General features: G+C 63.8%; 52 protein-coding genes, 1 other RNA gene and 2 pseudogenes (2 of these 55 only partly in view). 19 read left to right on the forward strand and 36 right to left on the reverse strand.

Features of this window, described 5'->3' with window-relative positions:
* The 10 genes in view from murG to mraZ are tightly spaced (at most 54 nt apart) and all read right to left on the reverse strand, a layout consistent with a single transcriptional unit that may run on beyond the window.
* On the reverse strand, window positions 1–166 hold the start of the coding sequence (gene murG / locus FJW07_RS12115) for an undecaprenyldiphospho-muramoylpentapeptide beta-N-acetylglucosaminyltransferase (protein ID WP_140856614.1). The gene continues 959 nt to the left of window position 1, outside the view; 166 of the gene's 1,125 nt are visible here — the first part of the coding sequence; the start codon lies at window positions 164–166; the stop codon falls past the left edge of the window.
* A 6-nt stretch (window positions 167–172) separates the two neighbouring features.
* Window positions 173–1,324 (reverse strand): putative lipid II flippase FtsW, encoded by a 1,152-nt coding sequence (ftsW, locus tag FJW07_RS12120; RefSeq protein ID WP_140644047.1) that lies wholly within the window; start codon window positions 1,322–1,324, stop codon window positions 173–175.
* Window positions 1,324–2,727, reverse strand: coding sequence for a UDP-N-acetylmuramoyl-L-alanine--D-glutamate ligase (gene murD / locus FJW07_RS12125; protein WP_140856616.1), 1,404 nt, complete (start codon window positions 2,725–2,727; stop codon window positions 1,324–1,326). The genes ftsW and murD overlap by 1 nt, the downstream gene beginning before the upstream one ends.
* An 8-nt stretch (window positions 2,728–2,735) precedes the next feature.
* Complete coding sequence (gene mraY, locus FJW07_RS12130; RefSeq protein WP_140644041.1) at window positions 2,736–3,818, reverse strand: phospho-N-acetylmuramoyl-pentapeptide-transferase; 1,083 nt, start codon at window positions 3,816–3,818, stop codon at window positions 2,736–2,738.
* Between the two features lie 26 nt (window positions 3,819–3,844).
* Entirely contained in the window at window positions 3,845–5,278 is a 1,434-nt protein-coding gene (locus FJW07_RS12135; RefSeq protein WP_140856618.1) for a UDP-N-acetylmuramoylalanyl-D-glutamyl-2,6-diaminopimelate--D-alanyl-D-alanine ligase, read from the reverse strand.
* Window positions 5,275–6,729 (reverse strand): UDP-N-acetylmuramoyl-L-alanyl-D-glutamate--2,6-diaminopimelate ligase, encoded by a 1,455-nt coding sequence (locus FJW07_RS12140; RefSeq protein WP_140856620.1) that lies wholly within the window; start codon window positions 6,727–6,729, stop codon window positions 5,275–5,277. Before FJW07_RS12140 ends, FJW07_RS12135 begins: the two co-directional genes overlap by 4 nt.
* A gap of 54 nt (window positions 6,730–6,783) precedes the next feature.
* Window positions 6,784–8,508 (reverse strand): penicillin-binding protein 2, encoded by a 1,725-nt coding sequence (locus FJW07_RS12145; protein WP_140644032.1) that lies wholly within the window; start codon window positions 8,506–8,508, stop codon window positions 6,784–6,786.
* Window positions 8,505–8,900 carry a hypothetical protein gene (locus FJW07_RS12150; protein WP_140657445.1) on the reverse strand — a complete coding sequence of 132 codons (396 nt, stop codon included), beginning with the start codon at window positions 8,898–8,900 and terminating at the stop codon, window positions 8,505–8,507. The genes FJW07_RS12145 and FJW07_RS12150 overlap by 4 nt, the downstream gene beginning before the upstream one ends.
* Before the next feature lie 4 nt (window positions 8,901–8,904).
* Window positions 8,905–9,921 carry a 16S rRNA (cytosine(1402)-N(4))-methyltransferase RsmH gene (rsmH, locus tag FJW07_RS12155; RefSeq protein WP_140784098.1) on the reverse strand — a complete coding sequence of 339 codons (1,017 nt, stop codon included), beginning with the start codon at window positions 9,919–9,921 and terminating at the stop codon, window positions 8,905–8,907.
* Window positions 9,918–10,376 carry a division/cell wall cluster transcriptional repressor MraZ gene (mraZ, locus tag FJW07_RS12160; protein WP_140856622.1) on the reverse strand — a complete coding sequence of 153 codons (459 nt, stop codon included), beginning with the start codon at window positions 10,374–10,376 and terminating at the stop codon, window positions 9,918–9,920. The genes rsmH and mraZ overlap by 4 nt, the downstream gene beginning before the upstream one ends.
* 396 nt (window positions 10,377–10,772) lie before the next feature.
* Here mraZ and FJW07_RS12165 point away from each other — a divergent pair, with 396 nt between their 5' ends.
* Entirely contained in the window at window positions 10,773–11,888 is a 1,116-nt protein-coding gene (locus FJW07_RS12165) for a cystathionine gamma-lyase (RefSeq protein ID WP_140856624.1), read from the forward strand.
* Between the two features lie 9 nt (window positions 11,889–11,897).
* On the opposite strand, the gene FJW07_RS12170 is transcribed toward FJW07_RS12165, so the two are convergent.
* From FJW07_RS12170 to FJW07_RS12200, 7 genes are all read right to left on the reverse strand, one after another.
* The gene (locus FJW07_RS12170; protein WP_140644018.1) at window positions 11,898–12,191 is read right to left on the reverse strand and encodes a type II toxin-antitoxin system RelE/ParE family toxin; all 294 of its coding nucleotides are present in this window, start codon (window positions 12,189–12,191) and stop codon (window positions 11,898–11,900) included.
* The gene (locus FJW07_RS12175; RefSeq protein WP_140630896.1) at window positions 12,188–12,472 is read right to left on the reverse strand and encodes a type II toxin-antitoxin system ParD family antitoxin; all 285 of its coding nucleotides are present in this window, start codon (window positions 12,470–12,472) and stop codon (window positions 12,188–12,190) included. The genes FJW07_RS12170 and FJW07_RS12175 overlap by 4 nt, the downstream gene beginning before the upstream one ends.
* 153 nt (window positions 12,473–12,625) lie before the next feature.
* An RNA gene (rnpB, locus tag FJW07_RS12180) (RNase P RNA component class A) lies at window positions 12,626–13,021 on the reverse strand.
* A 126-nt stretch (window positions 13,022–13,147) separates the two neighbouring features.
* Window positions 13,148–13,852, reverse strand: a complete 705-nt coding sequence (locus tag FJW07_RS12185; protein ID WP_140856626.1) for a transglycosylase SLT domain-containing protein — start codon at window positions 13,850–13,852, stop codon at window positions 13,148–13,150.
* 175 nt (window positions 13,853–14,027) lie between these two features.
* Complete coding sequence (locus FJW07_RS12190; RefSeq protein WP_140856628.1) at window positions 14,028–14,804, reverse strand: N-acetylmuramoyl-L-alanine amidase; 777 nt, start codon at window positions 14,802–14,804, stop codon at window positions 14,028–14,030.
* Window positions 14,801–15,520, reverse strand: coding sequence for a DnaJ family molecular chaperone (locus tag FJW07_RS12195; RefSeq protein ID WP_140856630.1), 720 nt, complete (start codon window positions 15,518–15,520; stop codon window positions 14,801–14,803). The genes FJW07_RS12190 and FJW07_RS12195 overlap by 4 nt, the downstream gene beginning before the upstream one ends.
* Before the next feature lie 131 nt (window positions 15,521–15,651).
* Complete coding sequence (locus FJW07_RS12200; RefSeq protein ID WP_027168700.1) at window positions 15,652–15,864, reverse strand: hypothetical protein; 213 nt, start codon at window positions 15,862–15,864, stop codon at window positions 15,652–15,654.
* Between the two features lie 176 nt (window positions 15,865–16,040).
* Here FJW07_RS12200 and FJW07_RS12205 point away from each other — a divergent pair, with 176 nt between their 5' ends.
* The 5 genes and pseudogenes from FJW07_RS12205 (at window position 16,041) to FJW07_RS12225 (ending at window position 22,387) form a co-directional block, all read left to right on the forward strand.
* The gene (locus FJW07_RS12205) at window positions 16,041–19,667 is read left to right on the forward strand and encodes a hydantoinase B/oxoprolinase family protein (protein ID WP_140784104.1); all 3,627 of its coding nucleotides are present in this window, start codon (window positions 16,041–16,043) and stop codon (window positions 19,665–19,667) included.
* 43 nt (window positions 19,668–19,710) lie between these two features.
* Window positions 19,711–21,009, forward strand: a complete 1,299-nt coding sequence (locus FJW07_RS12210; protein ID WP_140856632.1) for a DUF3419 family protein — start codon at window positions 19,711–19,713, stop codon at window positions 21,007–21,009.
* The gene (locus FJW07_RS12215) at window positions 21,006–21,671 is read left to right on the forward strand and encodes a class I SAM-dependent methyltransferase (RefSeq protein ID WP_140856634.1); all 666 of its coding nucleotides are present in this window, start codon (window positions 21,006–21,008) and stop codon (window positions 21,669–21,671) included. Before FJW07_RS12210 ends, FJW07_RS12215 begins: the two co-directional genes overlap by 4 nt.
* A gap of 103 nt (window positions 21,672–21,774) precedes the next feature.
* Window positions 21,775–22,065 (forward strand): annotated as a pseudogene (locus FJW07_RS12220) (type II toxin-antitoxin system RelE/ParE family toxin); the annotation flags it as partial.
* 13 nt (window positions 22,066–22,078) lie between these two features.
* On the forward strand, window positions 22,079–22,387 hold the full coding sequence (locus FJW07_RS12225; protein ID WP_140828959.1) for a HigA family addiction module antitoxin: 309 nt from the start codon (window positions 22,079–22,081) through the stop codon (window positions 22,385–22,387).
* A 25-nt stretch (window positions 22,388–22,412) separates the two neighbouring features.
* Here FJW07_RS12225 and FJW07_RS12230 read toward each other — a convergent pair whose 3' ends face one another.
* Window positions 22,413–23,795, reverse strand: coding sequence for a serine hydrolase (locus FJW07_RS12230; protein ID WP_140856636.1), 1,383 nt, complete (start codon window positions 23,793–23,795; stop codon window positions 22,413–22,415).
* A 231-nt stretch (window positions 23,796–24,026) separates the two neighbouring features.
* Between FJW07_RS12230 and FJW07_RS12235 the strand changes: the two genes are divergently transcribed.
* Together FJW07_RS12235 and FJW07_RS12240 are read left to right on the forward strand one after the other, a co-directional pair.
* Window positions 24,027–24,818, forward strand: a complete 792-nt coding sequence (locus tag FJW07_RS12235) for a GH25 family lysozyme (protein WP_140856638.1) — start codon at window positions 24,027–24,029, stop codon at window positions 24,816–24,818.
* Window positions 24,819–25,001: 183 nt separating this feature from the next.
* Window positions 25,002–26,180, forward strand: coding sequence for a lytic murein transglycosylase (locus tag FJW07_RS12240; protein WP_140647572.1), 1,179 nt, complete (start codon window positions 25,002–25,004; stop codon window positions 26,178–26,180).
* A gap of 204 nt (window positions 26,181–26,384) precedes the next feature.
* Here the strand turns inward: FJW07_RS12240 and FJW07_RS12250 are convergent, their stop codons facing one another.
* On the reverse strand, window positions 26,385–27,605 hold the full coding sequence (locus FJW07_RS12250; RefSeq protein WP_140647573.1) for an alanine racemase: 1,221 nt from the start codon (window positions 27,603–27,605) through the stop codon (window positions 26,385–26,387).
* A gap of 211 nt (window positions 27,606–27,816) precedes the next feature.
* Here FJW07_RS12250 and FJW07_RS12255 point away from each other — a divergent pair, with 211 nt between their 5' ends.
* Window positions 27,817–28,737, forward strand: a complete 921-nt coding sequence (locus tag FJW07_RS12255; RefSeq protein ID WP_140856642.1) for a DMT family transporter — start codon at window positions 27,817–27,819, stop codon at window positions 28,735–28,737.
* 370 nt (window positions 28,738–29,107) lie between these two features.
* Here FJW07_RS12255 and metF read toward each other — a convergent pair whose 3' ends face one another.
* Together metF and FJW07_RS12265 are read right to left on the reverse strand one after the other, a co-directional pair.
* On the reverse strand, window positions 29,108–30,025 hold the full coding sequence (metF, locus tag FJW07_RS12260; protein WP_140856644.1) for a methylenetetrahydrofolate reductase [NAD(P)H]: 918 nt from the start codon (window positions 30,023–30,025) through the stop codon (window positions 29,108–29,110).
* Window positions 30,025–31,032, reverse strand: coding sequence for a metalloregulator ArsR/SmtB family transcription factor (locus FJW07_RS12265; protein ID WP_140647576.1), 1,008 nt, complete (start codon window positions 31,030–31,032; stop codon window positions 30,025–30,027). Before FJW07_RS12265 ends, metF begins: the two co-directional genes overlap by 1 nt.
* Before the next feature lie 140 nt (window positions 31,033–31,172).
* On the opposite strand from FJW07_RS12265, the gene tsaA reads away from it, so the two are divergent.
* The 3 genes from tsaA (at window position 31,173) to FJW07_RS12280 (ending at window position 33,098) form a co-directional block, all read left to right on the forward strand.
* The gene (tsaA, locus tag FJW07_RS12270; protein WP_140647577.1) at window positions 31,173–31,679 is read left to right on the forward strand and encodes a tRNA (N6-threonylcarbamoyladenosine(37)-N6)-methyltransferase TrmO; all 507 of its coding nucleotides are present in this window, start codon (window positions 31,173–31,175) and stop codon (window positions 31,677–31,679) included.
* A complete protein-coding gene (locus FJW07_RS12275) occupies window positions 31,676–31,990 on the forward strand; it encodes a DUF2293 domain-containing protein (RefSeq protein WP_140647578.1) in 315 nt (104 codons plus the stop codon). The genes tsaA and FJW07_RS12275 overlap by 4 nt, the downstream gene beginning before the upstream one ends.
* 268 nt (window positions 31,991–32,258) lie before the next feature.
* Window positions 32,259–33,098: an SDR family oxidoreductase gene (locus FJW07_RS12280; RefSeq protein ID WP_140856646.1), complete on the forward strand. Its 840-nt coding sequence runs from the start codon at window positions 32,259–32,261 to the stop codon at window positions 33,096–33,098.
* A 234-nt stretch (window positions 33,099–33,332) separates the two neighbouring features.
* Here the strand turns inward: FJW07_RS12280 and FJW07_RS12285 are convergent, their stop codons facing one another.
* The gene (locus tag FJW07_RS12285) at window positions 33,333–33,962 is read right to left on the reverse strand and encodes an MOSC domain-containing protein (RefSeq protein WP_140856648.1); all 630 of its coding nucleotides are present in this window, start codon (window positions 33,960–33,962) and stop codon (window positions 33,333–33,335) included.
* Between the two features lie 180 nt (window positions 33,963–34,142).
* On the opposite strand from FJW07_RS12285, the gene FJW07_RS12290 reads away from it, so the two are divergent.
* Window positions 34,143–34,709 carry an isoprenylcysteine carboxylmethyltransferase family protein gene (locus FJW07_RS12290; protein ID WP_140647582.1) on the forward strand — a complete coding sequence of 189 codons (567 nt, stop codon included), beginning with the start codon at window positions 34,143–34,145 and terminating at the stop codon, window positions 34,707–34,709.
* Between the two features lie 7 nt (window positions 34,710–34,716).
* On the opposite strand, the gene FJW07_RS12295 is transcribed toward FJW07_RS12290, so the two are convergent.
* The 3 genes from FJW07_RS12295 to ettA all read right to left on the reverse strand — a co-directional run bounded on the left by FJW07_RS12295 (window position 34,717) and on the right by ettA (window position 38,415).
* Entirely contained in the window at window positions 34,717–35,838 is a 1,122-nt protein-coding gene (locus FJW07_RS12295; RefSeq protein WP_140828921.1) for a beta-ketoacyl-ACP synthase III, read from the reverse strand.
* A 119-nt stretch (window positions 35,839–35,957) separates the two neighbouring features.
* Window positions 35,958–36,725, reverse strand: coding sequence for a trans-aconitate 2-methyltransferase (gene tam / locus FJW07_RS12300; protein WP_140856650.1), 768 nt, complete (start codon window positions 36,723–36,725; stop codon window positions 35,958–35,960).
* 40 nt (window positions 36,726–36,765) lie between these two features.
* Entirely contained in the window at window positions 36,766–38,415 is a 1,650-nt protein-coding gene (gene ettA, locus FJW07_RS12305) for an energy-dependent translational throttle protein EttA (protein ID WP_140647586.1), read from the reverse strand.
* Window positions 38,416–38,679: 264 nt separating this feature from the next.
* Here ettA and FJW07_RS12310 point away from each other — a divergent pair, with 264 nt between their 5' ends.
* Window positions 38,680–39,957 carry a GGDEF domain-containing protein gene (locus FJW07_RS12310; RefSeq protein ID WP_140856652.1) on the forward strand — a complete coding sequence of 426 codons (1,278 nt, stop codon included), beginning with the start codon at window positions 38,680–38,682 and terminating at the stop codon, window positions 39,955–39,957.
* Window positions 39,958–39,987: 30 nt separating this feature from the next.
* On the opposite strand, the gene FJW07_RS12315 is transcribed toward FJW07_RS12310, so the two are convergent.
* Complete coding sequence (locus FJW07_RS12315) at window positions 39,988–40,998, reverse strand: ribonuclease (protein WP_140856654.1); 1,011 nt, start codon at window positions 40,996–40,998, stop codon at window positions 39,988–39,990.
* 247 nt (window positions 40,999–41,245) lie between these two features.
* Between FJW07_RS12315 and FJW07_RS12320 the strand changes: the two genes are divergently transcribed.
* The 3 genes from FJW07_RS12320 to FJW07_RS12330 all read left to right on the forward strand — a co-directional run bounded on the left by FJW07_RS12320 (window position 41,246) and on the right by FJW07_RS12330 (window position 45,078).
* Window positions 41,246–42,178: an alpha/beta hydrolase gene (locus tag FJW07_RS12320; protein ID WP_140856655.1), complete on the forward strand. Its 933-nt coding sequence runs from the start codon at window positions 41,246–41,248 to the stop codon at window positions 42,176–42,178.
* An 81-nt stretch (window positions 42,179–42,259) separates the two neighbouring features.
* Complete coding sequence (locus FJW07_RS12325) at window positions 42,260–43,432, forward strand: CaiB/BaiF CoA-transferase family protein (RefSeq protein ID WP_140856657.1); 1,173 nt, start codon at window positions 42,260–42,262, stop codon at window positions 43,430–43,432.
* A complete protein-coding gene (locus tag FJW07_RS12330; protein WP_140856659.1) occupies window positions 43,429–45,078 on the forward strand; it encodes a thiamine pyrophosphate-binding protein in 1,650 nt (549 codons plus the stop codon). Before FJW07_RS12325 ends, FJW07_RS12330 begins: the two co-directional genes overlap by 4 nt.
* A gap of 58 nt (window positions 45,079–45,136) precedes the next feature.
* Here the strand turns inward: FJW07_RS12330 and FJW07_RS12335 are convergent, their stop codons facing one another.
* The 6 genes and pseudogenes from FJW07_RS12335 to FJW07_RS12360 form a co-directional block, all read right to left on the reverse strand.
* Entirely contained in the window at window positions 45,137–45,574 is a 438-nt protein-coding gene (locus FJW07_RS12335) for a CHRD domain-containing protein (RefSeq protein ID WP_140856661.1), read from the reverse strand.
* 166 nt (window positions 45,575–45,740) lie between these two features.
* Window positions 45,741–46,712 carry an ABC transporter substrate-binding protein gene (locus FJW07_RS12340; protein WP_140657515.1) on the reverse strand — a complete coding sequence of 324 codons (972 nt, stop codon included), beginning with the start codon at window positions 46,710–46,712 and terminating at the stop codon, window positions 45,741–45,743.
* Window positions 46,713–46,751: 39 nt separating this feature from the next.
* On the reverse strand, window positions 46,752–47,906 hold the full coding sequence (locus FJW07_RS12345) for an ABC transporter permease (RefSeq protein ID WP_140856663.1): 1,155 nt from the start codon (window positions 47,904–47,906) through the stop codon (window positions 46,752–46,754).
* Window positions 47,903–48,781 (reverse strand): ABC transporter permease, encoded by an 879-nt coding sequence (locus FJW07_RS12350; protein ID WP_140856665.1) that lies wholly within the window; start codon window positions 48,779–48,781, stop codon window positions 47,903–47,905. Before FJW07_RS12350 ends, FJW07_RS12345 begins: the two co-directional genes overlap by 4 nt.
* Window positions 48,782–49,198: pseudogene (locus FJW07_RS12355) on the reverse strand (endonuclease domain-containing protein); the annotation flags it as partial.
* A gap of 88 nt (window positions 49,199–49,286) precedes the next feature.
* Window positions 49,287–50,078, reverse strand: coding sequence for an ABC transporter ATP-binding protein (locus FJW07_RS12360; protein ID WP_140856669.1), 792 nt, complete (start codon window positions 50,076–50,078; stop codon window positions 49,287–49,289).
* A 113-nt stretch (window positions 50,079–50,191) separates the two neighbouring features.
* Here FJW07_RS12360 and FJW07_RS12365 point away from each other — a divergent pair, with 113 nt between their 5' ends.
* A complete protein-coding gene (locus FJW07_RS12365; RefSeq protein ID WP_181182616.1) occupies window positions 50,192–50,602 on the forward strand; it encodes a cupin domain-containing protein in 411 nt (136 codons plus the stop codon).
* A 17-nt stretch (window positions 50,603–50,619) separates the two neighbouring features.
* Here FJW07_RS12365 and FJW07_RS12370 read toward each other — a convergent pair whose 3' ends face one another.
* From FJW07_RS12370 to FJW07_RS12380, 3 genes are all read right to left on the reverse strand, one after another.
* Complete coding sequence (locus FJW07_RS12370; protein WP_140856673.1) at window positions 50,620–50,997, reverse strand: hypothetical protein; 378 nt, start codon at window positions 50,995–50,997, stop codon at window positions 50,620–50,622.
* A gap of 2 nt (window positions 50,998–50,999) precedes the next feature.
* Window positions 51,000–52,451 carry a dihydropyrimidinase gene (gene hydA, locus FJW07_RS12375; RefSeq protein WP_140647600.1) on the reverse strand — a complete coding sequence of 484 codons (1,452 nt, stop codon included), beginning with the start codon at window positions 52,449–52,451 and terminating at the stop codon, window positions 51,000–51,002.
* A 164-nt stretch (window positions 52,452–52,615) separates the two neighbouring features.
* On the reverse strand, window positions 52,616–53,866 hold the full coding sequence (locus tag FJW07_RS12380) for a Zn-dependent hydrolase (protein WP_140856675.1): 1,251 nt from the start codon (window positions 53,864–53,866) through the stop codon (window positions 52,616–52,618).
* Between the two features lie 121 nt (window positions 53,867–53,987).
* Between FJW07_RS12380 and FJW07_RS12385 the strand changes: the two genes are divergently transcribed.
* A complete protein-coding gene (locus FJW07_RS12385; protein ID WP_140856677.1) occupies window positions 53,988–54,626 on the forward strand; it encodes a TetR/AcrR family transcriptional regulator in 639 nt (212 codons plus the stop codon).
* A gap of 91 nt (window positions 54,627–54,717) precedes the next feature.
* Here the strand turns inward: FJW07_RS12385 and FJW07_RS12390 are convergent, their stop codons facing one another.
* Window positions 54,718–55,749, reverse strand: the 3' portion of a protein-coding gene (locus FJW07_RS12390; RefSeq protein WP_140647603.1) for an aspartate aminotransferase family protein. Its footprint extends 297 nt past the window's final position; the window shows 1,032 of its 1,329 coding nt (coding positions 298–1,329); the start codon falls outside the window, past its right edge — the gene reads right to left on this strand; its stop codon occupies window positions 54,718–54,720.

The following is a 55,749-nucleotide window of genomic DNA, read 5'->3' on the forward strand; positions in this document are numbered from 1 at the left end:
CGTGGATGTCGGCGGCCGGAAACTGGCCGGAATAACGCTCGGCGCGACGGTCGGTGGCGAGATGCACCTTCCAGCCGCGTTCGATCAGCTCATGCGCCAGCGCCTCGGCCGGAAACAGATGTCCGCCCGTTCCGCCGGCTGCAAGCAGGATCACACCCTTTGCCATCCTGCCTCATTCCGCCGGCATTGCGCGCTGCGAGAGGACGAAGCCCATCTGCTTGCGCTTTTCCGGACGCTTGCGCGTCAATGCGAGCACCATGCCCATCGAGACGGCGATGGCGATCTGCGAGGAGCCGCCATAGGAGATGAAGGGCAGCGTCATGCCCTTGGCCGGCATCAGCTGCAGGTTCACGCACATGTTGATGGCCGATTGCAGGCCGAAGACGGTGACGAGGCCGCCAACCGCGTAGCGGGTGAAATCATCCTGCTCCTTGAGCGCGATGCTCAAGCCGCGCAGCACGATGAAGGCGAAGATCGACATGATGAAGAAGCACATGATGAGGCCGAACTCCTCGCCCGCGACCGAGAAGACGAAGTCGGTATGAGCATCCGGAACAATGCGCTTGACGGTTCCTTCGCCCGGCCCAACGCCGAACCAACTGCCGTTGATGAGTGCCTCGCGGCCCATGTCGACCTGGAAGGTATCGCCTTCGCCGGTCAGAAACTTGTCAATGCGCAAGGCAACGTGCGGGAACACCGAATAGGCCGCGAACAGGCCGCTCGCCCCGATGACGCCGAGGGCCATGATCCACAGCCACGGCAGGCCGGCCATGAAGAACATGACACCCCATGTGCCGGTCACCAGCATGGTCTGGCCGAGGTCGGGCTGAGCGACCAGGAGAGAGACCACCAGCACAAGCAGCAGGAGGGCGAACAGGTTGCCGGGAATATCGGGCTGGCGCTTATGCTCGGCAAAGAGCCAGGCGCAGATGACGACGAAGGCCGGCTTCAGGAATTCGGATGGCTGAATGGAAAGCCCGGCGAGCGACACCCAGCGCCGCGCCCCCTTCACCTCGACGCCGACGTAGAGCACCGCCACCATCAGCACCAGCATGATGCAGAGCATCACCAGCGACATGCGCCGTATCTGCCGCGCCTCCAGGAAGGAGACCGCAAGCATGACGATCAGCGCCGGGATGGTGAAGATGACCTGTCTGGTGGCGAAGTGAAAGCTGTCGAGGCCGATACGCTCGGCCACCGCGGGGCTCGCCGCGAAGGACAAGATAATGCCAAGCCCCATCAGCGACAGGAACGCGGCCAGGAACCAGCGATCGATCGTCCACCACCAGGTTGCGACAGGACTTTTGTCGAGACGGCTTTGCATCAACGTGGCCCTCCGATGGGTTTCACACCATCTATAGCAGTCGCAGCTTGCCTGAAGGCTTCGCCGCGAACTTCGAAATTCTTGAACTGGTCGAAACTGGCGCAAGCCGGCGAAAGCAGCACCACGGCCTCGCCGCCGGTGTCCTTTGCCGCGTCGGCGGCGGCATGCTCCACCGCCGCCGCCAGCGTTCCGGATATCTCGTAAGGCACCGTCTCGCCGAGCGTCGCCGCAAAGGCGGGCGCCGCCTCGCCGATCAGATAGGCCTTGGCGATGCGCGGGAAGAAGCCGCGCAGCGGCTCGATGCCGCCTTCCTTGGGCAGGCCGCCGGCGATCCAGTAGATACGGTTGGCGAAGCTCGACAGCGCGGGCGCTGCCGCATCGGCATTGGTCGCCTTGGAATCGTTGACGAACAGCACATGGTCCTTGCGGCCGACCTGCTCCATGCGGTGCGCCAGCCCGGGGAAGCTTTCGAGCCCGGCCTGGATCTCGCCGAGATCGAGCCCGACCTTCAGGCAGGCGACAACGGCGGCCAGCGCATTCTGCGCATTGTGCTGGCCGCGCAGCGAGCCGATGCCTTCGAGGAAGGCGACGCGGCTGTAGCGGCCATGCACGGCTTCCATCAGATTGGTGCCGTCGGCGAAATAGCCGTCGGTCAGTGGCAGGCGCTTGGAAATGCGGATGACCTGCCGGCCGGCGCGCTCCAGGCGGTCGGCGATCTGGGCGCACCAGGAATCGTCGACGCCGATGATCGCGGTGTCTGAGCCGGCGACCAGCCTTTCCTTGATCGAGGCGTAATGCGCCATCGTGCCATGCCGGTCGAGATGGTCCGGCGTCAGGTTGAGCAGGATGCCGGCGGTCGGATTGATCGAGGGCGCGAGATCGATCTGGTAGGACGAGCACTCGACCACATAATGCCGTGTCGGCTCGGGCGGATCGAGCGTCATGATGGCACGGCCGATATTGCCGCCCATCTGCGTGTCGCGGCCCGCCGATTTCAGGATATGCGCCGTCAGCGCCGTCGTCGTGGACTTGCCGTTGGTGCCGGTTATCGCGATGAAAGGTGCTGCCGGCGCGCGGCTGATGCGCTCGCGGCAGAACAGCTCGATATCGCCGATGACCTCGACGCCGGCGCCGCGCGCCAGCTCCACCGTCCAATGCGGCTTGGGATGCGTCAGCGGTACCCCTGGCGACAAAACGAAGGCGGCGAAGTGCTGCCAGTCGGCGGTGTGCAGATCGCCGGTCGCAATCCCCGCGGCCGCCGCCTTGGCGACGCTGTCCGGATTGTCGTCCCACGCCAGCACCTCGGCGCCCCCCGCGATCAGCGCATGCGCGGTGGCGATCCCCGAGCCGCCAAGCCCGAAGAGCGAAACGCGTTTGCCTGAAAAGGAAAAGGCGGGGACCAAGCGGTGTCCTATCTCAGCTTGAGGGTGGAGAGGCCGACCAGCGCCAGGATGACGGCAATGATCCAGAAGCGGATCACCACCTGGCTTTCGGTCCAGCCGAGCTTTTCGAAATGGTGATGGATCGGCGCCATCAGGAAAACGCGCTTGCCGGTCATCTTGAAGTAGCCGACCTGGATGATGACCGACAGGATCTCGACCACGAACAGGCCGCCGACGATGACCAGCACGATCTCGTGCTTGGTGGCGACCGCGATGGTGCCGATCAGGCCGCCCATCGCCAGCGAGCCGGTGTCGCCCATGAAGATCGCGGCCGGCGGCGCGTTGAACCAGAGGAAGCCAAGGCCCGCGCCGATCACCGCGCCGAGCACGACGGCGAGCTCGCCGGTGCCGGGAACGAAGTGGATCTGCAGATATTCGGCGAAGACCGCGTTGCCCGAAAGATAGGCGATGACGCCGAAGGACGCCGCCGCGATCATGATCGGCACGATCGCCAGACCGTCGAGGCCGTCGGTCAGGTTCACCGCATTGCCGGCGCCGACGATGACGAAGCAGGAGAACGGGATGAAGAACCAGCCGAGGTTGATGAGGAATTCCTTGGCGAAGGGGAAGGTCAGCGACGACGAGAACGGCGCCTGGCCGTTGTGCATGATCACCCACGCGGCGATTGCCGCGACGATGAACTCGATCGCCAGCCTCGCTTTGCCGGAGAAGCCCAGATGCGACTGCTTGGTGACCTTGAGATAGTCGTCGTAAAAGCCGATCGAGCCGAAGCCGACGGTGACCAGCAGCACCACCCAGACATAGATGCTGGACAGGTTAGCCCATAAGAGCGACGAACCGATGATGCCGGACAGGATCATCAGCCCGCCCATGGTCGGCGTTCCGGCCTTCTTGAAATGGGTCTGCGGGCCATCGGCGCGGATCGGCTGGCCCTTGCCTTGCCGCAGGCGCAGCGAATTGATGATCGTCGGCCCGAAGATGAAGACGATCAGCGCCGACGTGATCAGCGCGCCGCCGGTGCGAAAAGTGATGTAGCGGAAGACGTTGAAGAACGAGATTTTGTCCGCGAAATCGACGAGCAATGTGAACATGGTTTTTCCGTCCCCCGGAGCCCGACCTAGGTCGGCTTAATATTTGTGGCTTCCGCCGGAAATTTGCCGAGCAACGCCTCGACCAGCTTTGAAAACCCGATGCCTTTCGATGATTTGACCATCACCACGTCGCCGGGCCTGAGCGCGGAGATCACGATCGGCTTCAGTTCTTCCGCTTCCGATCGATACTCGGTTGCGATGTCTGACGGCAGGACGTCGGCCAGCGCCTGCATTTCCGGCCCGCCGAGAAAGACGTTGCGCGTGCCCGTGCCGACGATCAGCCCGGCAAGCGCCGCGTGGAGCTTGGCCGAATGGCTGCCGAGCTCCAGCATGTCTCCGAGCACCGCGATGCGCCGGCCCTCGCCCGAGACAGGCGTAGCGTTGAGCAGCGCCATGGCCGCCGCCATCGACGCCGGATTGGCGTTGTAGCTTTCGTCGATCAGCGTGATCGGCCCGTTGGGATGATGCAGGACATGGCGCCGGCCCCGCCCGCGCTCGGCCGAAAGATCCGCAAGCGCGGCCGCGACCTTGTCGAGGTCTGCACCGACCAGTTGCGCGGCGCCGAGCACCGCCAGCACGTTCTGCACGATGTGGCGGCCAGGCGCCCCGACACGGGCGGTCAGATCCTTCTTGCCGAGCTTGACGGCGATGTCGGAATGGTCGGCATGAAGCTCGCAACCGACAAGGCGGAAGGCCGAACGGGGATTTTCGCCGAAGCCGAAGACATGCTCGACTCCCGCCTCTTTCGCCATTTTCCCGAGCAGCTTCCAGCGTGGATCGTCGCGGTTGAGCAGCGCGGCGCCGCCGGGCTCGATCCCCTCGAAAATCTCGGCCTTGGCCGTGGCGATCTCGTCGAGGTTCTTGAAGAAGCCGAGATGGGCGGCGGCGATGATCGTCACGATGGCGACATGCGGCCTGACCATCTTGACCAGCGGCCTGATCTCGCCCGGATGGTTCATGCCGATCTCGAAGACCGCGTAGTCGCAGTCCTGCGGCATGCGCGCCAGCGTCAGCGGCACGCCCCAATGGTTGTTGAATGACTGCGCCGAGGCGTGCACCTTGCCAACCGCCGACAGCACATGGCGCAGCGCTTCCTTGGTGGTCGTCTTGCCGGCCGAGCCCGTGACCGCGATGATCCTGGCCTTCGAGCGGGCTCGGGCGGCCACACCGAGCTTCTCGAGAGCCGCAAGCACGTCCTGCACGACGATCATCGGCGCCGTCAGCCGACCGAGCGAGGGCAGCTTGCCCTCGGCGACGACCAGAACGGCCGCTCCGGCCTTGACCGCGGCTGTCGCGAAATCATGGCCGTCCATCGCTTCGCCCTTGATGGCGAAGAAGGCGTTTCCTGGTTCCAGGCTGCGGCTGTCGATCGAAATGCCGGTGATGCCCTCCGGCAGCGAGCCGATCGGCCTGCCGCCCATGGCTTCGACCAGCGCTTCCGACGTCCACAGCAAACTCATGCGACGCGCTCCTTGAGCGCCTCGCGCACTTCCTCATGGTCGGAGAAGTGGAAGGTTTCGGTGCCGACGGTCTGGCCCTCCTCATGCCCCTTGCCGGCGACGATAAGCGTGTCGCCGGCGCGAAGCATCGCAACCGCCTCGTGGATTGCCTTGCGGCGATCGCCGATCTCGATGGCGCCCGGCGCCGCTGCGAGGATCGCCGCGCGGATCGTTTCGGGCACTTCCGTGCGCGGGTTGTCGTCGGTGACGATGACGATATCGGCGAGCCGCGTCGCGATCTCGCCCATGATCGGCCTTTTTCCCCGATCGCGGTCGCCGCCGCAGCCGAACACCACGACGACGCGGCCCGTGGTGAAAGGCCGGACCGAGGTCAGCACATTCTCCAGCGCATCGGGCTTGTGCGCGTAGTCGACATAGACGGGGGCGCCGGCGGCGGTGGTGCCGACGAGGTCGAGCCGGCCCGGAGCGCCCTGCAATTTTTCCAGTGCCGCCAGGGCCTTGCTTGCCGGCGTTCCGGTCGAGATGGCAAGGCCCGCCGAGACCAGCGCGTTGGCGATCTGGAAATCGCCGGCCAATGGCAGGTCGACCTCGTGCAGCACGCCGTCCGCCACGACCTCGGCGCGCTGGCGATGGCGCTCATGCTCGACCCGCTTGAGTGTCAGGAAATCGCCATGGCGACCGACGGTCAACACCTTCAGGCCCGCCGCCTTTGTGGCCCTGATCGTGGGCTCCGACCACGGGTCGTCGGCAAAGACGATGGCGGGCGCGCCCTTCGGCAGCAGCGTGTCGAACAGGCGCAGCTTGGCGCGGTGATAATCCTCGACCGTCGGATGATAATCCATGTGGTCGCGGCCGAGATTGGTGAAAGCGCCGGCCGCCAGCTTCACCCCGTCGAGGCGGCGCTGGTCGAGACCGTGGCTCGAGGCTTCCATCGAGGCGTGGGTGACGCCTGCATCCGCCAGTTCCTTGAGCAGTCGGTGCAGCGCCACCGGATCGGGCGTCGTCAGTGAGCCATATTCGTTGCGGCCGGGCGCAACGACACCGGTCGTACCGATCGAGGCGGCGGCAAAACCCGCCTGCTCCCAAATCTGGCGGGTGAAGGCGGCGACGGATGTCTTGCCGGCGGTGCCGGTGACGGCAACCATGGTCTGCGGCTGGCGCCCGAAGAAGCGCGCCGCGCTGAGCGCCAGCGCCAGGCGCGGATCATCGACGGCGAGAACCGGGATCGACAGGCCTGAAACGGTCGTGCCCCGGCCGGTGACGATCGCCGCAGCGCCTCGGGCCGCGGCATCGGCCGCATAGGTCGAACCGTCGGCCTTGCTGCCGGCAAGGGCGAAGAAGACGACGCCGGTCTTGACCGAGCGGGAATCGGAGGAAAGTCCGGTCACCTCCAGATCGCGGGAAGCTGTTCCCTCGACAGGTAGGACACCGGCTAGATCTTTTAGATGCATTGAGTCCCGTTCACCGCAACAAAATAGCGCGCAGTTGCCGGCGCGCCGCAAGAATCACTGATAGGAAACCAGCGTTGCACCATTTTCATGGCTGAAATCTGGCTTCACGCCAAGCATGGCCGCTGAGCGCCTGATGATGTTGCCGGCCATAACCCCCGCATTGTTGGCGGCGACGTCGGTCATCCCGGGCTTTTCAGGATGCGGGGCGTCGGCGATTGTGAACACCAGAAATTGCGGATCGTCCATCGGGAAGGCGGCGACGAAGGTGTTGAAATTCAAGTCCTTGGAGTAGCGGCCGTTGATGACCTTCTCGGCCGTTCCGGTCTTGCCGCCAACGCGGTAACCGGGGACCCTGGCATTTCTGGCCGAGCCCTTCTCGGCGTTCAGCGTATAGAGATAGCGCATGCCTTCGACCGTCTTGTCGCTGACCACCTTCTTGGCCACCGCCATTGCATCCTGCTCGCTGCGCACCAGGAATGTCGGCTCGATCAGATAGCCCTGCATCAGCGCCGCGCAGCCGACGGCAGCCTGCAGAGGCGTCGTCGACACGCCATGGCCGAAGGCGATGGTGAACGAGTTGACCTGTTTCCAGACCTTCGGTTCGGTCGGGCGGGCGACTTCCGGCAGTTCGGTCTGCATCCTGTCCAGAATGCCGAGGCGGTGCAGGAATTCGCGGTGCCCCTCGATGCCGACCAGTTCGGCCTCCCTGGCCGACCCGATATTGGACGAATAGAGGAACACTTCCGGCAGCGACAGCACCCGGTTCTTGCCATGGAAATCGTGGATGGCCTGATGGCCGACCCGGATCGGATGTGACGCGTCGAAGCGGCTGTTCATCGTCGCCTTGCCCGAATCGAGCGTCATGGCCGAGGTGAAGCTCTTGAAGGTCGAGCCCATCTCGTAGAGACCGGCCGACATACGGTTCAGCCGGTCTTTTTCTTGGGCGTTGTAAGGATTGTTCGGGTCGAAGTCCGGCACCGAGGCCATGGCCATCACTTCGCCCGTCTTGATGTTCAGCACGACGGCGCCGGCACCCAGTGCGCGATAGCGCTCTAGGCCGGCGGCAATCTCGTCGCGCACCACATGCTGGACGCGCAGATCGATCGAAAGCTTGACCGGCTTGAGATCCTTGGCCACCGCGAGCCCCGACGCCTGCAGGTCGCTCAGCCCCTGCTCGTCGATATACTTCTCCATGCCGGAGATGCCCTGGTTGTCGATGTTGGTGAGGCCGACGATGTAGGACGAGGTCTCGCCGCTCGGATAGAAGCGGCGCTTTTCGGTGCGGAAGCCGAGGCCGGGGACACCCAGCGCCATGATGTCGGATTGCTGCTTCGGCGTCAGCTGCCGCTGCAGCCAGACGAAGCCGGCGCCGCTCTTGAGCTTGCGATAAGTCTGCTCGTAATCGATCTCCGGCAACACGGTCGACAATTTCTCGATCGCTTCGTCGGCGTCGACGATGCGGCGAGGCTCGGCAAACAGCGACGCCGTCTTGATGTCGGTCGCCAGCACCTCGCCATTGCGATCCACGATATCCGGACGCGATGCTGTGACCCGGTTCTCCGGGCCGCCGGAAAGATCGGGATTCTGCATGCCGAGATAGACGAGCCTGCCGGCAATGGTCGAATAGATGGTGAAGAACACCGCCATCGTCATGACGATGCGCGTCCTTGCCTTGCCGCCAGTCGCCTTGCGCGCGGCGTCGACGACGATCGAGCCATCCTCAGCCTGCTTCTTCCGGCGCTTCAGCAGGTCGCCGATCCTTGGAAGCCCACCGATCATTGAACGGTGCTCCCGGTGACCACCGGATCCTTGTCTTCAGATGGCTCCTTCCCGGAATTGTCGGCCATGCCGCCAAGCCGCTGCGAGGAGAGGTCCTCGATGGTCAGGGGTTTCACGGGGATGTCGTCGAGGCTGCCGATCTGGTGCGCGTTGACCGGTTCGAGCCCGAGCTGGCTCTTATAGACATCGGCAAGCTTCTGCAGCCGCGACGGCTGGGTGAGCAGGCTCCAGTCCGCCTTGAGGAGATCGATCGTCTCTTCCTCGTAGTGGATCTGCGCCTGGATCTTCTGCACAGCCGCCTGTTGTTCTTCGGCTTCGCGCTTCGTCTTGTAGGTCAGGGCGGCGGCCGAGACCATGACGGCGATCAGGACTATGTCGCTGGTACGAAACACGTGCTCACCTCTCTCCCGGCCGCTCGACGGCGGGAAGCTTTGGAAGGCCGAAAATCGAAAAGTCGCCGGCGCGCGCTGGGGCATCGGTGCGTATCGCCGCGCGCAGCCTGGCCGAGCGCGCGCGCGGATTGGCCTCCGTCTCGGCCTCTCCCGGCGTCACGCCGCCGCCGGCCTTGCGGAAGGTGGCAATGCGCACGGGCGCGTCGGGCATATGTCGCGAGCCGCTGGCTGCTTCGGAACGGTCGGCGATGAAGCGCTTGACGATGCGGTCTTCCAGCGAATGGAACGTCACCACGGCGAGCCGTCCGCCGGGTTTCAGCGCCCGCTCGGCGGCCAGCAGCGCTCTTGCCAGCTCGCCAAGCTCATCATTGACGAAGATGCGCAGCGCCTGGAAGACGCGCGTGGCCGGATGGATCTTGTCCTTCGGCCCTCTTCCGATATGCGTTTCGATGGCGTCGGCGAGATCGAGCGTGCGCTCGAAAGGCCTCTTCTCGCGCCGGCTTTCGATCATGCGCGCGATGCGGCCGGCATGGCGCTCCTCGCCGAGAAAGCCGAAGATACGCGCAAGGTCGCCCGCCTTGAAGGTGTTGACGACATCGGCGGCGGAGAGACCCGCCTGCGCCATGCGCATGTCGAGCGGCCCGTCGGCGCGAAACGAAAAGCCGCGCTCGGCTTGGTCGAGTTGCATGGAGGAAACGCCGATGTCGAGCACCACGCCATCGGCGCTCTCGACATGCTCGTCCAGCGTCGAGAACGGCGCCTGGACAAGTCTCAGCCTGCCGCCGGCCTGTCGTTCGAGCGCCCTGCCCGCCGCGATTGCGTCCGGGTCGCGGTCGATGGCAACGACGGAAGCGCCGCGATCGAGGATGGCGCTGGTGTAGCCGCCGGCGCCGAATGTCCCGTCGACGATCGTCTCGCCGGCCTTCGGCGCAAGCGCGTCGAGCACCTCGGCAAGGAGGACCGGAATGTGACGGGCCAGTCCGCCAACGGCGTGAGGGTCATCGCCGTGGCCAGCCATCATTCCGATCGCTCCCCGGGCTTCGTCCCCTGCCGAAGCTGCAAAAGCCTGGCCCGCGCCTGCGCCCCATAGACGGCAAGCCGTCCCGGCTCCCAGACTTGAAAGAAATTGCCGCGGCCGACAAAGGCCACCTCGTTCGAGATGCCCGTGTGCTCGCGGATGAAATCGGTCATGGTGATGCGGCCGTCCTGGTCCAGCTTCAGAAACGTCCCGTCGCCATGGCAGAAGAACGACATGTCGTCCGCCGTCTGCAGGAACGGGTCCTCCAGCGCGATCCGCTGCTCGTAGCGGTCGAGCAGGTCGAGCCCACCGACATCCATCGCCGACAGGTCCAGGCAGCGCAGCGCGTAGAGTTCCGAATAGCCGCGTTTCTGCACCACGGCGCGGAAATGCGCCGGAACGGACACCCGTCCCTTCGCATCGATCCTGCTCACCGTGTTCGACAGAAACCGGTCCAATAGACTCTACAGCCGCTGGCGCCGCTGCACCCCTCATGTTGTTCTCCGCGCCCTCGCCGCGCTTGCGGCAAATCGCTTCATTCACCGGGGCGAAAACCGACAAACGCACAGCCGCCGCGGCTGCCCGATTGGCGTACGCTTCACCCTGACGCGGAACGAAAGCTTGATGATGCGAATGGGATATCATGGGGCACTATGGGCGTCAACGGGAATAGGTATCACAAACACGCGGACCACAACCAGAAAGCGCAGGCTGAAGGCACGTCTCGTCTTTATCGTCTATTAAGCCTAACGAAGCGTTTAGAGCCCTCTGGCCCAAAAAGACGCGGCTTGATGCGCACAGCCGGCGCGCATAGCGTCGGTTGAGGTTTTCTGCCCTAACCAAGGATCCAACTGATGTCCGACACTGCGAAGTCACGCGCCGCGACACTTGCCCATCTGCGCAGCGCCGATTTCGCCAAGGGCGATCCTATCCCCTTGCCGCTGACCATGGCTTCGATCTTCCACGCGCCGGGCGACGCGACCGGCTTCGATCAATACGGCCGCTTCAGCAACCCGACCTGGCATGCGCTCGAGCATGCGCTTGGCCATCTGGAAGATGCGCAATGCGTCGCCTTCCCGTCGGGAATGGCCGCGATTTCCGCGGCTTTCTTCGCGCTCGTCAAATCGGGCGACCGCATCCTCTTGCCTTCGGATGGCTATCACACGACGCGGGCCTTGGCCGAGCGTTTCCTGAAACCGCTCGGCGTCGCCTATGACGAGAGGCCGACGGCAAGCATGCTCGATGGCGGCTTCGCCGGCTACCGGGCGGTCTTCGTCGAAAGTCCGTCGAACCCGCGACTGGACATTTGCGACATCACCGCCGTCGCCAAGGCCGTGCATGCGCAAGGAGGCACCTTGGTCGTCGACAACACGACCATGACGCCCTTCGGCCAGCGCCCGCTTGATCTTGGCGCCGACATCGTGGTCTCTGCCGACACCAAGGCGATCAATGGCCATTCCGACGTGCTCTTCGGCCATGTCGCCAGCCGCGATCCCGACATTGTCGCCAGGGTGAAGGATTGGCGCGAGACGGCCGGCGGCATCCCCGGTCCGTTCGAGGCCTGGCTCGTACATCGCGGCCTCGAAACGCTGGAAGTGCGTTTCGACCGCATGTGCTCGTCGGCCGAAACGATCGCACGCCGGCTGAAGGACCATCGCGCCGTCAGCTGCCTGCGCTTTCCGGGACTCGAAGGCGATGCCTCGCACAATCTGGCGCGCGCCCAGATGGAGCGCTTCGGCTTCCTGATTTCCTTTGAACTCGCCTCCGAAGAACAGGCCGAGGCGTTCATCGACGGCTGTCGGCTTATCGAAGCGGCAACGTCCTTCGGCGGCGTGCACACATCGGCGGAGCGGCGCTCGAAACGCGGCGATGCCGTGCCGCCCGGCTTCGTTCGCCTGGCGATCGGCTGCGAGCCGGTCGAGGAACTGTGGCAGGCGATCGAGGCGTCGCTGGACAAGATTGCAAGCTGAGCAGATCTGTCACGGGTTCACATCATCCGCTTCGATCTTGCGTCGACCGTGTAATACGCGGACAATCTCGATCGCATCGTGATCGACCCGGTACAAGGTAAGGTATTCGCCAACCACCAGATGGCGGATACCGGGCGCGATATCGTCGCGTGGAGCACCTGAAAAAGGATGCGGGCCGAGCAAGCTCCACCTCCTCTCCATGGCGTCTACGAACCGGACCGCGGCATTGGGACTATGGCTGGCGATGTAGTCGCCGATGTCTTCGAGATCGACCGCCGCTTGAGGAAGCAGCCGATATCTCACTCTTCGAAGCCTTTCGCTTCAGCCATCTTGCGATATTTGGCACGCGCTCGTTCGATGACCGACGGACCGTCGAGGGCCGGCCCGCTGTCGATCCCCTCCTGCACCAGTTTCCGCAGCTCTTCGACGCTGTAGCCGAGCAGATCGCGCCGCTCCTTCCATTGCCTGAGCGCATCGCGGATCACTTCGCTGGCCGAGGCGTATTCGCCAGCCGCGACCACATCGTCAACCGCGGCTGCCAGCTCCGGCGAAAGTGTGATGCTGCGTTTGTCGACCTGGCCCATGATGCGCTCCTGTTCCTCCTTCAAGGTACGATTTAATCGCACCAGCTTCAAGGAACAGGTCATCGCGTTCAGGGCGATTGCGCCTCACCTTGAATCAAAAGGCACGCCTTCCGGCGTAACCTTCTGATTTCGTGCCGCTACCGCGATTTGAAAAATGCCAGCTGGCCTGTAAGCCGGGTTCTGTATGGCCCTCGCCTTGCGGCGAGAACGTGGCGGCCATTCATCTTGGGCGCATGTTGCCATGCGCCTCACGCAACCTACCCGGACGGTGGGCCGGAAACAGCCCTCGAAGGTTTCCCCTCGCACCGCCCCTATTCGGTTTTGCTCCCGGTGGGGTTTGCCCTGCCGCTTCTGTTGCCAGTCGCGCGGTGGGCTCTTACCCCACCCTTTCACCCTTGCCCCGGCAATGCCGTGGCGGTTTGCTTTCTGTGGCACTTTCCCTGGGGTCGCCCCCGCCGGCCGTTAGCCGGCACCGTGTCTCCATGGAGCCCGGACTTTCCTCACCCGCAACCTTTCGGTTCTCGCGGGTGCGGCCGCCCAGCCAGCTGGCAAGCGCGTATAAAGGGATTCCCGCCCGAAAACGCAAACGAAAAAGCGCCCGGATGCGCGGCGGTCTGGGACAACGACGTGCATGAAGCCGACACGCATTGCCCAAATCCACTTCGGTGGGCCGGCTTAAGCCGGCGAACCCAGCGCCGCCATCTGCACCTTCACCTTGCTGCAATAAGCGGCCGAAACCGGATTCATCCGCCTGGCGCCGTGACCGGCATTGTATTTCAGGATTGTGCCGCAGGTGGTGCCGCCGCCGAGACCCTGCGCCATCGCAAGATACTTCATGCCGAATTTGATGTTGGTGTCGGGATCGAACAGTCCCTTGGTCGAACCGGTATAACCCATCATGCGCGCCGTGGCCGGCTTGATCTGCATGAGGCCGATCTCGCCGGCGCTGCCGACCATGCTCGGCCTATAGTTGCTTTCGATCTTGATGACGGCTTTGGCCAGCGACACCGGCACGCCGTAGCTTGCGGCATAGCGGGCAACGATCGCCGAATATTGGCCCCCGCCGGCCGCGGCGGGCGCCGCCAGGGCGATCTTGCCGGTGTTGATAGAAGCGGTCGTGGTGAGATCGATCGCCTTTCTGCCGCGTTTGGCACGCTTAGCCGTCGATTTCCTCGCCTTGGTCGCGGCGGCTTTCTGCACCTTTGCCGGGGCTCTCTTGATCTTTGGCGTTTTGCTGCCCGGTGCAGCCTTGGTCGTCGTGGGGGCAGCGGCAAGGCCATTGTCCGCCCGAAGGCTTAGAGGGGCGCTGCTTGCCGGATTGAAGGCAAAACTTATCACTCCGGCAGCAACAGCTGCCGCTACAACGGTCAATTTTTGCATGTAGTCCTGTTCTGTTAGAACCGCGCGAAGAATTTCGCGCAGTTGTGCCAATTCAACATCGGATCATCCGGGGGATAGATGCCCAACGACTTGCGGGAGAGGCATTTGAAGGCGGAATTGGCGGCAATGAAGGCGACGCAATTCACTTTAAATGACAGATTGTAATTTAAGGAACTTATCGCGACCCTTTGGCGGGGGCTGCCTTTACGGAAGCGAGGAGCCTTTCCAGCGTGCGGAGCGTCGAATTGTCCGCTGCACCATCCACCAGCCGCCGCCGGAAATGTCGCTGGAAGGCCGCTACCACGATTTCCGTCTGCTTGTCGTAGACACCCGACATCTCGACGCCATAGCCATAGAGCGCCAGCATCGACTGCAGCGCCTCGACATCGGCGCCGGTATCGCCAGCATTGAGTGCGGCGCCGGGCTTTATCGGCGCCGCCGGCACGAGGTGGCCGACGCCCGCCACGAATAGCGCCTTCCACGGAAATTTTTCGCCAGGGTCGACCTTGCGGCCCGGGGCCACGTCCGAATGCGCGAGCACCCTCGCCGCGGGGATCGAATAACGGCCCACGATGCCCGCGCACAACTCGACCACGGCATCGATCTGTCGCTTCGGAAAAGCCTTGTAGCCCAGCGAATGCCCGGGGTTGACGATCTCGATGCCGACCGAACAGGAGTTGATGTCGGTACGCCCGAGCCAGGAACTCTTGCCGGCATGCCACGCCCGATCGCTCTCGCGCACCATCTGGACGATGCGGCCGTCCTCATGAACGAGATAATGCGAAGACACTTCGCTCGCCGGATCGCATAGCCACGCCTCGGCGCCGGCCCCGCTTGCCATGCCGGTATAATGCAGCACGATCATGTCGGGTCGAAGCGTCTCACGGCGTGGACCGAAATTCGGCGACACCCGGACCTCGGCGCCTGGCTGGTCGGGCAGGAACCCGCTCATACGTGTCTGAGGCCCCGCTCGATCATCTCGTAGGCGGCGTTGATCGCCGCGACCCTGGTGGTGGCGATCTTGATGAATTCCTGCGGCAAGCCGCGTGCGATCAGCCTGTCGGGATGATTGTCCGAGACGAGCTTGCGGTAGCGTTTCCTGATCTCCTCGAACGGCTTGCCGCGCTCGATGCCCAGAACGACATAAGGGTCGGCGGCGCCGAGATCGACGTGCCGCGACAGGATCGCTTCGTAATGCGCCTCGTCGATCCGGAAGATCTCGGCGATGCGATGCAGGAACTGGCCCTCATGCTCATGAATGAGGCCATCCGCCTTGGCGATATGGAACAGGCCGTCGAGGATATCTTCCAGCATCATGCAGTTGGCATGGCCGGACCCGCAGAGCTGCGCCATGCGCTGGGCATAGATCTCGAAGCCGGCGACGTCCTGCTTGGCGATGTCGTAAAGCCGCGCCACGTTGCGTGTCTCGCTCGGCGGCACTTCGAAGATTTCCTGGAAGGCGCGCACCTCATCCTGCGTGACGATGCCGTCGGCCTTGGCCATCTTGGCCGAGAGCGCGATCATGGCCACGGAGAAGGCCACGCGCCGGCGCAGGTCCGGATCGCCCGAAAACACGGTGCGCACGGCTTCCACGACATCCGCGACGCCCGAGGACGCCGACGACGAAACACGAGCGATGAAGTCGCCAAGACGGTCCCAAATCGACATGCCGGCTTCATAGTGCGAACCGGGCGGTTCTATCAAGCCTGGACGATGCCGCAGGCGATCCGCTGCGCGGGATCGAGGGAAAAAGGGAAGGCCGGCAAGGCCGGCCTTCCTCGATATTGTCTGTCAGGCTCTTACTGCGCAGGCGCGGCAGGAGCCGGATTTGTTGCCGGAGCCGGTTCAGCGGGCTTCGAAGCGTCGGGCGAAGCCGGCTTCATGGGCTGCTCGTTGGCCGGCGGATTGGTGCTTTGCGTGGTGGTATTGTCGGTGCCGGTGCCACTGTCGCTGCAAGCCGCGACCCCCAGCAGGGCGAGCGCCGAAACAGACGCCAGAATGAGCTTCTTCATGATATCTCTCCTTCAACAGACGCTCACATTTCGGTGAGCGGTCGCAAGAGAAATGCATCAGCAGGCCCGCCGGTTTCGTAACGTTGCATTTCCATGTGTAACATCAACTTGCGATTGCTGGCGCCGAAATCCCGAACTAACAGAACATACGCTCGAAGACATGATGGATAAGCAAAATGCCGGCAGCCGTGGGGACTGGGAAATGGGACTTCTGGATCGACCGCGGTGGCACCTTCACCGACGTCATCGGCCGTGACCCGCAAGGCCGGCTGCATCCCCGAAAACTCCTGTCCGAAAATCCCGAGGCCTATGCGGACGCCGCCATCCAGGGCATCCGCGACCTGTTGGGGTTGAAAACCGGCGCCGCCATTTCCGCAGACGCGATCGGCGACGTCAAAATGGGCACGACCGTTGCCACCAATGCACTGCTCGAGCGCAAGGGCGACCGCGTCCTGCTGCTCATCAGCAAGGGTTTTCGCGACGCCTTGCGCATCGCTTACCAGGCGCGGCCGGACATCTTCGCCAAGGAGATCATCCTGCCGGAGCAGCTTTACGAGCGCGTCATCGAGATCGACGAGCGCGTGCGCGCCGACGGCTGCGTCGAGCGCCTGCTCGACATCGCGGCCTGCCGCCCGGCGATCGAACAGGCCAAGGCCGACGGCATCGACGCGGTCGCCATCGTCTTCATGCATGCCTGGAAATATCCGGATCACGAAAAGGCCGTGGCCAAGGTTTGCCGCAAGATCGGCTTCAGCCAGATTTCGGTCTCTCATGAGGTCTCGCCGCTCATCAAGCTGGTCGGCCGCGGCGACACCACCGTGGTCGACGCCTATCTGTCGCCGATCCTGTCGCGCTATGTGCAGCGGGTAGCCGGCGAACTTGGCGCCGGACCGCGCCTGATGTTCATGATGTCGTCGGGCGGTCTTACCGCCGCCGACCTGTTCCAGGGCAAGGACGCGCTGCTTTCGGGACCGGCCGGCGGGGTCGTCGGCATGGTCGAGACGGCGAAGCTCGCCGGCTTCGAAAAGGTCATCGGCTTCGACATGGGCGGCACTTCGACCGACGTCGCACATTATGACGGCGAATACGAACGCGCCTTCGACACCGAGGTCGCCGGCGTGCGCATCCGCGCGCCGATGATGCGCATCCACACCGTCGCCGCCGGAGGCGGCTCGATCCTGCACTATGAAGCGGGTCGCTTCCGCGTCGGTCCGGATTCCGCCGGCGCCAATCCCGGCCCCGCCGCCTATCGGCGCGGCGGTCCGCTTGCCGTCACCGACGCCAACGTCATGCTCGGCAAATTGCAGCCCGATTTCTTCCCGGCGATCTTTGGCGCGGGCCAGGACCAGCCGCTCGATGTCGGCACGGTTGGCGAAAAATTCGCCGCACTTGCCGCCGAAATCGGCGACGGCCGGACGCCTGAGGCGGTGGCCGAAGGTTTCGTCACTATCGCCGTCGAGAACATGGCCAACGCCATCAAGAAGATCTCGGTGCAGCGCGGCTACGACGTCACCGAGTATCTCCTCAACTGCTTCGGCGGCGCCGGCGGTCAGCATGCTTGCCTGGTTGCCGATGCGCTCGGCATGGAAGCCGTGCTCATCCACCCCTTCTCGGGGCTGCTTTCCGCTTATGGCATCGGCCTCTCGTCGGTCTTCGCCTCGCGCCAGCAGGCGCTGCTGGAGCCGCTCGCGGACGCATCCAGGCCGGCGATCGAAAATCTCATAGGCGCCCTGCGCGGAGTTGTGGTCGCCGAACTTGTGTCTCAGGGCATCGCCGAGAGCGGGATTACCGCCAGGCCAATCCTCCAGATCCGCTACGATGGCACCGACACGGCTCTGCCGGTGAATTTCGAGCACGGCTCGATCCTGCGGGCGAAGGACGATTTCGAGGCCGCGCACAAGGCGCAGTTCGGGTTCGTCTATGAAAACAAGCCGATGATTATCGAGGCTGTAGGGGTGGAGGGCAGCGATGCCGGCGGCGCGGGCCGCGCGGAAACCGAAGCGGAGTTGCAGGATCTTGCCGTTGTTCCTTCCGAGAAGCGGAAAATATTCGCCGAAGGCGAATGGCGCGAGGCCGGCGTCTTTCGTCGCGAAGCCCTTAGGCAGGGCAACAAGGTTGCCGGCCCAGCCCTGATCATCGAACCCAACCAGACCGTTGTTGTCGAACCGGGCTGGCAGGCCGAGATCACCGCAAAGGACCATATTCTCCTGCGCCGAACGAGCAAGAAACGACGGCAGGCCGCACTCGGAACCGAGGCCGATCCGGTGATGCTTGAGGTCTTCAACAACCTCTTCATGTCGATCGCCGAGCAGATGGGCGTGACGCTGCAGAACACCGCCTATTCCGTCAACATCAAGGAACGGCTCGATTTTTCCTGCGCCGTGTTCGACCGCCATGGCGCACTGGTCGCCAATGCGCCGCACATGCCGGTGCATCTGGGCTCCATGGACCGCTCGGTCGAAACCGTCATCCGCCTGAATTCGGCCGACATCCATCCCGGCGACGTCTTCGCCCTCAACGCGCCCTATAATGGCGGAACGCATTTGCCCGACATCACCGTGGTGACGCCTGTCTTCGACGATGCGCGCAAGGAGATCCTGTTCTGGGCTGCCTCGCGCGGCCATCACGCCGATGTCGGCGGCACCGCGCCCGGCTCGATGACGCCGCTTGCGACTACGGTCGATGAGGAAGGCGTGCTGTTCGACAATTTCCGCATCGTCGACCGCGGCCGCTTCCGCGAGACGGAGCTGGAGACGCTGCTGACCGACCACCCCTACCCCGCGCGCAATCCGGCCCAGAACATCGCCGACCTGAAGGCACAGATCGCCGCCAACGAAAAAGGCGTGGCGGAGCTGCGCAAGATGGTCGCGCATTTCGGGCTCGACGTCGTCGAGGCCTATATGGGCCATGTCCAGGACAATGCCGCCGAGAGCGTGCGCCGCGTGATCGAGCGGCTCCCCGACAGCGCGGCGTACGAATACCCCACCGACACCGGCCAGGTGATCAGGGTGAAGATCACCGTCGACCGGCAAAAACGCGAGGCGACCGTCGATTTCACCGGCACGTCGCCGGTGATGAAGAACAACTTCAACGCGCCGGAGCCCGTCGCCCGCGCCGCCGTGCTCTACGCCTTCCGCGTCATGGTCGAGGACATGATCCCGATGAATGCCGGGTGCCTGAGGCCGATCAACATCGTCATCCCCGAAGGCTCGATGCTGAAGCCCGCCTACCCGGCCGCCGTTGTCGCCGGCAATGTCGAGACCTCGCAGCACGTCACCAATGCGCTGTTCGGCGCGATGGGTGCGATTGCCAACGCGCAAGGCACGATGAACAACCTCACCTTCGGCAATAAGAAATACCAGTATTACGAGACGATCTGCTCCGGCTCGCCGGCCGGCCGGATGAATTCGGGACGCGGCTTTGCCGGCACGTCCGGTGTCCATACCCACATGACCAATTCGCGCCTCACCGACCCCGAGGTGCTCGAACTTCGCTTCCCCGTGGTATTGGAGGACTTCCACATCCGCGAGGGCTCCGGCGGCAAGGGCAAGTGGAACGCCGGCGACGGCACCAGGCGCACCATCCGCTTCCTCGAAAAGATGGAATGCGCGATCCTGTCCTCGCACCGCAACCGGCCGCCCCAGGGCCTCGACGGCGGCGGCGATGGCGAGGCGGGCTCGACCAAGGTCAGGCGCAATGACGGATCGGTCGACATCTTGAAGGCCTGCGACCAAACCACGCTCGATGCCGGCGAGACCGTCATCGTCACCACGCCGACGCCGGGAGCATTCGGAAAAGCGTGAAATCAACGTCAGCTTGCCGTCAACAGGCTGTCACCTGCCTGTCATGCCGCTGCGCTACCCGCTTGCGCCAACGCAAACGGGGAATCACCTTTCCATGTCGGACGTATCCGGAGAACTCGTTTATCGTCGAGGCAAGGAAGTCGGAAAGGCGGTCTACCAGAACCGGGCATTGTCGAAGGACGGCATTTCCGAGCGGTTGTTCGCCTTTCTGTTCTCCGGCCTCGTCTATCCGCAGATCTGGGAAGACCCGGATGTCGACATGGAGGCCATGCAGCTCGGCGCGGGCCACCGCATCGTCACAATCGCCTCGGGCGGCTGCAACATTCTGGCCTACCTGACCCGCTCGCCGGCCAGGATCGATGCCGTCGATCTCAATGCCGCGCACATCGCGCTGAACCGCATGAAGCTGGAAGCGGTGCGCCACCTGCCGTCGCAGGGCGATCTCTTCCGCTTCTTCGGCGCCGCCGGCACCAGCCACAATTCCGACGCCTATGATCGCTTCATCGCGCCGCATCTCGATGCGGTCAGCCGCCACTACTGGGAGCGCCGCAGCTGGCGCGGTCGCCGCCGCATCTCGGTCTTCGACCGCAACTTCTACCAGACCGGCCTGCTCGGCCTCTTCATCGCCATGGGCCATCGCGTCGGAAAGCTGTTCGGTGTCGACCCGGCCGGCATCATGAAGGCCGAGAACATCGGCGAGCAGCGCCGTTTCTTCAACGAGGAGCTAGCGCCTGTTTTCGACAAGAAGCTGTTGCGCTGGGCGACGTCGCGCAAAGCTTCGCTGTTCGGCCTCGGCATCCCGCCGGCCCAGTACGATTCGCTGATCACCTCCGGCGACGGTTCGATGGCGAGCGTGCTCAAGGCGCGCCTGGAAAAGCTCGCCTGCGACTTCCCGCTCAAGAACAACTATTTTGCCTGGCAGGCCTTTGCCCGACGTTATCCGCAACCCGGCGAGGCGGCGCTGCCTGCCTATCTGGAACAGAGCAACTACAAGACGATCCGCGACAACATCGACCGCGTCGCCATCCACCACGCCAACCTGATCAAGTTCCTGGGTGCCAAGGACGCAGGCAGCGTCGACCGCTTCGTGCTGCTCGACGCGCAGGACTGGATGACCGACGACCTGCTCAACGCACTGTGGACCGAGATCACCCGCACGGCTTCGGCCGGCGCCCGCGTCATCTTCCGCACCGCGGCCGAGCCCAGCCTGCTGCCCGGCCGCGTCTCCAGTTCGCTTCTCGACCAGTGGACCTACGAGGGCGATGCCTCGCGCGAATTCTCCGCAAAGGACCGCTCGGCGATCTATGGCGGCTTCCACCTCTACGTGAAGCGCGCCGCATGAGCACGACGGAGCTGCCTGCCAGCCATGCCGAACTGATGGACGGCGTCTACCGCTGGCAGCGCCACATCTACGACCTGACCCGCAAATACTACCTGCTCGGCCGCGATCGGCTGATCGACGGGCTGGACGTGCCGCAAGGCGGCACCGTGCTGGAGCTCGGCTGCGGCACCGGCCGCAACATCGTGCTCGCCGCCCGCCGCTACCCGGACGCCCGCTTCTTCGGTTTGGATATCTCGACCGAGATGCTGGAGACGGCGAACACGACCGTCGCTCGCGAAGGTCTCACGGACAAGGTCAACCTCGCACGCGGCGACGCCACCGATTTCGACGCCAAGGCTCTTTTCGGCATCGAGCATTTCGACCGGGTCTTCGTCTCCTATTCGCTGTCGATGATCCCCCGCTGGGAGAATACCGTATCGGCTGCCCTCGCCGCGCTTGCACCCGGCGGCTCGCTCCATGTCGTCGATTTCGGCCAGCAGGAAGGCCTGCCACGCTGGTTCAGGGCGTTGCTGCGCGGCTGGCTGCGGAAATTCCATGTCACGCCGCGCGCCTCGCTGCGCGACGTGCTTGAATCGGAATCCGAGCGCACCGGCGCAACCTTCCGTTTCAGAACGCTTTATCGCGGCTATGCCTGGCTGGCGGTGATCAAGATCGCCCACTGAATTTCGCAATTTGAGGCGCCTGTGGCTGTATCGAACGCAATTAACTGAACAATTGCACCCATGACCCAAGGAGTGGTACACTGACCCTGCTTGGAAACATGTGATGATCGTTGGATTTAGAGATGGATGGCTGCGAGCCTTCTTCGTGGATGATACCCACTCCCGCAACATTCCGTCCGATCTCGAAAGCCGCTTGTTTCGCAAGCTCCAGATGATCGACGACGCTGCTACCGACCAGGATTTGCGAGTGCCGCCCAGCAACCACTTCGAAAAGCTGCGCGGCAATCTCGAAGGCTTTCATTCCATACGGGTCAACAAGCAATGGCGGTTGGTTTTCCGCTGGGATGGCGGCCGGGGTGAGGCGTCGGAGATCTACTTGGACGACCACAGCTATAGTGAGGTGAGACATGTTGATGACCGCACGCAAGCCCGCAACGGTTGGCGAAATCCTCACGGAGGAGTTCATGCACCCGCTCGGCCTGACGCAGGCCGCTTTGGCCGAGGCGATGGGAGTCCCGCGCAAGCATGTGAACGAATTGTGCAACGATCGCCGCAGCATTACCGCAGCGACCGCGCTCATTTTGGCGCGGGTGTTCGGCAACAGCCCGGATTTCTGGCTGAACGTCCAGCGCCGCAGCGATCTTTGGCAAGTCATGAACTCGCCTGACGAGCGGGCGCGCGTGGATCGCGCCAAACCTTTGCCGACCGCCGCATAGAGGCCGGCGATTGACCGCCACGCCTCTAATGGAGCGCTTTTGCGAGCGCCCCAACCATCGCTTGTGGACGATAACCGAACTTGGCCGGCGTCAATCCAAGCCGCACCACCACCAACTGCTCCGACGGAATGATCGCCACCGTCTGGCCGTCATGGCCCTCCATCCAATAGGTGTCCTTGGGCAGGCCTGCAGCGACGCCTGCGCCGGGATTTTCCTCATCGCCCGGGCCTTCGATCCAAACCTGGCCTTTGCCGTACACCTTTGAAGCCGGCGCGGGCTCGCGCATCCAGTCGACGAAACCGGCAGGCAGGATCTGGTTTCCGTTCCAGACGCCCCCTTGCAGCAGGAACTGGCCGAAGCGTGCCCAGTCATGCGCCGTGGCGTAGAGATAGGACGAGCCGACGAAAGTCCCCTGCTCGTCGGTCTCGAGCACCGCGCTGTGCATGCCGAGCGGCTCGAACAGCGCCGTGCGCGGCCAGGCCAGCGCCTTGGCCTTGTCGCCGACCGCGTCCTGCCACAGGCGCGACAGCATCACCGCGGTGCCGCTCGAATAGGAAAACACCTTGCCGACCTCGCCGCTCAGCGACTTGGCCTCGGCGAAGCCTGCCATGTCCGGCTCGAGATAGAGCATGCGCGTCACGTCGGCGACGTCGCCATAATCCTCGTTGAATTCGAGCCCGCTCGACATCGCCATCATGTCGGCAAGGCTGATGGCGGCGCGCCCATCGGCCTTCCACGGCGCGAACAGGCCGTTCTTGTCGACAGCCATCTTGCCGTCCTTGACCAGCGTGCCGACGATCGCGGCATTCACCGTCTTGGTCATCGACCAGCCGAGCAGCGGCGTCTTGGCCGAAAAGCCCTCGCCATAACGCTCGGCGATGACGCGCCCGTTTTTCACCACAACGATCGCTCGCATACCCGTGCCGGCCATGGCGGCATCGTCGACGATCTTCGCCACGTCCGGATTCTGGGAAGCGTCCACGCGCTCGCCATCGGGCCAAAGCGCGTCCGGCTGCGCCGGCGTGGAGGCCGCGGCGCGCAGCGACGTCTGCCTTGCCTTGCCGGTGTCACCATCGGGAAGCGACGCGCAGCCGACACCGTCACGCTCGACCGCGACGCTCTTGCCCAGAACCCAGAACAGGCCGGCCGAAACCAGCCCCCTCTCCTTGTCGACGGAGACCTTCATCAGCTTGAGCAGCGGATGGCCCGGCGCCTGCACGTCGACAGCCAGCACCTGCTTGGCGTCGCGGCCGGCGATGAACACGTTCGAGCACACGATCTTGGCCGAATAGCCGGAACCGACGCGGATGAGTTCCGGCGGGGCGAAATAAAGCCAGGCAACGAGCGCGACCACGGCCAGGATCACAAGGCCAAGCAGCCATTTGATGAACTTCACGACAGCCCGCATCATTTCCGCCCTTTGGAGTCTATGGCTCGATTTATGTCATCGATTTGCCGCCATTGCTTCCGCAAAATCATCGGTGTTGTCGAGCGCCGTCAATGGATTATCAACCATGTTCGGCGATCAACGAGGAGCCGGATAGTCTCGTGGGGCGACAATCCGGAAGGGGCTTGCGCAAGCGACCACCACCAGTGAAGGACCCATCAGCGGCCGGCTGAACCCGGCTTGGGAAATGCCATGCGCCGTCTTGCGGCCATCCTGATGCTTACGCTGCTGGGCGCTTGCTCCACGGTGGACGATCTTTCGCCATTGTCGCCGTCTACGCAGACGGTGGCCGTGCGAGCGCCCAAGTTCGAGGACTCAAAGCCGCATGAATGGGACAGCGGCGCGCCGTGGAATTACGTCATCCACGGCACGGATGTCTCCAAATACCAGACCTCGGTCGACTGGCCGACAGCCAGAGCCAGCGGCATTTCCTTCGCCTTCATCAAGGCGACCGAAGGCGGCGACCGCTTCGACGAATATTTCAACGAGCACTGGTCGCGCACCAGGGCCGCCGGAGTTCCGCGCGCGGCCTATCATTTCTTCTATTTCTGCACGCCGGCCGAAACCCAGGCGCGCTGGTTCATCGCCAATGTCCCAAGGGACCCGTCGGCGATGCCGCCGGTGCTCGACATGGAGTGGAACCCGAAATCGCCGACCTGCAGGCTGCGCCCCGATCCGGCCACTGTGCGCAGCGAAATGACCGTCTTCCTGCAAATGGTCGAGCGCCATTACGGCAAGAAGCCGATCATCTACACCTCGCTCGACTTCTTCGACGACAACCAACTGGCGACATTCCGCGGCTATCCCTACTGGCTGCGCTCGGTCGCAGGCCATCCGCGCGAGAAATACGGCAGCCACCCCTTCACCTTCTGGCAGTACACCGGAACCGGCATCGTGCCCGGCATGACCGGCAAATCCGACATCAACGTCTTCAACGGCTCGGAAGCCGCCTGGAAGAAGTGGCTGCGGCAGAACACCCGTTGACATCGGCCGCCCCGCCTGCTTTTCGACACGGCGGGCGGCGAAACATGCAACCGCTGGTAATCCGGAGCGGCGTACTCACGCGAGTGCCTGGCGCGGCTCCTGGGCTTTGAAATCCTCGCATGCGCCTGTCCGATCCCGTCCGGGGTCACGATGGGGCCATGCGCCGGTCTCGAGAGGAAAGCGATGCGATTGCGCGTTGAAATCCTGGCGGCGCTCTTTGTCGGCGCGCTTGCACTGCCCGCGGCGGCGCAGGAATGCGGCGGCGATTTCGAGACCTGGAAGCAGGGCGTGGCGGCCGAAGCCAAGGCCGCCGGCGTCGGCGCCGTCGGCCTCGACGCGCTGGAGGACGCCACCATCGACGAGCGGGCGCTGGCGCGCGACCGCGCCCAGGGCGTCTTCACCCAGACTTTCACCGAATTCTCCAACCGCATGATTTCGGCCTACCGCCTGAAGCAGGGCGCGGCCAATCTGAAGAAATATGCCGAGGTCTTCGACCGCGCCGACAAGGAGTTCGGCGTCCAGCCGGCCATCATCGCCGCCTTCTGGGGGCTGGAGACCGACTTCGGCGCCGTGCAGGGCGACTTCCATACGCTGAATGCCCTGGTGACGCTCTCGCATGACTGCCGCCGCCCGCAGCTTTTCCGGCAGCAATTGGTGCCGCTGCTGACGCTTATCGACCGCGGCGTGCTGCCGGCTGACGTCAAGGGCGCCTGGGCCGGCGAGATCGGCCAGACGCAGATCCTGCCGACCGACTATCTGGCCGAGGGCGTCGATGGCGATGGCGACGGCAAGGTCGATCTCAGGGGTAGCGTGCCGGACGTCATCATGACGACCGCCAACAAGGTCATGTCGCGCGGCTGGAAGCGCGACCAGCCCTGGATCCAGGAAGTGCGCGTTCCCGACGACATGCCCTGGGATCAGACTGGCCGCACCAACAAGCTGCCGCTGTCGCAATGGGCGCAATGGGGCGTGACCAACCCGAACGGCACGCCGCTCGTCGACAACGGACTGAAAGCCGGCCTGGCGCTGCCGATGGGCCGCAAGGGGCCTGCCTTCCTGGCCTACGACAATTTCGACGTCTACCTGGAATGGAACCAGTCCTTCACCTACGCGCTGACCGCGGCCGTGCTTGCCACGCGCCTTGCCGGCGCGCCGCAATTCGACCCGCGTATGCCCGAGCAGGGCCTGAGCGGCGACCAGATGAAGGCGCTGCAGACCAAGCTCGAGGCAAAGGGATACGACGTGGGCACGGTCGACGGCATCCTGGGCACCAACACGCGCGAAGCTGTCCGCAAGGAGCAGACGCGGCTCGGGTTGCCGGTCGATGGTTGGCCGACGCCGGAATTGCTGGCGAAATTGTGAGAATAATGAATAGTGAATAGTGAATAGTGAATAGTGAATAGTGAATAGTGAATAGTGAATAGTGAATAGTGAATAGTGAATAGTAGGAAAATCACCCATATATGAGTGAGGTCAATCCGAATTACTACTCACTACTCACTACTCACTACTCACTACTCACTACTCACTACTCACTACTACTCACTACTCACTATTCCCCATTCATCAATCCGCCATCGTCTCCAAACTCGCAAAGCCTTGCGGCGCGTCGCCTTCGTCGAACGGCGTCGTCACCTCGACGAAAGTGTCTGGATAGAACCCATTGAAACGCGTCCTGAGCGACAGCGAGTAAGCGCCGATATGGCCGATCTCGATCCAGTCGCCGGTGTCGACCGTTTCCGGCAGCCAGAATGGTCGCGACAGAATGTCGACGGAATCGCAGGTCGCGCCGCAGACCTTGAACGGCACGATGTTTTTTTCCGCGCCGTTGCGCGTGCGGATCGCCGGATCGGGGATGAAGCGCGCCGGCAGGGTGATCTTGCCGGTCCATGAATCCGACAGCGAGGCCCAGATGCCATCATTGATGTAGAGACGCTTGCCCTTGCGCAACAGCACCCGCACGATCAGCGACAGGCAGCGCGCCACGATCACGCGGCCGGGCTCGGCCACCAAGGGCATCTGGTCGAACTGATACTCTTTCAGATCGCCGGCAAGCCGCGACATCAGTTGGCCGAGCGACGGCATCTCGACCTGCTTGCGATTGGGATCGTGGCCGTATTCGGCGGGGAAGCCGCCGCCCACATCGAGCCCGGCAATGTCGAAGGTCAAGCGGTTGCGCACCCAGTCGGCCGAGGCGAGCGCCCGCTCATAGGTATCGGGATCCTCGATCTGGCTGCCGACATGGAAGCAGAGCCCCACCCTGTAGCCGGTGCGGTTCAGCCGCTCGGCAAGCTCGACCGCGTTGGCCGGCCCGGCGCCGAATTTCTTCGACAATTCGTAAGCCGCATGGCCCTTGGTCTGGATGCGCACGAAGACGGTGATGGCTCCCGGGTCGATATCGAGCGCCCGCACAACGCGCGTAAGCTTGGTGATCTCGTCTTCATGGTCGAGCGAGATCACCCGGATGCCGTATTTCTCCAGCGCCAGCTTGATGTCCGACTGCGCCTTGACCGGATGCATGTAGAGCATCTCGGCATCCGCCGAGACCGCGCGCACGGCGGCGAACTCGCCCGGCGAAGCGACGTCGAAAGTGCTGACGCCGGCCTCGACCAATGTCTTCAGCACGATCTGCTCGCCATTGGTCTTCACCGCATAGGCGGTCTTGCCGGGGAACATCCCCATGAACTGCAAGGCGTCCGCCTTCAGCACCTGCGGGCGGAAACAGTAGACCGGGTCGTCCGGACGAAGCGCCAGTGCCGCCTCACGGGCATTTTCGAATCGCTGCATGGACGAATCCTCAGGTCTGAAGCGCGCACAATTAATCCTAGCTAGCTGCCAAAGAAAACAGTTCTATGTCTCGCCATCGCGCGCGGCCGGCCGCACATTTTTGCCGACGCTAAACCACCGGTCAGGTTTCGGGTGGCCCTTGCCGCCGAACCCGATATCGGTTGTTGAGATGACGGGCTGAACTTGCGACCGGCCCGGGGAGGAACAGGACATGTCGATTACGGCCGGCGCCGCGCCGACGCGCGGACCGATGGCGCTCAAGGATTGGGCGCAGCTTCTCCTGCTCGGCGCGATCTGGGGCGGCTCGTTCTTCTTTGCCCGCATCGCAGTGTCGGAAATCCACCCACTGGCGCTGGTGCTGTTCCGCGTCGCCATCGCCGCGGCAGCGCTTCAGCTCTATCTGGCGGTCCGTGGCCCTTCGTTCCGGCTCGCCTTCCCGCATGCCGGCCTGTTCTTCCTGCTGGCGCTCACCAACAATGTCGTGCCGTTCTCGCTGATTTTCGCCGGCCAGACGCAGCTCGGCGCCGGCATCGCCTCGGTGCTCAATGCGACGACGCCGTTCTGGACGCTGATCCTGGCCAATGCGCTCACCACCGACGAGAAGCTGTCCTGGAACAAGCTGGCCGGCATCGCGCTCGGTGTCGCCGGCACCGCGGTGATGATCGGACCTGGCCTGCTTGCCGGGCTTGGCGGACCGGTCTGGGCCAAGTTCGCATTGATCGGCGCGTCGCTCTCCTACGCCGTCGCCCTGATGATCGCGCGCCGCTTCAAGGGCGTGCCTTCGCCGGTCATCGCCACCGGGCAACTGACCGCATCGACCATCATCATGATCCCCATCGTGCTGATTGCCTATGGTCCGGCGGGATTGTTCTCGGCCTCGCCGCCCGTCTGGGCCGCGGTGCTGGGCCTGGCGCTGCTGTCCACCGCCTTTGCCTACATCCTCTATTTCAACCTCGTCGCCTCGGCCGGCGCCACCAATGCCTCGCTGGTGACGTTGATCGTACCGGTCAGCGCGATGCTGCTCGGCTTCCTCTTCCTCGGCGAGCGGCTGGCGCTGTTCGAGGTCGGTGGCATGACGCTGATCGGACTCGGCCTCATCACCATCGATGGGCGATTGTTCGGCAAATGGTAGCGGTGTCATGCCACACCGCCGCCACAATTTATTCACAACCCCTGAGCCGGCTTTTGCCGAAGAGTTTCAACGGCTAATGGCAAATCCCCGGTCGCAAATTCCACAATCATGTCGCATTGCAGCACGTTTTCCGCTTGCCTGTGGCACAAATGACCCTAGACTCCTGCCATAGCTCTGAAGAGGAGGCTATGACATGGGACTGACGAGGCCGATCAACGCTTTGATGATTTGTGCCGCATTCGCATTCATCGGTGCCCTTATCATAGGCGTTCTTCCCTGACCCGCCAAAGCCGGGAAGACCAGCACCGAGAATAGTCCAAACAGTTCGAAAAGGCCGGGTTCTACCCGGCCTTTTCCGTTTCCGCCGGGCTCAAGCCGCGGCCGAACCGGCCGCCTCCGCCTCATGCGAGCGGATGCCGATCATGTGGCAGACGGCAAAGACGAGATCGGCACGGTTCATCGTGTAGAAATGGAAGTCGCCGACGCCGCGCTCGACAAGGTCGAGCACCTGTTCGGCCGCCACGGCCGAAGCCACCAGCGCGTGCGTCTGCGGGTCGTTCTCCAGCCCTTCGAAGCGCTCGGCGAGCCATGCCGGCACCAGCGCCCCGCAGCGCGACGAGAAATTGGCGACCTGGGTGAAATTGTGCACCGGCAGGATGCCCGGCACGATCGGGATGTAGATGCCGGCGCGGCGCGCCCGCTCGACATAGCGCTCGTAAAGATCGTTGTCGAAGAAGAACTGGGTGATCGCCCGCGTCGCGCCATTGTCGACCTTGCGCTTCAGCATGTCGATGTCGGTGGCGAAGTCAGGGCTTTCCGGATGCTTCTCCGGATAGGCCGAGACCGAGATGTCGAAATCGCCGACGCTCTTCAGCGCACCGACCAGTTCGGCGCCATTGGCGTAGCCGTCGGAATGCGGACGGCAGCTTGTCCCCACACCGGCCGCCGGATCGCCGCGCAGCGCCACGAAGCGTTTGACGCCCATGTCGGCGAACTCGCGGATGACCGTGTCGACCTGATCGCGGGCGGCATCGACGCAGGTCATATGCGCCGCGGGCGTCAGCGACGTCTCGTTGAGGATGCGCTTGACCGTGCGCGCCGTGCGTGAGCGGGTCGAGCCGCCGGCGCCATAGGTCACCGAGACGAATTTCGGCTTGAGCGGCTCCAACCTTGTGACCGTGTCCCAGAGCCTCACTTCCATCTCGTCGGTTTTCGGCGGGAAGAATTCGAACGAAACCCGGACCTTGTCGCCGATGTCGGGACGGCGGGAAAAGCGGAACTGGTTCATCAGGCTGTTTCCCTCACTGGCAAGGAATCGTTGGATGGATCGGCGATCAGCAGCCGGCGGTCGCGGCCGAGCCAGAGCTTGACGGTGAGCCTTGCCTCGTTGCCGCCACGCGGCTCGAATTCCTGGCTGTCCTCGAGGTCGAGGCCGGCCTCCCCGAACCATTCCGAAATCTGCCGGTCGGAAAAGCCGAGCCGCATGTGAGCGTGCTGGTCGCGCAGGAATTCAAGCGCGTGTGGCGCGAAGTCGACGACGATCAGCCGGCCCGATGGCCGCAGCAGCCTCGCCGCTTCGGCGATCGCGCGGGCCGGATCGTCGAGATAGTGCAGCACCTGGTGGATGGTGACGAGGTCGAAGGCGTTGCGCTCGACCGGCGGCGAGAAGATATCGCCCTGGCGCACCTGTGCATTGGCGATACCGGCCTTGTCGAGATTGGCGCGCGCCACGGTCAGCATCTCGCGCGACATGTCGATGCCGACGCCGCGCCGGTAGAGCGGCGCGAAGATTTCGAGCAGCCGGCCGGTGCCGGTGCCGAGATCGAGCATCGACTGGAACGGCCGCTTGCCGACAAGCTTTATGAGCGCCGCTTCCACCGCCCGATCCGGTACATGCAGTGAGCGGATATGATCCCAACTCGCGGCATTCTCGGAGAAATATTCGGCTGCCCGGTCCTGCCTTTTGCGCTTCACCGCCGCCAAACGCTCGAGATCGCGCACCACCTGCGGATCGGCCTCTCTTATGGCCGAGACCAGACGCTGTACGAAATCGCGCGAATTATCCGTATCGGTCAGCCTGAAGAAGGCCCAGGACCCTTCCTGGTAGCGGCCGATCAGCCCGGCATCGAGCAGCAGCTTCAGATGACGCGAGACCCGCGGCTGCGACTGTCCAAGGATCTCCGTGAGGTCGGAGACGGTAAGATCGCCGCGCGAAAGCAGCACCAGGATGCGCAGCCGGCTGGATTCGGCCGCCGCCTTCAATGTATCTACCATTGTGTCGAGCGAGACATGCATGAGCGGGTTCTCGTTGAAAGATATAAAGATATGTTTATGTCGATTTTGAAACCCTGGCAAGCGCTATGTCGCTTCCGGACAAGAAAATGGCGCAGCCGCGATTCGCGCCGGGCAAGCGGTTCTTCCGCGGGATGAACAGGATGTTTGAGACGCGCCAAGGCGAAACGCTTCTTGCGGCCGACCCGGCGGAGCTGCGGCCGGACGGTCATGTCGTCTTCATCGGCCGCATTGTCTCGCCCTGGGCGGTCCGCGAGGAGTGCCCGAAGAACATGCGCGCCGCCCGCGAAACCAGGCGGCCCGCGACAATCCTGATCGACGAGCCCTATCGCCCGGGGCTGCAAAACCTGGAACGCGCCAGCCACATCGTCATCCTGTCCTGGCTCCATCACGCGCCGCGGAATCTGATTGTGCAAAAACCGCGCCATGCGGCTGAACCGAAAGGCGTTTTCTCGCTGCGTTCCCCTGCCCGGCCGAACCCTGTCGGCCTGCATGTGGCGAAGCTCGTCGCTTTCGACATCGAGGCCGGCCGGATCGAGATCGACGCCATCGATGTGCTCGACGGCACGCCGGTCATCGACATCAAGCCCTACTACGCCTCGACCGATGCGTTCCCCGAGGCGACCATCGCCGGGCGCGACGAGAAATGAGCGCCCCCACCGGCCGCCGCCGCGCGATTGCCAAGGCGCTGACCGCACTGTTGCCGCTCGCCCCTTACGCCGACATGGAAAAGATCCGCGCCGACGCCGGTTCGGTGCATATGAAGAGCTTGCCGCCGACGATCGCGGTGTGGCTGGCCGCCATCGCCCATATCCGCCATGTCCACACCGATTACGAAAAGCTTCTGGCCGAAGGCTATGATCGGGATTCGGCGCGCTTCTTCGTCATCGAGCAGACCAATATGGTGCTGACCCGCTGGCGGGCAACGCGGCTGCTCGAGGAAGACGACGAGGACGAGTGAGGTCGGCGCGATCACCGGACGTCTGATCGTGCTCTATCCCTGACCCTGCCGCCAAATAAATCCGGCAGCGCCTCTGGAAAAACGCCCAAGGCGCCGTACATGCAGCAAACGGAGCATCCTCCGTTTGCATCCGGAATACACCGTCACCACAGCAATTCCAGGGAAAGCGCGTAGCGGTTTCCGCCCGGAATTACACAAAAACAACGACTTGGAGTGGCTCGGCGATCCTGAGAGGCGCCGCACGACTCCAGGGCAAGGATCACAGATCATGACTGATAAGGTTTGGTTCATCACCGGATCGTCGAAGGGTTTTGGCCGCGTCTGGGCCGAGGCCGCGCTCGCCCGTGGCGACCACGTCGCCGCCACCGCCCGCGATGCCGGCACGCTTGCCGGTCTCGTCGAGAAATATGGCGGCAACGTCGCCGCCATTGAGCTCGACGTCACCGACAAACAAGCGGTCGACGCCGCGATTTCCGAAGCGCACAAGCGTTTCGGCCGGCTCGACGTCGTCATCAACAATGCAGGCTACGGCCATTTCGGCGCCATCGAGGAAGTCACCGAGCAGGAAGCGCGCGACCAGATCGAGACCAACGTCTTCGGCGCGCTTTGGGTGACGCAAGCCGCGCTGCCCATCATGCGGGCGCAGCGTTCCGGCCACATCATCCAGATCTCCTCGATCGGCGGCGTCAACGCCTTCGCCTCGATCGGCCTTTACCACGCCTCGAAATGGGCGCTGGAAGCCTTCAGTCAGTCGCTCAGCCTCGAAGTCGCGGAGTTCGGCATCCATGTGACCTTGGTTGAGCCAGGCGGTTTCTCGACGGACTGGGCGGGGCCGTCGGCCAAGGTCTCCAAGCCGCTGGATGTCTATGAGCCGGTTCGTGCGGCGATGGCCGAGCGCCGCAGCCGTTCCGCGGCCGGCGATCCGCAGGCGACCGGCCCGGCGATGCTGGCGATCGTCGATGCCGCCGAGCCGCCGCTCAGGGTCTTCTTCGGCGATGGCGGCCTGCCGATGATCAGGCAGGAATACGCCAGCCGCATCGCCACCTGGGAAAAGTGGGACCATGTCTCGGTGATGGCGCAGGGCGGCAACAAGAACCGGAAGAGCTAACACTCTTTGGCAGTACCTAAGCCCGCCGAGGCATGTTGAGATTCAGGTCAGGGCGAGTCGAGAACGGTGGGTTCCGAGAACCGGCCTACGCCGGCCGTAGCCTTCGTAGCGCGGAGACCCTCATGAGAGCTTCGGCCGGCGAAGGCCGGAACGGAGCGTGCGTTTGGGCACGTGAGACCGGAAGCGCAGGAAACTGCCGTTCGCAGGCCGACCTCACCTGAATATCAGCATGCCTCAAGCCGGGTAAATCCACTGCTCCGGCACCCGCACCGAGATCTCCTCGCCGGCCCTGATGACGCCCGGCTTCTCGACCCAGGCGACAAGGCCGCGCAGCCGTTTCGCCTCCTTGGGAAAGAGCAGCGCGGTGGCATTGTGATCCGCGGCGCCGACATGCTCGGCGATCGACTGTCCGGCAACGCGGCAGGGCTTGTTCTGCCCGTCGACCTTGAGCGTCACCCCGCCCTTGAAGAACAGCAACGAGCCGGCCGGCAGCATCGAAAGCTGCGGCACGCCTTCGACCAGGAGGTTGGCGCCGATCCACTCCGGCTTGATCTCATCGAGCCCCATGCGCTGGGCGACGATGGCAAGCTCGTCCGCCGCGACGAGCGACAATTGCCGCTCGTTGCGCATCTCGGTGCCGCGCGGGTACCAGGGCTCGCGTCCGCCGGAACGCCGCGTCGTTCCGCCATGGAAGTCGCCCGCGATACCGTCGAAGCCGAGCCGCAACTCCTCGACCACCCTCGTTTCGAAATGATCGTGCGGAGCGGCATAGAGCGCCGCTGCCTTTGCCGTCAGCTTGCGGCCCGGCACGATGTCGACCGCCGGTTCCGCTACGGGAAAAAGTTCCAGGTTCGTTTCCTGCATGCCGCTGGTCTAATGATGCCGAAGAATGCGGTCCAGTCGAAAGCGCTGATGATCCGATCACGCCGCTTGATGGTGATCACGATTTTCTTACCGCAAATCCCTTTCGCCAGTCGCCGCAAGCCGCGATGCTGCCGCGACGGCTGCATGGACGGTCACGCGCGCAATCGGGAAGGTTCGATCATGCAGGTTGGACAAGCTGTCGCCGCACTCTGGCTGTTCTGGCTGGTTTCCTGGCTTCTTGCCGCCTCCTGGGCCGACCCCGCGCAAAAGCGCGCGGATCTCAAGTCGGAGGCACGCTACCGGGTCCTTTGGCTGGCCGGTACCGTCCTGCTGTTCGTGCCGGCGCACGGCTATGTCGGCCGGCTTCGGCTCTGGACGCCGACGCTCGCCGGAGCCTGGATCTGCGTCGCCCTGATCGCCATCGGCATCGCCTTCGCCTGGTGGGCACGGCTGCATCTCGGCCGGCTGTGGTCGGCCAACGTCACCGCCAAGGCCGATCATCGCGTCGTCGATACCGGCCCCTATGGCCTGGTCCGCCATCCGATCTATACCGGACTGCTGCTGTCCGTCCTCGCCACCATGGCGGTCAAGGGCACGGTCTGGGGCATTGCCGGCGCCGCCCTGTTGCTCGTCGGCGTCGTCGTCAAGGCGAGGCTGGAAGAGAGCTTCCTGCGCGGCGAGCTTGGCCCGGCCTATGACGATTACGCCAGGCGCGTGCCGATGCTGGTGCCTTTCGCACCCGCCTGATCGCCGGTTACAGCATTCTCAACAGCGCGCCGCCGATCGAATAGCCGGCGCCGAAGGCGCAGATCAGTCCGAAATCGCCGGCCTTCATGTCGGCATGGTTCTCCGACAGCGCCACGATGGCGCCGGCGCCGGCCGTGTTGCCGAGCCGCTCAAGCACCATCGGCGCGCGATCATGGTCGACGTCGTGGCCGAAGGACAATTTCAGGATCATCGCATTCATGCGCGCATTGGCCTGGTGCAGCCAGAAGCGCCGGATGCCTTCCGGCGTCAGCCCGTGCTCGGCCAGGAATTCGACGATGAATTTCTGGCCGGCGACGGTGACTTCCTTGAACACCTTGTTGCCGACCTGCTTGATCAGGTTGCCTTCCAGGTTGATCATGTAGGGATCGTCCTGGGCCGTGCGCGTGTGGTAGCCGAGATTGGTGCGGATGTTGTTCGACATCTGCGTCCAGGTGCGCGTGTCGAGCACCTCGAAACGCCCCGGCCGCTTTTCGCCTTGCGCCAGTCCTTCGACGACCATGGCGACCGAGGCGTCGCCGAAGATGAAATGCGTCTGTCGGTCGCGGAAGTTGAGATGGCCGGTGATGATTTCGGGCGTCGACACCAGGATGCGCTTGTGTGCCCCCGCCCTCACCAGGTTGACGGCGACATGCAGCGCCGCAGCGGCGGAGGAGCAGCCAAGCCCCATGTCGAAGCCGGCGCCCTTGGTGCCAAGCGCCTCCTGCATCTCGATGGCGATGGCTGGATAGGGCCGCTGGTGATGCGAGGCCGAGCAGATCACCAGGTCGATGTCGGATCCGTCGACCCCGGCATGGGCAAGCGCCTTCCTGGCCGAGGCGATGCCGAACTCCGCCTCCAATGACAGCGCGTCGTCCGGCCGTGCCGGAATGCGCGGCGACATGCGGGTCGGATCGAGGATGCCCTCGCGCTCGACGACATGGCGGCTCTTCACACCCGAGGCGTGCACGATGAAGTCGCTGTCCGATTTCTGCAAAAGCGGCTCGCCGGTGTCGGCGCGGCGCGCATTCTCGGTGTCGACCCAACTGTTGAAGCTTTCGACCAGCTCTTCATTGGTGATGACGGGTTCAGGGATTTCGGCGCCGATGCCGCTGATGATGACGCGATGCATGTCCAATCCGTCCGAGGGGGCGGCAAGTTGTGCCGAGGCGAGGCGCTACACTTGTCGCATTTGCCCGGTTTATTCCAGCTTAATTCGACAACCACCGCTGGCATTCAGGTGGTAGATGCTCAAGCGCGCTTGGCGACGATGAAGATGCGCGGGAAGCGCAGCAGCACCTTGCCGTTCGCCGTTTTCGGATAGGCCTTGGCGATCTTCGCCGTGTAGCTGTCGAGGAACACCTTCTTCTCATCCGCATCGAGCGGATCGAGGAACGGCTTCAGCCCCGTCGCCTTGACCCATTCGACGATCGCTTCGGCATCGGCCAGCGGATGGTTGTAGATGGTGTGCCAGATGTCGAGTCGGTCGACGAGCGGCGACAGAAGATCGTAGTAGAAAGACACCGGCGGCAGCGGCGCGCGTGCCGCGCCCTCGAGCTTCGCCGAGAACCGCATCTCGGCCGCGGTTTCGCGCATCAGTTGGTGCGAAGGCTCGCCGAGATTATCGGGCATCTGGATGGCGAGGGCGCCGCCGGGCGCAAGCAATCCAGTCAGCCGCTGGAACACCACCGGATGCTCCGGCAGCCACTGGAAAACGGCGTTGGCGAAGATGACGTCGACGGGATGCTCGGGCTGCCATCCGGCGGCATCCGCCAGCTCGAAATTGACATTCGGCAGCCGCGCCCGCGCCTTCTCGATCATGTCCGGCGAGGTGTCGAAGCCGCTCACCTGGGCATCCGGCCAGCGCTCGACCAGAAGCTCGGTCGAGTTGCCGGGACCGCAGCCGATATCGGAGACGCGGCGCGGAAAATCGACCGGCACCTGCGCCACCAGGTCCCGCGCCGGCCGCGTGCGCTCGTCCGCGAACTTCAGATATTGGGCGGCGGACCAGTCAGCCATGTGAGAACCTTGCTTTGTTCGCCGCCCTTGGGGACTGATCCTACCGCGTCAGGCGCTTGTGCGTCATGCGGTGCGGGGCCGCCGCTTCGGCGCCCAGGCGGCGCAGCTTGTCCTTCTCATACTCCTCGAAATTGCCTTCGAACCATTCGACATGCGCGTTGCCCTCGAAGGCCAGCATGTGGGTCGCCATACGATCAAGGAACATGCGATCGTGGCTGATGATGACGGCGCAACCGGCATAGGCCTCGAGCGCGTCTTCCAGCGCACCCAGCGTTTCGGTGTCGAGGTCGTTGGTCGGCTCGTCGAGCAGCAGAACATTGCCGCCGCCTTTCAGCATCTTGGCCAGATGCACGCGGTTGCGCTGGCCGCCCGACAGGTTGCCGACCTTCTGCTGTTGGTCGCCGCCACGGAAGTTGAACGACGAGCAATAGGCGCGGCTGTTGATCTCGTGCTTGCCGAGCTTGATGATTTCGGCGCCGCCGGAAATTTCTTCCCATACGGTTTTGCTGCCATCGAGCGCGTCGCGGCTCTGGTCGACATAGCCGAGCTTGACCGTCTCGCCGATGCGCACGGTGCCCGCATCCGGCTTTTCCTGACCGGTGAAGGTCTTGAACAGCGTCGTCTTGCCGGCGCCGTTCGGGCCGATGACGCCGACGATACCGCCCGGCGGCAGCCTGAACGACAGGTTCTCGATCAAAAGCTCGTCGCCGAAGCCCTTGTTGAGGCCTTCGACCTCGATGACGACGTTGCCGAGACGCTCGCTCGACGGGATGACGATCTGCGTGTCGGTCGGCTTGCGGTTCTGCGACTGCTCGACCAACTCCTCATAGGCCTTGATACGCGCCTTGGACTTGGTCTGACGCGCCTTGGGTGAGGACTGGATCCACTCGCGCTCGCGCCAGATCGACTTCTGGCGGGCGTCGTCCTCGCGGCCTTCCTGGATCAGGCGCTTGGCCTTGGCGTCGAGATATTTGGTGTAGTTGCCCTCGTAGGGAATGCCACGGCCGCGATCGAGCTCGAGGATCCAGCCGGTCACGTTGTCCAGGAAGTAGCGGTCGTGGGTGATGATCAGCACCGAGCCCGGATAATCGCGCAGGTGCTTTTCCAGCCACGCCGTGGTCTCGGCGTCGAGATGGTTGGTCGGTTCGTCGAGCAGCAGCAGATCCGGCTGGCGCAACAGAAGCTGGCAAAGCGCGACGCGGCGGCGCTCGCCGCCTGAAAGGTTCGTCACCTCGGAATCGCCTGGCGGGCACTGCAGCGCGTCCATCGCCATCTCGACCTGCTGCTCGAGGTCCCACAGGTTCAGGCGATCCATCTCGTCCTGGAGCTTGGCCGACTCATCGGCCGTCTCGTCGGAATAGTTCATCATCAGTTCGTTGTAGCGCTCGATGATGGCCGTCTTCCTGGCGACGCCTTCCATGACGTTTTCCATCACGGTCTTGTTTGGATCGAGTTGCGGCTCCTGAGGGAGATAGCCGACGGTTGCGCCCTCGGCCAGCCACGCCTCGCCCTGGAACTCCTTGTCGAGCCCGGCCATGATGCGCAGGATCGTCGACTTGCCCGAGCCGTTGGGGCCGAGAATGCCGATCTTGGCGTCCGGATAGAAGGACAGGTGAACGTTATCGAGCACCTTCTTGGTGCCATAGGCCTTCGACAGGCCTGACATGTGATAGATGAACTGGCGAGCCACGCGCGCTTTCCCTGGAAACTGAAGTGTCAAGGTGAATGGGGGTTGCGCGCTATGTAGGCGATGAAGCGACGAACGGCAATCGCTTTCGGCACGCCGGCGGCCAAACGGTGCGCATTCGCCGGTTTGCGCTCCCGACTCCGCCCCCAGCTTTTCGCCGCCGCCAGCCATAGCGTGAAATCAGTGGTTAACCATTCGCCTTCAAAACGCTAATAGGTTGGGAAATCGCGGCCGTGCCGCGGTTTCGGGGAAGATCGGATCGACGACGTGCTGAACGGTATCCTGCTCCTTGCCGAAGCGGTTCTGTATTTCGGCGCCATGGTCACGCTTTTCCGCTTCCGGCGCCGCATCGGCCTTGGCGTGTTCATCTGCGCGCTCGGCGTCATGCATTTCCTCGAGACCTATCTCGCCAGCGTCTTCTATGTCGCGCTGCCCTTTGGCCTGGTCTCGCCAGGTTCAGCCGTGCTGTTTTCCGGCAAGCTGGTCATGCTGCTTCTGCTCTACATGAAGGAGGATGCCGCAACGGTCCGCCAGCCGATCTACGGACTTTTGCTCGGCAACGCCTTGATGATCGGCCTGGTGCTGATCCTGCGCCTGCACGCCGTTTCTCCGCTTCCCGACGGCAGAATGCCCAACATCGGCTTCATCGACGAGATGGGCTGGCTGATGGTGTGGGGCACCTCGTTGCTGTTCGTCGACGCCATCCTGATCATCCTGCTCTACGAGAAGCTCGGCGCCTATCTGCGCGCGAGGCCGTTCTTGCGCATCCTCGCATCGGTCGCCTGCGTGCTCACCTTCGACCAGGCCGGCTTCTTCACGGCGCTGCATTTCGTCGCCGGCGCGCCGATCGAGGTCTTCTTCGGCGGCTGGTTGGCCAAGATGGGCGCCGCACTTGCCTATAGCGGCATGCTCGTCGCCTATCTCAAATGGGTCGAGGACAGCGACATCGCCGTTCCGCGCGGCCTGTCCGACATCTTCGACACGCTCACCTATCGCGAGCGCTATGAAGCGCTGATCAAATATGTCGGCCGCGACGGCCTCACCGGCCTGCTGCATCGGGGCAGTTTCGACGCCGACGGCGAGTCCGCCGTGTCGGCCGCCATCAGAATCGGCAAGCCGCTCAGCCTGCTCATCGTCGACGTCGACCATTTCAAGTCGATCAACGACCGCTTCGGCCATGCCGAGGGCGACAAGGTGCTGAAATCGATGGCTGTGCTGCTTGCCGAGACCGTCGGCGGCAACGATCAGGTGTTCCGGATCGGGGGCGAGGAGTTCGCCGTGCTGACGCAACAGTCGCACGCGCCCGCCAGGCTGCTCGGCGAGACCATCAGGAACGCCACTAAGACCTCGGCACACACCACCCGCTTCAACATCACCGTGAGTGCCGGCGTCTCCACCGTCGGCGAGACGACGCGCTGCCTCGGCGACATCTTCGCGCTGGCCGACCAGCGCCTCTATAAGGCCAAGCTGAGCGGCCGCGACCGTGTGGTCGGCGAGCCCGGCAGCGAGGCGATCATCCTGCAGGCGGCCCCAAGGTCAGCCTAACCAAGATCGGCCTGGACCTGGGAATTCCGCCTACTGGAATCCGATCGCGTCGACCGCGCCCTTCGGGCAACCGGCCTTGGCTGTCGGCGCGGAGGCCATCAAGAGATCGGTGAGCTTGCTGTCGGGACCGACCGGGCCGGACAGGCCGAGCGTGATCTCGCCGATCAGGCGCCGCCCACTTGACGGGTCGACCAGGCAGGACACGCGCACGCGGTCGCCTGCGCCGGGACCGAAGGCTTCGTTGAAGGCGCCGCGGATCTGGTCCGAGGTCAATTGCTTGCCGATGTTCTTGTTGAAGAGGTCGCGCACCGGCGAGGCGTTCACCGCCCGCATCAGGTTGAGCGCGTCGGAGAAATAGTCCTGCTGGCTCTTGCCGTAGCAAGTACCATGCTTGATCCATTCGTGGCGCTCGAGCTTGGAAGCCGTGCCTGGCATCACCTGGTCGAGCTCGGCACGCGTCTTTGCGTCGAGATCGACCGGTGGCAGGTCTCCCCAATGCGACGGATTGTCATTGGCCTTGTCGCTCGCCGAGACCTGGCAATAGAAATTGCCGTTCGGCTGCGGCCACAGCCCATGCAGCGTGAAATGCGAGGCATCGAACTCGTTCGGGCTCTGTGCCTTGCATTCGGGCTTGCTCGCCTTGGTCTCGCAGAAAGCCGGCTGCCAGCTCAGCGCAAAGACATATTCGGGTTTTCCGGAGGCAGACGATGACGGCTTGGTCTGGCCGGAAGGCGCCGGCGTGACCGACGCGCCGCCGCCGGTGACATGGCCGCAGCTGATCTTCACCCAGCGCCGCTCGGGATCGGCACCCGGCACCTGAATGAGGTAGTGCGTGGGCTCGTCCTTGTTGCCGGCAAGCAGCTCGTAGCTCTTGCCGGCCTCGGTCGAGACATTGCCGGGGTTCTTGCCGCTCTTGATGGCCTGCGTCGCCGGACAGGCGCTGTCGGCCACGAAGGTGCCGCTCATCCTCACGTCGGCATGCGCCACCCCGACACCGGCGAAAGCCAGCATCATCGAACCCCACAACGCCCAAACCCGCATCCCGCTCTCCCGGCGATCATTGAACCGTATTGGATTCGTCACACTAGAACAGCCGACGTGTCGGAATTGCGATCTTTTTCGTCGCGCGAAAAAACTATCCCCAGCTGAGCGCTTGCAATCCGCGCGCCCGCAAGCTGCCCGATCGCCTTGGCGATGTGACGGATTGCCGGCGTAGCATCTCGGCAAGCGCGCTCATCCTCTTGACGCCGGCAAACGCCTCGCCCAACAGTCGCCGAGGGAGCGAGACATGCCATTCGACAAGCAGATGAGGCTGGCTTCACCGACGGGGGCCGAGCTCAACCTTTATGTGAAAGAAGCCGCCGGAAATCCGCGCGCCGTGGTCCAGATCAACCATGGCCTGGCCGAGCATGCCGCGCGTTACGCCCGCTTTGCCGATTTCCTGGGGCCGCGCGGATTCCACGTCTATGCCCATGACCATCGCGGCCATGGCGCGACGAAGGCTCCCGGCGCGCCGCTCGGCAAATTCGCCGACGGCGACGGCATCACCAAGGTGATCGCCGACGTCGATGCCGTTCACGACCTGATCGCGGCCGAGCATCCGGGATTGCCGGTCATCATCTTCGGCCATTCGCTCGGCGCCTCGGTCGCGCTGAACTTTGTTCTGCGTCACTCCGAGCGTGTCCATGCCGCAGCGATCTGGAACGGCAATTTCTCGCAAGGCCTGCTCGGGCAATTGGCGCTGCTCATCCTCGGCTGGGAGCGGATGCGGCTGGGTTCCGACGTGCCGTCTCGCCTTTTGCCTAAGCTCACCTTCCAGGCTTGGGGCAAGGCGGTGCCCGACCACCGGACCTTGTTCGACTGGCTGTCGCGCGACCCGGTCGAGGTCGACAAATATATCGCCGATCCGCTCTGCGGCTGGGATGCATCGGTCTCAATGTGGCGCGATGTGGTCACCATGGCGCTTCATGGCGGCAAGGACCAGAGCTTTGCCGGCGTCCGGCGCGATCTCTTCGTCAACCTTGTCGGCGGCGAAAAGGACCCCGCGTCGGACGACGGCAAGGCCGTCCATCACCTAGCAAAGCGCATGCGAGCATTGGGTTTTTCGAATCTGGTTTCAAAGGTTTATCCGGAAACCCGCCATGAAAGCCTGAACGAGATCAACCGCGACTCCGTCATGAATGATTTCGCCGCTTGGGCCGACGGCGTGCTGAAATCCTGATCCGGCGTGGCCTATCGTATGGGTCGTGACACGGCCGGTGCGTGTTGCTAGAGCCTGCGTTTCGTTAGAACACGGTGATCCATGACCGCCCCTCCGCTGAAAGGCATCCGCGTTATCGAACTTGCCCGCATCCTGGCCGGCCCCTGGGCCGGGCAATTGCTGGCCGATCTCGGCGCCGATGTCATCAAGGTCGAGAGCCCCGATGGCGGCGACGATACCCGCAAATGGGGTCCGCCCTTCGTCATGAGCCATGACGGCGAGAACCTTTCGGCCGCTTATTATCACTCCTGCAATCGCGGCAAACGCTCTATCGCCGTCGATTTCTCCAAGCCCGAGGGTGCCGAGACGCTGCGCAGGCTGATCGCCACGGCCGACGTGCTGATCGAGAACTTCAAGCTCGGCGGCCTGAAGAAATACGGCCTCGACTACGAAAGCCTGAAGGCGATCAATCCGCGGCTTGTCTATTGCTCGATCACAGGCTTCGGCCAGGATGGACCCTACGCGCCCCGCGCGGGTTACGATTTCATCATCCAGGCCATGGCCGGCATGATGTCGATCACCGGCGAGCCCGGCCGTGAGCCGCAGAAGGCCGGCGTCGCCATCTCGGATCTCTTCACCGGCCTCTATTCGGTGATCGCCATCCAGGCAGCACTTCGCCATGCCGAAAAGACCGGCGAGGGCCAGCATGTCGACATGGCGCTCTACGACAGCCAGATTTCGGCGCTCGGCAACCAGAACCTCAACTATCTGGTCTCGAGCAAGTCGCCGGTGCAGATGGGCAATGCGCATATGAACATCGCCCCCTACGAAGTCCTGCCGGTGAGGGACGGCCACATCATCCTCGCGGTCGGCAATGACGGGCAGTTCGGCAAGTTCTGCGCCGCCGTCGGCATCGCCGATCTGCCCGCCAATCCGGATTTCGCCACCAACCCTGCCCGCGTCGTCAACCGCGTGAAGCTGCGCGAGCGGATCGTCGAGGCGCTGGCGGCGTTCGATCGCGATCCGTTGCTGGCGAAGCTGGAAGCCGCCGGCGTGCCGGCGAGCCCGATCAACACGATCGGCCAGATGTTCGCCGATCCGCAGACCATCGCGCGCGGCATGCGGCTCGACCTCGACGACGGCCACGGCAATCGCCTGCCCTCGGTGCGCGCGCCGATGGTAATGTCGGGCACGCCGCTCGTCTATGAGCGCCCTTCGCCGCGCCTTGGCGAGCACACGGACGAAATCCTTGCCGAACTGGAGAGAGCAAAATGAAGACCGGCGGACAACTGATCGTCGAGGCGCTGGAAGCCAACGGCACCGACCGCATCTTCTGCGTTCCGGGCGAATCCTATCTCGCGGTGCTCGACGCGCTGCATGACTCTTCGATCCGCACCATCGTCTGCCGCCAGGAAGGGGGTGCCGCGATGATGGCCGACTGCCAGGGACGGCTGACCGGCAAGGCCGGCATCTGCTTCGTCACTCGCGGCCCCGGCGCGACCAATGCCTCGGCCGGTATCCACATCGCCATGCAGGATTCGGTGCCGCTGATCATGTTCATCGGCCAGGTCGCCAGCCACGCCAAGGAGCGCGAGGCCTTCCAGGAGGTCGACTACAAGCGCTTCTTCGGCGACATCGCCAAATGGGTGGTCGAGATCGACGATGCCGCGCGCATCCCCGAATTCGTCACCCGCGCCTTCGCGGTCGCGACCTCCGGCCGCCCGGGCCCGGTGGTCATCTCGCTACCGGAAGACATGCTGACCAGCGAGGTCGAGGCTCCGGAAGCGCTGCCGCATACGCCTGTCGAGACGCGTCCAGGCGAGGCCGAGCTCGATGCGCTGGAGATGTTGCTGAGCAATGCCAAGCGTCCTTTCGTCATTCTGGGCGGCACGCGCTGGAACGAGGAAGCCGTGGCGCATATGCGCACGATCGCCGAGACCTGGTCGCTGCCGGTCGGCTGCTCCTTCCGCCGCCAGATGCTGTTCGACCATCTCCATCCGAACTACGCCGGCGATGTCGGCATCGGCATCAATCCGAAGCTGGCGGAGCGGATCAAGCAGGCCGATGTCGTGCTCTTGCTCGGTGGCCGCCTGGGCGAGATGCCGTCTTCCGACTACACGCTGCTGAAGAGCCCCTACCCCGACCAGGCGCTGGTGCATGTCCATGCCGATACCGGCGAACTCGGCCGCGTCTACCGGCCGACAGTGGCGATCAACGCTTCGCCCGCCGCCTTCGTCGAGGCTTTCGCCAAGCGCAGGCCAACGGCCAAGCCCACCTGGGCGGCCGAAACGGAAAATGCGCACGCCGCCTATCTCGAATGGTCAACGCCGCCCCAGACCGGTCCGGGCGCCGTCCAGATGGGCCCGATCATAGACTATCTGGGAAAGGTTCTGCCGGAGGATGCCATCCTCACCAACGGCGCCGGCAACTACGCCACCTGGGTGCATCGCTTCTACCGCTCCCGCCGCTTCGGCACGCAGGCGGCGCCCACGTCCGGCTCGATGGGCTACGGCACGCCGGCCGCGGTCGCCGCCAAATCGCTGTTTCCGGATCGCACCGTGGTTGCCTTCGCCGGCGACGGCTGCTTCCTGATGAACGGCCAGGAGTTCGCGACGGCTGTCCAGTATGACCTGCCGATCGTCGTGATCGTCGTCAACAACGGCATTTACGGCACGATCCGCATGCATCAGGAGCGGGAATATCCAAGCCGCGTCGTCGCCACAGACCTCAAGAACCCGGACTTCGCGGCGCTGGCCCGCGCCTATGGCGGCCATGGCGAAACGGTCGAAAGGACCGCCGACTTCGCGCCCGCCTTCGAGCGCGCGCGCGCCAGCGGCAAGCCGGCGATCGTCGAGATCAAGCTCGATCCCGAGGCGATCACGCCGACCCGCACGCTGACGCAAATCCGTGAGAAGAGCTGAGGCAGCCTTTCTGCCGGCTGCACGACAAAAGAGGCGCTAAACCGCCCCTTTTGCGTCTTCACATCGCCTTCTCGATCTGGCCGCGGATCTCGCCGTCCTTGTTCTTGGCGGTGTGGACGTTGACGTAGTATTTGCCGGCCTCGAGGTCGGCTGCTTGCGCGTCGGTCAGCGTCGCCGACCCCTTGATCGGGCTCTTCAGCTTCTTGAACGGGATCACGGGATCCGCGTTCGCGCCCATGTCCGCCGGTCCGTGGATGTGGGCGGCCACGGCAGGTCCGCTGAGGCCGGAATATTTGACATTCCAGCTGAGCTTCTTGCTTGTGCTGTCGAAGGTGAATGTGGCGGTTCCCTTGCCCTTGGTGGTCGCGGGCGGGCTCTGCTGGCTGCCGTCGAGCGTCGCCTTGAACTTCATCGTCTCGGCCATGGCCGGCGATGCGAGAAAGAAGGCGGTCGAAACGGCCAGGGCCGAAAGCATCGGCACGGATAGGATGCGCATGAGAACCTCCGTTGGTTGCAGCATCCTGCACGGCTCCCCGACGCACGGATGCATCAGTGCAACGGTTGGGTGCCCGGATGTATCCCGGCACACAATTATTTTACCGCGACCAAAGAAAAAGGGGCGGTCGCCCGCCCCTTTCCAGCTTCCGCGTCGAGAACGGAGCCTACTTGATCGCCTTGTCGGTGATCGCGGTCGTGTAGGCGCCGCTCGCCTCCTTGCTGATGATCTTCTGGTCGAGCAGCGCCTTGGCGGTGCGCTCGTAAGCGGCCGGGATCAGCTTGCCGTCGGCATTGTCGATCAGCTTGGCCACTTCCTTCATCATGAACTTCTGGTGGTTCTCGTCCTGGCCGCCGGCGTCGACGACGATTCCGGCCGCCTCGTCGGTGTTCTCCGTGGCGTATTTCCAACCCTTCATCGAGGCGCGCACGAAGCGCACCATCTTGTCCTCGAAGGCCGGATCCTTGAGCTTGTCTTCGAGCGTATAGAGCCCATCCTCCAACAGGTCGTTGCCCATGGCGGAGTAGTTGAAGACGGTGAGGTCTTCCGGCTTGTAGCCGGCGTCCAGCACCTGGCCGTATTCGTTATAGGTCATCACCGAGATGCAGTCGGCCTGCTTCTGGATCAGCGGCTGCACGTCGAAGCTCTGCTTGAGCACGGTGACGCCGTCCGGGCCGCCATCGGTCTTGAGGCCGATCTTGTTCATCCAGGCGTAGAACGGATATTCGTTGCCGAAGAACCAGACGCCGAGCGTGTGGCCCTTGAAGTCGGCTTCCGTCTTGATCGGTCCATCCTTGGGGCAGACCAGTTCCATGCCCGCCTTCTTGAACGGCTGGGCGATGTTGACGAGCATCACGCCCTTGTCGCGGGCCGCGAGCGCCCCGCCCATCCAGTCGACGATGACGTCGGCGCCGCCGCCGGCGATCACCTGCTCGGGCGCGATGTCGGGACCGCCCGGCTTGATGTCGACGTCGAGGCCTTCAGCGTCATAGAAGCCCTTGGCCTTGGCAACATAGTAGCCGGCGAACTGGGCCTGCGTGACCCATTTCAGCTGCAGTGTCACCTTGTCGGCGGCCATCGCCTGGAAAGCGGCCAGCGACATGGCGCCGGCCAAAGCAGAAATCAGCAGTCTTTTCATGTTATTACCCTCTGAAGTTAGCACCCAAACCCACCGCCCCTATCCACCTCGGACAGAGGGATGCCAAAACGTGACGGCTCTCTCGATGAGAGCGACCACGCCATAAAAGACCGAACCCGCAAGTGCTGCAACTGCGATTTCGGCCCACACCATGTCGATGTTCATCCGCCCGACTTCCGTCGAGATGCGGAATCCCATGCCGACCACGGGCGTACCGAAGAACTCCGCGACGATGGCGCCGATCAACGCCAGCGTCGAGTTGATCTTCAGCGCATTGAAGATGAACGGCATTGCCGCCGGCAGCCTGAGCTTGAGCAAGGTCGGCCAATAGCCCGATGCATAAGTGCGCATCAGGTCGCGTTCCATATGCCCGGATGCGGCCAGCCCGGCGACCGTGTTCACCAGCATCGGAAAGAAGGTCATGATGATGACGACCGCTGCCTTGGACGGCCAGTCGAAGCCGAACCACATGACCATGATCGGCGCGACACCGATGATCGGCAGCGCCGAAACCATATTGCCGATCGGTAGCAGGCCGCGCCGCAGGAACGGCACGCGGTCGGCGAGGATGGCGACGATAAAGCCGGCGAGGTTGCCGACGACATAGCCGATCAGCACCGCCTTGAAGATCGTCTGGCGCACGTCCGACCCCAGGATCGGCAGCGAGTTGGCGATACGCGCCCCGATGGCGCTGGGCGGCGGCAACAGGATGAACGGGACGCCGGCGCCGCGCGTCACCGCCTCCCAGATGATCAGGATCCAGGCGCCGAAGATCGCCGGGATGATCAGGCGCAGCGCAGTCTTCGCCCAGCCCTGCGTGGGGCGTAACGACGACAGCAAGGCGACACAGCACCAGGCAAGCAGCCAGGCCGCGGCAAGCAGCAGGAAATACGGCGCCAGCGCGGTGCCTTCGAAACCGGCTATGCCCTTGATCAAAAGCCAGGCTGCGGCATGGGCGCCGACGAACAGCAGGATAGCTTCAACGATCGGCGTGAGCCTCACCATCGAGACCAGTGCAGCGATGAGCAACAGCCCGATGATCAGCCCTTTCGCGCCCATATAGGGATAGGCCAGCGTTGCGGCCGGCTCCGCCAGCGCGGCTGCTTCCGGCTTCGACATTGCGCCGAGCGCGAAGGCGATGAGGCACAGCGCGATCGCCAGCACCGGTTGCCAGGACGGTTTCAACCAGCTCATGCCGGCCTCCCGCCCATGGCGCGGTCGACGAGGCGTCCGGCAATGCCGACGACCATAACCAGCAGCGCCGCGACGATCGAGCCCGCGACCAGGGCCGACCAGATATCGATGGTCTGGCTGTAATAGGCGCCGGCGAGCAGCTTCGCGCCGATACCGGCGACCGCTCCGGTCGGCAGTTCGCCGACGATGGCCCCGACAAGGCTTGCCGCCACCGCCACCTTCATCGAGGTGAACAGGAACGGCACCGAGGCCGGCACCCTGAGCTTCCAGAATGTCTGCGAGGCGCTGGCGTTATAGGTATGCATGAGATCGAGATGCATGAGCTCGGGGGAGCGCAGGCCCTTCACCATGCCGACGGCCACCGGGAAGAACGACAGATAGGTCGAGATCAGCGCCTTGGGGATCAGGCCGGTTATGCCGATCGCCGCCAGCACCACGATGATCATTGGCGCCACCGCCAGGATCGGAATGGTCTGCGAAGCGATGATCCAGGGCATCAGGCTGCGGTCGAGCGTCGCCACATGCACGATACCCACCGCAATCAGGATGCCGAGCGCCGTGCCGAAGGCAAAGCCGAGCAGCGTCGAGGACAGTGTCACCCAGGCGTTGTAGACCAGGCTGCGGTTCGAGGTGACGGACCGCAGGAAGGTGTTTTCGAAGAAGTTCACCGCCACCTGGTGCGGCGCCGGCAGCGTCGGCTTCGGCTGCGACAGCGTCTTGCCGATGAACTCGACGGTGCCGGGCGTCTCCTTGGCTCGGCGGTCGAGGTCGCGCTGGAACGGCGCGTTGAGGATGACGGCAAAGACATACCAGAGGATTACCGCGCCGGCGAGGATGGTGGTGACGGGGATGACTTTCGAACGGAAAGTGTCCATCTAGCGCTGCCCTTCTCCTCTCCCCCACGGGGAGAGGGTGGCCGGAGCGAAGCGAAGGCCGGGTGAGGGTGAGTGTATCCGCCCCTCAAGCACGGCCAGGATCGTATCCAGCACCGCCCTCCGTTCCGCCAAGACCTCTTGATTCCAGAACCGAAGAACAGAGTAGCCGTTGCGATTCAGCCAAGCGGTCCTCGCCGCGTCAGTTGATGAGTCCGCATGCTGGCTACCGTCTATTTCGACGATCAACGCTTTCTCACGACACACAAAATCCGCGAAGAAAGGACCCAGCGGCACTTGCCGCACGAACTTGTAGCCGTTGAGGTGCCGCCCTCTCAGTTCGCCCCAAAGCCTGTACTCGGCTTCGGTTTCGTCGATCCGGAGTTCCCGGGCTCGGGACGTTGCGCCCGATTTTCTTTTGGTCGGGCCCACAGACAGCCCCTCACCCGGCCGCTGCGCGGCCACCCTCTCCCCGGAGGGGAGAGGAGAGAGCTCATCCTCCCGCCCCTCAATCATCATAGCTGTGCCCCGCCCTCAAGCCGTCGCGCACGCGGGCAGCAATCGCCAAAAACTCCGGCGTCTCGCGGATGTCGAGCGGCCGCTTCCTCGGCAGCGTCGATTCGATGATGTCGGTGACGCGGCCGGGCCGCGGCGACATCACGACGATGCGCGTCGAGAGGTACACAGCCTCGGGGATCGAATGGGTGACGAAGCAGATCGTCTTGTTGGTGCGCTCCCATAGTTCCAGAAGCTGTTCGTTCAGATGGTCGCGCACGATCTCGTCCAGCGCGCCGAACGGCTCGTCCATCAAAAGCAGGTCGGCATCGAAGGCGAGCGCGCGTGCGATCGAGGCGCGCTGCTGCATGCCGCCGGAAAGCTGCCAGGGATATTTCTTCTCGAAGCCCGAGAGGTTGACCAGTTCCATCGTGCGCTTGATGCGCTCGGCCTGCTCGGCCTGGGAGAGACCGATGATCTCCAGCGGCAGCGCCACGTTGCGCTCGATCGTGCGCCACGGGAACAAGGCCGCCGCCTGGAAGACATAGCCATAGGCGCGTTTCTCGCGCGCCTGCTCCGGCGTCATGCCATTGACGGAGATCGCGCCCGAGGTTGCCTTCTCCAGGTCGGCGATAACACGCAGCAAGGTGGTCTTGCCGCAGCCGGACGGGCCGATGAAGGAGACGAATTCGCCCTTGCCGATGGTCAGATCGACATTGGAGAGCGCCTGCACCGGACCGTCATTGGTCTGGAAGGTGAGGCCGAGCTTGCTTGCCGAGACGACGGCTGGCGGCTGTTCGGTCATTGGCTGCAGCCTGCCTTTCGCAGCCGCTGCCGCGCTGTCCGCAATCCGGTTGATTTTATGATAGCGTTGCTTTCCACTCGTTCTGTCCCACCCGATCGACGCCGCCCGGAGCCTTGCCGATGTCGCCTAAACCCACCTGTCATCTCGTTCGCCCCGAAAGCACCTATCAGGGCAAGCAGGGGCTGAGCTATTTCGCCGGCATCGCCGCCGAAACCGTCGGCTCGTCCAGCATCTGCATGCATCTTCTCACCATGCCGCCCGGTGCCCGCGCCAAGGCGCATATGCATGAAAGCCACGAGACGGCCATCTATGTGCTCTCGGGCGAAGTCCACACCTGGTACGGCGACCGGCTCGAGCATCATATCGTCGTCAAGGCCGGCGACCTGTTCTACATCCCGGCGGGAGTGCCGCATCTGCCGGCCAATCTGAGCAACGCCCCGTCCTCGGCCGTCATTGCCCGCACCGATCCCAACGAGCAGGAAAGCGTCGTCCTGCTGCCGGAACTGGATGCTCTGGTTGCCTGAGGCTGGTGGGGCCGCCGTTACTTGCATCGCGCGACTTCGCCCATCACATTGCCGTCTTCATCGGCCACCACCAGCTTCTTCGCGTTCTTCGCGCTGCGCTTGATGGTGAACTTGGCCGGCGCCTGTCCCTCTTCGCCTTCAGCCTCGCATTTTGCCGTCACCACGAGCGATCCATCGGCCTGCGCCTGGCTGTCGCTGAAGGTGCAGGCGCTGGCCGCCGTGATCAGTTCCTTGTCGGTCAAAAGCAGCATCTTGTCGGCGGCGACTTCCTGGCCATTCCGGTTGATGCAGCCATATTTGTCGCCATAAGGCTTGGATAGGTCTATGCCCGCCGCTTGGGCATGGCCGGTGGCCAGCATCGCGGCCGCCGCCAGAAGCAGGTAAGGAGCCCGCATGGTCAGACCCCGGTGGCCGGGATGCCGGTACGCTCCACCTTGCGCGGCGCGGAGATCTCCTTCCAGGTCGACAGCGCCCGGTTGACCGCGGCGTTCGGCTCGCGGGCGACGAACTCGCCATGGCCGGCCTTGGCCTTGACGTCCGCCTCCTCGATCGACAATTCGCCGCGCGAGAAGACGAAGCGCGGCAGGCCTGTCACCTCGACGCCCTCGAAGACATTGTAGTCGATCACCGACTGCTGCTTCTTGGCCGAGATCGTCTTCTTGCGCTTCGGATCCCAGACGATGATGTCTGCGTCGGCGCCTTCGACGATCGCGCCCTTCTTCGGATACATGTTGAGGATCTTGGCGATGTTGGTCGAGGTCACGGCGACGAACTCGTTCATCGTCAGCCGCCCGGTGTTGACGCCTCTCGTCCACAGAACCGGCAAGCGGTCCTCGAGCCCGCCGGTGCCGTTCGGGATCTTGGTGAAGTCGCCGACGCCGTTGCGCTTCTGTTTGGTGGTGAAGGCGCAGTGATCGGTCGCCACCACTTGCAGCGATCCGGCCTGCAGGCCGGCCCACAGCGAATCCTGGTGCAGCTTGTTGCGGAAGGGCGGGCTCATCACGCGGCGCGCCGCATGGTCCCAGTCCTTGTCGAAATACTCGCTCTCGTCGAGCGTCAGGTGCTGGATCAGCGGCTCGCCGAACACCCGCATGCCCTTCTGGCGCGCACGTCGGATCGCCTCGTGGCTCTGCTCGCACGAGACATGCACGACATAGAGCGGCACGCCCGCCATGTCGGCGATCATGATGGCGCGATTTGTCGCCTCGCCTTCCACTTCCGGCGGACGCGAATAGGCATGGCCTTCGGGGCCGTTGTTGCCGGCGGCAAGCAGTTTTTGCGAGAGCGCGGCGACCACGTCGCCGTTCTCGGCATGAACCAGCGGCAGCGCGCCGAGATCGGCGCAGCGCTGGAACGACGAATACATCTCGTCGTCATCGACCATCAGCGCTCCCTTATAGGCCATGAAATGCTTGAACGAGGTGATGCCCCGGTCGACCACTTGAGCCATCTCGTCGAACACCTGCTTGCCCCACCAGGTGATCGCCATGTGGAAGGAATAGTCGCACGACGCCTTCGAGGTCTTGTTGTCCCACATCTGCAGCGCTTCCAGGAGCGACTGCTGCGGCGCCGGCAGGCAGAAATCGACCACCATCGTCGTGCCGCCGGAAAGGGCCGCGCGCGTGCCGGATTCGAAATCGTCAGCCGAATAGGTGCCCATGAACGGCATTTCGAGATGCGTATGCGGGTCGATGCCGCCCGGCATGACATAGCAGCCCGTGGCGTCGAACTCATGGTCACCGTGCAGGTTCGAGCCGATGGCGACGATCTTGCCGTGCTGCATCAGCACGTCCGCCTTCCACGTACGGTCGGCGGTCACGACGGTGCCGTTCCGGATGACTTTGGTCATATCTGTTCCCCTGTTCTTTCGCGCTTCTTTGCGAGCGGCGTTGCGAGGTGATTGGTCTAGAGCAATTTCAGGAAAAGTGTGAAGCGGTTTTCCGTCCGAAATTGCGTTAAAACAAAGAGATAGAGCAATCGCCGTTTCCGTGAAACGGCGATTGCTCTAGTCGGTCACTCCACGATTCCCGCCGTCTCCACCACCGCATGGAACAGCACATCGGCGCCGGCGCTCGCCCATTCCTTGGTGATCTCTTCCGCCTCGTTATGGCTGAGGCCGTCGACGCACGGGCACATCACCATCGCGGTCGGTGCGACCCGATTGATCCAGCAGGCGTCATGGCCGGCGCCGGAGACGATGTTGCGATGCGAATAGCCGAGCCGGTCGGCCGCATCGCGGATTGCTTTCACGCAGTTCTTGTCGAAGGTGACCGGATCGAAATGGCCGACCTGCTCGATTTTGTACTTGATGTCGAGCGCGTCGCAGATCGTGTCGATGCCTTCACGGATGCGGCCATCCATGGCGTCGAGCACCTCCTTCTCGGGCGAGCGGATGTCGATGGTGAAGACCGTGCGGCCGGCAATGATGTTGCGCGAGTTCGGATAGACTTCCATATGGCCGACCGCGCCGACGGCGTCGGGCTGGTAGTCCATGGCGATCTCATGCACCAGCTCGATGACGCGCGCCATGCCGAGCCCGGCATTGCGGCGCTTCGGCATCGGCGTCGAGCCGGTATGCGCCTCCTTGCCGGTCAGCGTCACCTGCAGCCATTTGAGGCCCTGGCCGTGCGTGACGACGCCGATGTCGATACCTTCGTCCTCGAGGATCGGCCCCTGCTCGATATGCAATTCGAAGAAGGCGTGGATCTTGCGGTCGCCGACCTTCTCGGTGCCCCTCCAGCCGATGCGCTCGAGCTCCTCGCCGAACTTCTTGCCGTCCTTGTCGACATGCTGGTAGACGTCGGCCTGGTCGAGCACGCCGGCGAACACGCCGGACGCCATCATCGCCGGCGCGAAGCGCGCGCCTTCCTCGTTCGTCCAGTTGGTGACGACGATCGGATGCCTGGTCTTGATGCCGAGATCGTTGAGCGAGCGCACGACCTCCAGCCCGCCCAGAACGCCGAGCACGCCGTCATACTTGCCGCCGGTCGGCTGCGTGTCGAGATGGCTGCCGACATAGACCGGCGGCAGGCTGGGATCGGTGCCCTCGCGGCGGGCAAACATGGTGCCCATCTCGTCGACGCCCATTTCGAGCCCGGCAGCATCGCACCAGCGCTTGAAAAGATGGCGGCCCTCGCCGTCCTCGTCGGTCACGGTCTGGCGATTGTTGCCGCCGGCAATGCCGGGGCCGATCTTCGCCATCTCCATGATGGAATCCCACAAACGGTCTGAATTGATTCGCAGATTTTCGCCGGGTGCGGCCATTTGCGGTTCCCATTTTCACCAGGGGTCTTGTCGCCCCTTGAGTGGTTTGCATCCTGACCGTATGGTCAGCTTTCAGACTACACAAGCTGACCAAGCGGTCAACGAGAATCTTGGGGGAGACATGGCCGAAACCACCCGCCCCATGCGGAGACAGGACATAAGGCGGGAGAATGAAAAAGCTATTCTTCTCGCCGCCGAAAAGGTATTCGCGGAGGCCGGGTTCGGCGGCGCCACGATGCAGCTGATCGCCGATCTGGCGGGGCTGCCAAAGGCAAATCTGCACTATTATTTCGCCACCAAGGAAGAGCTCTACCGGTCCGTCGTCCAGAACATTTTCGAGATCTGGCTGCAGGCGGCCAATTGCTTCGACGCGGCGCGCGGCCCGGTTGACGGCATCAGCGCCTATATCGACGCCAAGATGGAAATATCGCGCCGCCACCCGGACGGTTCGAAGGTCTGGGCCTCGGAAGTCATGCACGGCGCGCCGGTGCTTCAGGACTATATGGAATCGACACTGCGCGAATGGACCGACGGCCGCGTCGAGATCATCGGGCGCTGGATCGAGGAGGGCAAGATGGACCCGGTGGACCCGCGCCACCTGCTCTACATGCTCTGGGCCACGACCCAGCACTATGCCGATTTCGGCCACCAGATCGAGACGCTGAACGGCGGCAAGTCGCTCTCCGACCGGCAATGGCGGGAAGCCAAGGAAAACATCAAGCGGGTGATCCTGACGGGCATCGGCGCGCAGCCTGCCTGAATCACACCGAAGGTCGGCGCCGCGGCGTCGACCTCAGCCAGCGGCTTTGCGGACACCCTGCCCTCCACGGCAGGGTGCCCGCTCCGGCTTGTCAGTCGATCGACCTCAGAACATCGCGAACATGGTCGATCAGTTCGTTGATCTGGCCCTTGGTGATGATCAGCGGCGGCGACAGCGCGATGATGTCGCCGGTGGTGCGGATCAGCGCGCCGCGCTCGAACGCCTTCACGAAGGCCGAGAAGGCCCGCTTGGTCGGGCTGCCGGCGATCGGCGCCAGTTCGATCGCGCCGATCAGGCCGATGTTGCGGATGTCGATGACATGCGGCTCGCCCTTCAGCGAATGCAGCGCGTCTTCCCAGTAGGGCGCCAGTTCCTCGCCCCGCGTCAGCAGGCCCTCTTCCTTGTAGGTGTCCAGCGTGCCGAGCGCCGCGGCGCAGGCGATCGGATTGCCCGAATAGGTGTAGCCGTGGAAGAACTCGATCATGTGCTCCGGGCCGGTCATGAAGGCGTCGTGGATCTCCTTCTTGACGAACACCGCGCCCATCGGGATGACGCCGTTGGAGACACCCTTGGCGGTGGTCATGATATCCGGCGTGACGCCGAAATAGTCGGCCGCGAACGGCGCGCCGAGACGGCCGAAGCCGGTGATCACTTCATCGAAAATCAACAATATGCCGTGCTTGGTGCAGATTTCCCGAAGTTTCTGCAGATAGCCCTTCGGCGGCAGGATGACGCCGGTGGAGCCGGCGACCGGCTCGACGATGACGGCGGCGATGGTCGAGGCGTCATGCAGGGTAACGAGACGCTCAAGCTCGTTGGCGAGCTCCGCGCCATGTTCCGGCACGCCCTTCGAGAAGGCGTTCTTCTCCGGCAGGTGCGTGTGCGGCAGGTGGTCGACGCCGCCGAGCAGCGTGCCGAACATCTTGCGGTTGGAGACGATGCCGCCGACCGAGATGCCGCCGAAATTGACGCCGTGATAGCCGCGCTCGCGGCCGATGAGGCGGGTGCGCGAGCCCTCGCCCCTGACCCGGTGATAGGCGATCGCCATCTTCAGCGCCGTCTCGACCGATTCCGAACCGGAATTGGTGAAGAAGACATGGTCCATGCCCTTCGGCGCGATGTC

The organism is Mesorhizobium sp. B3-1-9 (assembly GCF_006439595.1).
Lineage (GTDB): Bacteria > Pseudomonadota > Alphaproteobacteria > Rhizobiales > Rhizobiaceae > Mesorhizobium.

Bases quoted from the DNA above. Each gene is read 5' to 3' on its own strand.
- ftsW (WP_140644047.1), bottom strand. From the start codon at position 1,324: ATGCAAAGCCGTCTCGACAAAAGTCCTGTCGCAACCTGGTGGTGGACG.
- mraY (WP_140644041.1), bottom strand. From the start codon at position 3,818: ATGTTCACATTGCTCGTCGATTTCGCGGACAAAATCTCGTTCTTCAAC.
- FJW07_RS12135 (WP_140856618.1), bottom strand. From the start codon at position 5,278: ATGAGTTTGCTGTGGACGTCGGAAGCGCTGGTCGAAGCCATGGGCGGC.
- FJW07_RS12140 (WP_140856620.1), bottom strand. From the start codon at position 6,729: ATGCATCTAAAAGATCTAGCCGGTGTCCTACCTGTCGAGGGAACAGCT.
- FJW07_RS12145 (WP_140644032.1), bottom strand. From the start codon at position 8,508: ATGATCGGTGGGCTTCCAAGGATCGGCGACCTGCTGAAGCGCCGGAAG.
- rsmH (WP_140784098.1), bottom strand. From the start codon at position 9,921: ATGATGGCTGGCCACGGCGATGACCCTCACGCCGTTGGCGGACTGGCC.
- FJW07_RS12165 (WP_140856624.1), top strand. From the start codon at position 10,773: ATGTCCGACACTGCGAAGTCACGCGCCGCGACACTTGCCCATCTGCGC.
- FJW07_RS12175 (WP_140630896.1), bottom strand. From the start codon at position 12,472: ATGGGCCAGGTCGACAAACGCAGCATCACACTTTCGCCGGAGCTGGCA.
- FJW07_RS12185 (WP_140856626.1), bottom strand. From the start codon at position 13,852: ATGCAAAAATTGACCGTTGTAGCGGCAGCTGTTGCTGCCGGAGTGATA.
- FJW07_RS12190 (WP_140856628.1), bottom strand. From the start codon at position 14,804: ATGAGCGGGTTCCTGCCCGACCAGCCAGGCGCCGAGGTCCGGGTGTCG.
- FJW07_RS12195 (WP_140856630.1), bottom strand. From the start codon at position 15,520: ATGTCGATTTGGGACCGTCTTGGCGACTTCATCGCTCGTGTTTCGTCG.
- FJW07_RS12200 (WP_027168700.1), bottom strand. From the start codon at position 15,864: ATGAAGAAGCTCATTCTGGCGTCTGTTTCGGCGCTCGCCCTGCTGGGG.
- FJW07_RS12205 (WP_140784104.1), top strand. From the start codon at position 16,041: ATGCCGGCAGCCGTGGGGACTGGGAAATGGGACTTCTGGATCGACCGC.
- FJW07_RS12210 (WP_140856632.1), top strand. From the start codon at position 19,711: ATGCCGCTGCGCTACCCGCTTGCGCCAACGCAAACGGGGAATCACCTT.
- FJW07_RS12215 (WP_140856634.1), top strand. From the start codon at position 21,006: ATGAGCACGACGGAGCTGCCTGCCAGCCATGCCGAACTGATGGACGGC.
- FJW07_RS12225 (WP_140828959.1), top strand. From the start codon at position 22,079: ATGTTGATGACCGCACGCAAGCCCGCAACGGTTGGCGAAATCCTCACG.
- FJW07_RS12230 (WP_140856636.1), bottom strand. From the start codon at position 23,795: ATGCGGGCTGTCGTGAAGTTCATCAAATGGCTGCTTGGCCTTGTGATC.
- FJW07_RS12235 (WP_140856638.1), top strand. From the start codon at position 24,027: ATGCGCCGTCTTGCGGCCATCCTGATGCTTACGCTGCTGGGCGCTTGC.
- FJW07_RS12240 (WP_140647572.1), top strand. From the start codon at position 25,002: ATGCGATTGCGCGTTGAAATCCTGGCGGCGCTCTTTGTCGGCGCGCTT.
- FJW07_RS12250 (WP_140647573.1), bottom strand. From the start codon at position 27,605: ATGCAGCGATTCGAAAATGCCCGTGAGGCGGCACTGGCGCTTCGTCCG.
- FJW07_RS12255 (WP_140856642.1), top strand. From the start codon at position 27,817: ATGTCGATTACGGCCGGCGCCGCGCCGACGCGCGGACCGATGGCGCTC.
- metF (WP_140856644.1), bottom strand. From the start codon at position 30,025: ATGAACCAGTTCCGCTTTTCCCGCCGTCCCGACATCGGCGACAAGGTC.
- FJW07_RS12265 (WP_140647576.1), bottom strand. From the start codon at position 31,032: ATGCATGTCTCGCTCGACACAATGGTAGATACATTGAAGGCGGCGGCC.
- tsaA (WP_140647577.1), top strand. From the start codon at position 31,173: ATGTTTGAGACGCGCCAAGGCGAAACGCTTCTTGCGGCCGACCCGGCG.
- FJW07_RS12275 (WP_140647578.1), top strand. From the start codon at position 31,676: ATGAGCGCCCCCACCGGCCGCCGCCGCGCGATTGCCAAGGCGCTGACC.
- FJW07_RS12280 (WP_140856646.1), top strand. From the start codon at position 32,259: ATGACTGATAAGGTTTGGTTCATCACCGGATCGTCGAAGGGTTTTGGC.
- FJW07_RS12285 (WP_140856648.1), bottom strand. From the start codon at position 33,962: ATGCAGGAAACGAACCTGGAACTTTTTCCCGTAGCGGAACCGGCGGTC.
- FJW07_RS12290 (WP_140647582.1), top strand. From the start codon at position 34,143: ATGCAGGTTGGACAAGCTGTCGCCGCACTCTGGCTGTTCTGGCTGGTT.
- FJW07_RS12295 (WP_140828921.1), bottom strand. From the start codon at position 35,838: ATGCATCGCGTCATCATCAGCGGCATCGGCGCCGAAATCCCTGAACCC.
- tam (WP_140856650.1), bottom strand. From the start codon at position 36,725: ATGGCTGACTGGTCCGCCGCCCAATATCTGAAGTTCGCGGACGAGCGC.
- FJW07_RS12315 (WP_140856654.1), bottom strand. From the start codon at position 40,998: ATGCGGGTTTGGGCGTTGTGGGGTTCGATGATGCTGGCTTTCGCCGGT.
- FJW07_RS12320 (WP_140856655.1), top strand. From the start codon at position 41,246: ATGCCATTCGACAAGCAGATGAGGCTGGCTTCACCGACGGGGGCCGAG.
- FJW07_RS12325 (WP_140856657.1), top strand. From the start codon at position 42,260: ATGACCGCCCCTCCGCTGAAAGGCATCCGCGTTATCGAACTTGCCCGC.
- FJW07_RS12330 (WP_140856659.1), top strand. From the start codon at position 43,429: ATGAAGACCGGCGGACAACTGATCGTCGAGGCGCTGGAAGCCAACGGC.
- FJW07_RS12335 (WP_140856661.1), bottom strand. From the start codon at position 45,574: ATGCGCATCCTATCCGTGCCGATGCTTTCGGCCCTGGCCGTTTCGACC.
- FJW07_RS12340 (WP_140657515.1), bottom strand. From the start codon at position 46,712: ATGAAAAGACTGCTGATTTCTGCTTTGGCCGGCGCCATGTCGCTGGCC.
- FJW07_RS12345 (WP_140856663.1), bottom strand. From the start codon at position 47,906: ATGAGCTGGTTGAAACCGTCCTGGCAACCGGTGCTGGCGATCGCGCTG.
- FJW07_RS12350 (WP_140856665.1), bottom strand. From the start codon at position 48,781: ATGGACACTTTCCGTTCGAAAGTCATCCCCGTCACCACCATCCTCGCC.
- FJW07_RS12360 (WP_140856669.1), bottom strand. From the start codon at position 50,078: ATGACCGAACAGCCGCCAGCCGTCGTCTCGGCAAGCAAGCTCGGCCTC.
- FJW07_RS12370 (WP_140856673.1), bottom strand. From the start codon at position 50,997: ATGCGGGCTCCTTACCTGCTTCTGGCGGCGGCCGCGATGCTGGCCACC.
- hydA (WP_140647600.1), bottom strand. From the start codon at position 52,451: ATGACCAAAGTCATCCGGAACGGCACCGTCGTGACCGCCGACCGTACG.
- FJW07_RS12380 (WP_140856675.1), bottom strand. From the start codon at position 53,866: ATGGCCGCACCCGGCGAAAATCTGCGAATCAATTCAGACCGTTTGTGG.
- FJW07_RS12385 (WP_140856677.1), top strand. From the start codon at position 53,988: ATGGCCGAAACCACCCGCCCCATGCGGAGACAGGACATAAGGCGGGAG.